This is a genomic window from Alteromonas sp. McT4-15, from assembly GCF_020515205.1.
Classification (GTDB): Bacteria; Pseudomonadota; Gammaproteobacteria; order Enterobacterales; family Alteromonadaceae; genus Alteromonas.
The window spans coordinates 1-55,127 of the sequence record NZ_JAJALG010000029.1 but is presented as its reverse complement, the minus strand read 5'-3'; the positions used below and the strand labels follow the sequence as shown (position 1 = coordinate 55,127).

Annotated in this window: 51 protein-coding genes and 1 pseudogene; 24 read left to right on the top strand and 28 right to left on the bottom strand. The window is 45.1% G+C overall.

The features are described from left to right. Together LHL20_RS16545 and LHL20_RS16540 are read left to right on the top strand one after the other, a co-directional pair. A partial coding sequence (locus tag LHL20_RS16545; protein ID WP_226434087.1) for a type II toxin-antitoxin system HipA family toxin occupies window positions 1-1,014 on the top strand: 1,014 nt, incomplete at its 5' end. A gap of 54 nt (window positions 1,015-1,068) precedes the next feature. After that, entirely contained in the window at window positions 1,069-2,187 is a 1,119-nt protein-coding gene (locus LHL20_RS16540; protein WP_000006227.1) for a hypothetical protein, read from the top strand. A 143-nt stretch (window positions 2,188-2,330) separates the two neighbouring features. Here LHL20_RS16540 and LHL20_RS16535 read toward each other — a convergent pair whose 3' ends face one another. Then, a complete protein-coding gene (locus LHL20_RS16535; protein ID WP_001189491.1) occupies window positions 2,331-3,644 on the bottom strand; it encodes an ATP-binding protein in 1,314 nt (437 codons plus the stop codon). A 393-nt stretch (window positions 3,645-4,037) separates the two neighbouring features. Between LHL20_RS16535 and LHL20_RS16530 the strand changes: the two genes are divergently transcribed. The 9 genes from LHL20_RS16530 (at window position 4,038) to LHL20_RS16490 (ending at window position 16,056) form a co-directional block, all read left to right on the top strand. Further along, the gene (locus tag LHL20_RS16530; protein WP_064663305.1) at window positions 4,038-4,280 is read left to right on the top strand and encodes a helix-turn-helix transcriptional regulator; all 243 of its coding nucleotides are present in this window, start codon (window positions 4,038-4,040) and stop codon (window positions 4,278-4,280) included. Further along, on the top strand, window positions 4,267-6,009 hold the full coding sequence (locus LHL20_RS16525; protein WP_226434086.1) for a DUF927 domain-containing protein: 1,743 nt from the start codon (window positions 4,267-4,269) through the stop codon (window positions 6,007-6,009). The genes LHL20_RS16530 and LHL20_RS16525 overlap by 14 nt, the downstream gene beginning before the upstream one ends. 272 nt (window positions 6,010-6,281) lie before the next feature. Beyond that, on the top strand, window positions 6,282-6,485 hold the full coding sequence (locus tag LHL20_RS16520) for a helix-turn-helix domain-containing protein (RefSeq protein WP_127973804.1): 204 nt from the start codon (window positions 6,282-6,284) through the stop codon (window positions 6,483-6,485). A 19-nt stretch (window positions 6,486-6,504) separates the two neighbouring features. Further along, window positions 6,505-9,633, top strand: a complete 3,129-nt coding sequence (locus LHL20_RS16515; RefSeq protein WP_226434085.1) for a type I restriction endonuclease subunit R — start codon at window positions 6,505-6,507, stop codon at window positions 9,631-9,633. Window positions 9,634-9,666: 33 nt separating this feature from the next. Beyond that, on the top strand, window positions 9,667-11,304 hold the full coding sequence (locus LHL20_RS16510; protein WP_226434084.1) for an HsdM family class I SAM-dependent methyltransferase: 1,638 nt from the start codon (window positions 9,667-9,669) through the stop codon (window positions 11,302-11,304). Then, window positions 11,297-12,415, top strand: a complete 1,119-nt coding sequence (locus LHL20_RS16505) for a restriction endonuclease subunit S (protein WP_226434083.1) — start codon at window positions 11,297-11,299, stop codon at window positions 12,413-12,415. The genes LHL20_RS16510 and LHL20_RS16505 overlap by 8 nt, the downstream gene beginning before the upstream one ends. A 15-nt stretch (window positions 12,416-12,430) precedes the next feature. After that, on the top strand, window positions 12,431-14,566 hold the full coding sequence (locus LHL20_RS16500) for a hypothetical protein (protein ID WP_226434082.1): 2,136 nt from the start codon (window positions 12,431-12,433) through the stop codon (window positions 14,564-14,566). Further along, window positions 14,559-15,572, top strand: a complete 1,014-nt coding sequence (locus LHL20_RS16495) for a DNA-binding protein (protein WP_226434081.1) — start codon at window positions 14,559-14,561, stop codon at window positions 15,570-15,572. The genes LHL20_RS16500 and LHL20_RS16495 overlap by 8 nt, the downstream gene beginning before the upstream one ends. A 16-nt stretch (window positions 15,573-15,588) precedes the next feature. Beyond that, window positions 15,589-16,056, top strand: coding sequence for a type II toxin-antitoxin system death-on-curing family toxin (locus tag LHL20_RS16490; RefSeq protein WP_226434080.1), 468 nt, complete (start codon window positions 15,589-15,591; stop codon window positions 16,054-16,056). Window positions 16,057-16,192: 136 nt separating this feature from the next. Here the strand turns inward: LHL20_RS16490 and LHL20_RS16485 are convergent, their stop codons facing one another. The 7 genes from LHL20_RS16485 to LHL20_RS16455 form a co-directional block, all read right to left on the bottom strand. Next, window positions 16,193-16,879 (bottom strand): hypothetical protein, encoded by a 687-nt coding sequence (locus LHL20_RS16485; RefSeq protein ID WP_226434079.1) that lies wholly within the window; start codon window positions 16,877-16,879, stop codon window positions 16,193-16,195. Window positions 16,880-17,348: 469 nt separating this feature from the next. Then, window positions 17,349-19,757, bottom strand: coding sequence for a TOTE conflict system archaeo-eukaryotic primase domain-containing protein (locus LHL20_RS16480; protein ID WP_226434078.1), 2,409 nt, complete (start codon window positions 19,755-19,757; stop codon window positions 17,349-17,351). 25 nt (window positions 19,758-19,782) lie between these two features. Next, the gene (locus LHL20_RS16475; RefSeq protein ID WP_226434077.1) at window positions 19,783-20,154 is read right to left on the bottom strand and encodes a helix-turn-helix domain-containing protein; all 372 of its coding nucleotides are present in this window, start codon (window positions 20,152-20,154) and stop codon (window positions 19,783-19,785) included. Between the two features lie 40 nt (window positions 20,155-20,194). Then, window positions 20,195-20,488: a type II toxin-antitoxin system HigB family toxin gene (locus LHL20_RS16470; protein WP_226434076.1), complete on the bottom strand. Its 294-nt coding sequence runs from the start codon at window positions 20,486-20,488 to the stop codon at window positions 20,195-20,197. 194 nt (window positions 20,489-20,682) lie between these two features. Next, window positions 20,683-21,021 carry a hypothetical protein gene (locus LHL20_RS16465; protein WP_226434075.1) on the bottom strand — a complete coding sequence of 113 codons (339 nt, stop codon included), beginning with the start codon at window positions 21,019-21,021 and terminating at the stop codon, window positions 20,683-20,685. Window position 21,022: 1 nt separating this feature from the next. Further along, the gene (locus LHL20_RS16460; RefSeq protein WP_043877032.1) at window positions 21,023-22,273 is read right to left on the bottom strand and encodes a tyrosine-type recombinase/integrase; all 1,251 of its coding nucleotides are present in this window, start codon (window positions 22,271-22,273) and stop codon (window positions 21,023-21,025) included. 312 nt (window positions 22,274-22,585) lie between these two features. Beyond that, window positions 22,586-23,449, bottom strand: a complete 864-nt coding sequence (locus LHL20_RS16455; RefSeq protein WP_159625409.1) for a YicC/YloC family endoribonuclease — start codon at window positions 23,447-23,449, stop codon at window positions 22,586-22,588. A gap of 264 nt (window positions 23,450-23,713) precedes the next feature. Between LHL20_RS16455 and rph the strand changes: the two genes are divergently transcribed. Genes rph through tusA form a run of 3 tightly spaced genes read left to right on the top strand, consistent with a single transcriptional unit; the run spans window position 23,714 to window position 25,328 of the window. Then, entirely contained in the window at window positions 23,714-24,427 is a 714-nt protein-coding gene (rph, locus tag LHL20_RS16450; protein ID WP_226434074.1) for a ribonuclease PH, read from the top strand. A gap of 9 nt (window positions 24,428-24,436) precedes the next feature. Further along, entirely contained in the window at window positions 24,437-25,078 is a 642-nt protein-coding gene (gene pyrE, locus LHL20_RS16445; RefSeq protein ID WP_226434073.1) for an orotate phosphoribosyltransferase, read from the top strand. Continuing rightward, window positions 25,068-25,328, top strand: a complete 261-nt coding sequence (tusA, locus tag LHL20_RS16440) for a sulfurtransferase TusA (protein WP_159625414.1) — start codon at window positions 25,068-25,070, stop codon at window positions 25,326-25,328. Before pyrE ends, tusA begins: the two co-directional genes overlap by 11 nt. Window positions 25,329-25,350: 22 nt before the next feature. Here tusA and LHL20_RS16435 read toward each other — a convergent pair whose 3' ends face one another. The 6 genes from LHL20_RS16435 to LHL20_RS16410 all read right to left on the bottom strand — a co-directional run bounded on the left by LHL20_RS16435 (window position 25,351) and on the right by LHL20_RS16410 (window position 29,549). Then, on the bottom strand, window positions 25,351-25,530 hold the full coding sequence (locus tag LHL20_RS16435) for a hypothetical protein (protein WP_159625418.1): 180 nt from the start codon (window positions 25,528-25,530) through the stop codon (window positions 25,351-25,353). Between the two features lie 38 nt (window positions 25,531-25,568). Beyond that, the gene (locus LHL20_RS16430) at window positions 25,569-26,030 is read right to left on the bottom strand and encodes a hypothetical protein (protein ID WP_226434072.1); all 462 of its coding nucleotides are present in this window, start codon (window positions 26,028-26,030) and stop codon (window positions 25,569-25,571) included. A gap of 122 nt (window positions 26,031-26,152) precedes the next feature. Next, window positions 26,153-26,740: a YqaA family protein gene (locus LHL20_RS16425; RefSeq protein WP_226434071.1), complete on the bottom strand. Its 588-nt coding sequence runs from the start codon at window positions 26,738-26,740 to the stop codon at window positions 26,153-26,155. Window positions 26,741-26,756: 16 nt separating this feature from the next. After that, entirely contained in the window at window positions 26,757-28,049 is a 1,293-nt protein-coding gene (locus LHL20_RS16420) for a metal-dependent hydrolase family protein (RefSeq protein WP_226434070.1), read from the bottom strand. Window positions 28,050-28,117: 68 nt separating this feature from the next. Then, the gene (locus LHL20_RS16415) at window positions 28,118-28,702 is read right to left on the bottom strand and encodes a DUF1285 domain-containing protein (RefSeq protein WP_226434069.1); all 585 of its coding nucleotides are present in this window, start codon (window positions 28,700-28,702) and stop codon (window positions 28,118-28,120) included. Further along, the gene (locus LHL20_RS16410; RefSeq protein WP_202262980.1) at window positions 28,689-29,549 is read right to left on the bottom strand and encodes a DUF3014 domain-containing protein; all 861 of its coding nucleotides are present in this window, start codon (window positions 29,547-29,549) and stop codon (window positions 28,689-28,691) included. The genes LHL20_RS16415 and LHL20_RS16410 overlap by 14 nt, the downstream gene beginning before the upstream one ends. Window positions 29,550-29,824: 275 nt before the next feature. Here LHL20_RS16410 and LHL20_RS16405 point away from each other — a divergent pair, with 275 nt between their 5' ends. Then, window positions 29,825-31,075 (top strand): sterol desaturase family protein, encoded by a 1,251-nt coding sequence (locus LHL20_RS16405; protein WP_226434068.1) that lies wholly within the window; start codon window positions 29,825-29,827, stop codon window positions 31,073-31,075. A gap of 131 nt (window positions 31,076-31,206) precedes the next feature. Further along, complete coding sequence (locus LHL20_RS16400) at window positions 31,207-31,515, top strand: DUF6482 family protein (RefSeq protein ID WP_226434067.1); 309 nt, start codon at window positions 31,207-31,209, stop codon at window positions 31,513-31,515. A 51-nt stretch (window positions 31,516-31,566) separates the two neighbouring features. Here the strand turns inward: LHL20_RS16400 and LHL20_RS16395 are convergent, their stop codons facing one another. The 4 genes from LHL20_RS16395 to LHL20_RS16380 all read right to left on the bottom strand — a co-directional run bounded on the left by LHL20_RS16395 (window position 31,567) and on the right by LHL20_RS16380 (window position 36,566). Then, on the bottom strand, window positions 31,567-32,904 hold the full coding sequence (locus tag LHL20_RS16395; protein WP_226434066.1) for an ABC1 kinase family protein: 1,338 nt from the start codon (window positions 32,902-32,904) through the stop codon (window positions 31,567-31,569). 92 nt (window positions 32,905-32,996) lie between these two features. Then, window positions 32,997-33,395 (bottom strand): hypothetical protein, encoded by a 399-nt coding sequence (locus tag LHL20_RS16390; RefSeq protein ID WP_226434065.1) that lies wholly within the window; start codon window positions 33,393-33,395, stop codon window positions 32,997-32,999. Between the two features lie 149 nt (window positions 33,396-33,544). Next, window positions 33,545-34,102 (bottom strand): DUF6702 family protein, encoded by a 558-nt coding sequence (locus LHL20_RS16385; RefSeq protein WP_159625437.1) that lies wholly within the window; start codon window positions 34,100-34,102, stop codon window positions 33,545-33,547. Then, a complete protein-coding gene (locus tag LHL20_RS16380; protein WP_159625439.1) occupies window positions 34,092-36,566 on the bottom strand; it encodes a M1 family metallopeptidase in 2,475 nt (824 codons plus the stop codon). The genes LHL20_RS16385 and LHL20_RS16380 overlap by 11 nt, the downstream gene beginning before the upstream one ends. A 191-nt stretch (window positions 36,567-36,757) precedes the next feature. Between LHL20_RS16380 and proB the strand changes: the two genes are divergently transcribed. The 4 genes from proB (at window position 36,758) to LHL20_RS16360 (ending at window position 40,238) form a co-directional block, all read left to right on the top strand. Then, entirely contained in the window at window positions 36,758-37,855 is a 1,098-nt protein-coding gene (gene proB / locus LHL20_RS16375; protein ID WP_226434064.1) for a glutamate 5-kinase, read from the top strand. A gap of 86 nt (window positions 37,856-37,941) precedes the next feature. Beyond that, window positions 37,942-38,379, top strand: coding sequence for an acyl-CoA thioesterase (locus LHL20_RS16370; protein WP_159625443.1), 438 nt, complete (start codon window positions 37,942-37,944; stop codon window positions 38,377-38,379). Further along, window positions 38,376-39,317, top strand: coding sequence for a D-2-hydroxyacid dehydrogenase (locus tag LHL20_RS16365; RefSeq protein ID WP_226434063.1), 942 nt, complete (start codon window positions 38,376-38,378; stop codon window positions 39,315-39,317). The genes LHL20_RS16370 and LHL20_RS16365 overlap by 4 nt, the downstream gene beginning before the upstream one ends. Window positions 39,318-39,335: 18 nt before the next feature. Beyond that, complete coding sequence (locus LHL20_RS16360; RefSeq protein WP_226434062.1) at window positions 39,336-40,238, top strand: DMT family transporter; 903 nt, start codon at window positions 39,336-39,338, stop codon at window positions 40,236-40,238. A gap of 18 nt (window positions 40,239-40,256) precedes the next feature. On the opposite strand, the gene LHL20_RS16355 is transcribed toward LHL20_RS16360, so the two are convergent. Further along, window positions 40,257-40,532, bottom strand: coding sequence for a hypothetical protein (locus LHL20_RS16355; RefSeq protein WP_202262971.1), 276 nt, complete (start codon window positions 40,530-40,532; stop codon window positions 40,257-40,259). A 355-nt stretch (window positions 40,533-40,887) separates the two neighbouring features. Between LHL20_RS16355 and LHL20_RS16350 the strand changes: the two genes are divergently transcribed. Both LHL20_RS16350 and LHL20_RS16345 read left to right on the top strand, forming a co-directional pair. Next, window positions 40,888-41,394 carry an RNA polymerase sigma factor gene (locus tag LHL20_RS16350; protein ID WP_226434061.1) on the top strand — a complete coding sequence of 169 codons (507 nt, stop codon included), beginning with the start codon at window positions 40,888-40,890 and terminating at the stop codon, window positions 41,392-41,394. Further along, window positions 41,387-41,977, top strand: coding sequence for a hypothetical protein (locus tag LHL20_RS16345; RefSeq protein WP_226434060.1), 591 nt, complete (start codon window positions 41,387-41,389; stop codon window positions 41,975-41,977). The genes LHL20_RS16350 and LHL20_RS16345 overlap by 8 nt, the downstream gene beginning before the upstream one ends. 11 nt (window positions 41,978-41,988) lie before the next feature. Here LHL20_RS16345 and LHL20_RS16340 read toward each other — a convergent pair whose 3' ends face one another. Further along, window positions 41,989-45,768, bottom strand: a complete 3,780-nt coding sequence (locus tag LHL20_RS16340) for a translocation/assembly module TamB domain-containing protein (protein ID WP_226434059.1) — start codon at window positions 45,766-45,768, stop codon at window positions 41,989-41,991. Then, complete coding sequence (locus LHL20_RS16335) at window positions 45,765-47,519, bottom strand: autotransporter assembly complex protein TamA (protein WP_319003244.1); 1,755 nt, start codon at window positions 47,517-47,519, stop codon at window positions 45,765-45,767. Before LHL20_RS16335 ends, LHL20_RS16340 begins: the two co-directional genes overlap by 4 nt. Window positions 47,520-47,893: 374 nt before the next feature. Here LHL20_RS16335 and LHL20_RS16330 point away from each other — a divergent pair, with 374 nt between their 5' ends. Together LHL20_RS16330 and LHL20_RS16325 are read left to right on the top strand one after the other, a co-directional pair. Next, the gene (locus LHL20_RS16330; RefSeq protein WP_226434057.1) at window positions 47,894-49,900 is read left to right on the top strand and encodes an alpha/beta hydrolase family protein; all 2,007 of its coding nucleotides are present in this window, start codon (window positions 47,894-47,896) and stop codon (window positions 49,898-49,900) included. A gap of 140 nt (window positions 49,901-50,040) precedes the next feature. Continuing rightward, window positions 50,041-51,288: a multidrug effflux MFS transporter gene (locus tag LHL20_RS16325; RefSeq protein WP_226434056.1), complete on the top strand. Its 1,248-nt coding sequence runs from the start codon at window positions 50,041-50,043 to the stop codon at window positions 51,286-51,288. An 11-nt stretch (window positions 51,289-51,299) separates the two neighbouring features. Here LHL20_RS16325 and LHL20_RS16320 read toward each other — a convergent pair whose 3' ends face one another. From LHL20_RS16320 to LHL20_RS21320, 7 genes and pseudogenes are all read right to left on the bottom strand, one after another. Beyond that, the gene (locus tag LHL20_RS16320; protein WP_226434055.1) at window positions 51,300-51,572 is read right to left on the bottom strand and encodes a DUF6258 family protein; all 273 of its coding nucleotides are present in this window, start codon (window positions 51,570-51,572) and stop codon (window positions 51,300-51,302) included. 6 nt (window positions 51,573-51,578) lie between these two features. Beyond that, a complete protein-coding gene (locus tag LHL20_RS16315; RefSeq protein ID WP_226434054.1) occupies window positions 51,579-51,722 on the bottom strand; it encodes a hypothetical protein in 144 nt (47 codons plus the stop codon). Between the two features lie 763 nt (window positions 51,723-52,485). Next, a complete protein-coding gene (locus LHL20_RS16310) occupies window positions 52,486-52,812 on the bottom strand; it encodes a DUF6572 domain-containing protein (protein WP_226434053.1) in 327 nt (108 codons plus the stop codon). A gap of 173 nt (window positions 52,813-52,985) precedes the next feature. After that, window positions 52,986-53,399, bottom strand: coding sequence for a DUF2247 family protein (locus LHL20_RS16305; RefSeq protein WP_226434089.1), 414 nt, complete (start codon window positions 53,397-53,399; stop codon window positions 52,986-52,988). 386 nt (window positions 53,400-53,785) lie between these two features. Continuing rightward, window positions 53,786-54,259 carry a competence protein ComJ gene (comJ, locus tag LHL20_RS16300; RefSeq protein WP_226434052.1) on the bottom strand — a complete coding sequence of 158 codons (474 nt, stop codon included), beginning with the start codon at window positions 54,257-54,259 and terminating at the stop codon, window positions 53,786-53,788. Continuing rightward, window positions 54,259-54,759: a NucA/NucB deoxyribonuclease domain-containing protein gene (locus tag LHL20_RS21270; protein WP_443983614.1), complete on the bottom strand. Its 501-nt coding sequence runs from the start codon at window positions 54,757-54,759 to the stop codon at window positions 54,259-54,261. Before LHL20_RS21270 ends, comJ begins: the two co-directional genes overlap by 1 nt. Window positions 54,760-54,804: 45 nt before the next feature. Continuing rightward, window positions 54,805-54,924, bottom strand: a pseudogene (locus LHL20_RS21320) (RHS repeat-associated core domain-containing protein); the annotation flags it as partial. Between the last annotated feature and the right edge of the window lie 203 nt (window positions 54,925-55,127).

Here is a 55,127-nt window from a genome sequence, read left to right as displayed (position 1 = left end):
AAAGGCATGGGAGCATTGTCTTTTTCTCCGGTGTCTGAGTTTTCAGCCACCACGCACGCGGATATTGATTTAGCGACGTTAGGCTTAGAAGCACAAACGCTGTTCGATTCTTCGATGTCAGATTATATGGATGATAATCACGATGAGTTAGATGGGCATACTCAACAGGTGTTGGCCGCATTAGTTGCCGGAGGTAGTTCGGGTGGGGCAAGGCCTAAGGCACAAATTTATATGCCTGCTGGGGAAACTCAGTATTGTCGAACCTTCGCTCAGCTTGGAGATGAGGCTTGGCTGATTAAATTTACTTCTAAAAATCTCGCGCTCGGGCATGAAGAAGGTTTGTGCGAGGCAGTTTATTTACAAATGGCAGAACTTGCTAAGTGTCAACCGCCGCAATGGCAACTCATTGAAGCACCACCTACAAGCGGTGCGTCTGCTTGGTTGGCGCTTAAGCGTTTTGATTATGTCACTGAACAGGCCGACTTAGGCAGAAAGCGCAGTGCAGGTCGATTGCATATGCACAGCGCTTGCGGGCTGCTGGATGCAGACTTTCGAACGCCAAGTTTAGATTACATTGATTTAATTAAAGCCAGCCGTCAGTTGTGTAAATCGCCAGCGGCTGGACAGCTGCAATTTCGCCGCGCCATTTTTAATCTGCTGTCGTCTAATCAAGACGACCACAGTAAAAACTGGGCGTTTTTGCAAGCGGATGACGGTCAATGGGATCCTGCCCCTTTTTACGATGTTACCTACAGCCCGCATCCATTCAACGAACACGCCACTGCTTTCGGCGGTTATGGCAAAGCGCCATCGCTTAAGGTGATGCAAAAACTTGCTACTAGTGCTGGCTTTGCGAATTGGAATGATGCAAAGCAAGTTATTGAAGAAGTCGCAGAAGCCATCAGCCAATTTACGTATCTTGCCAAGCAACAAGGGATCAGTAAAACAACAGTGTCTGCGATTGCTAAGACATTGGAGCAGCGTAAACAAGAAAATGCAGCGCTTTTTCTATAACAATTTTGTTAAAACAAACTTTTCAATTCACCATAAATAGATAGCAAGGTCATCGTGAGCGAATATCAATACTATAAATTTGAGCGTCTGGATGGGTATTTAGATGCTAAAGCACGTCAAGCACTCAGGGCCATTTCAAGCCGTGCCGAGATCAGCGCTACGTCCTTTCAGGTGTATTACACCTACAGTGATCTAAAGGCCGAGCCTTTTGAGCTGATGTTAAAATACTTTGATATCGGTTTTTACTATGCCGATTGGGGCTCAATCGATGTATACATCAAGCTACCAGCAGGAACGCTTCCAGATGCGTTACTTGGCTTTTCAAGTGATGGACTTCATATTCACGAAAACGATGAGTGGCAGTTGCTGATTTTTTCCCTTGAGGAGTATGACGAATATTTTGACGATGAGCATGCCGACCAATTTTTCCAGCATTTAGCTGGGTTACGCAGCGGGTTAATGCAAGGGGATTGGCGCCTTGTGTACTTTATGTGGCTCAAAATGTTTGATTTTAATGATGACGTTGAGCGAGTGCCGTTAATTCAATTCGATTTTGAGCACTTCAGTGAAGAGGAGCAGGCGTTTGCAGCGCTGTATGATATTCCCTTAGCATTAGTTAAGGCTCTGGCCATGGTGCTGAAGGAGCAACCCAGTCACCTAGCCAAACAAACCCAATTTCAGTTTGATTCGTGGCTCCATAATCTCTCGCAAGCAGAGAAAGACACGCTTTTACGCACGCTGTTTGAGCAAGGCCAGCTAACCCGACACCAAGCCTTAGCGCTGACGCGAAAAGAACCTGTCAACACAGACGAGATCTATCAGTATTGGTTAACCCCCGAGGTAATTTCTCCTTTTATTGAGCAAGCGCAAAGTCAATTACAGCAAGAGCAATCCGCAGCACTCGCAAAAAAATTAGCTATCGAAAAAGCGGAAAAAGAAAAAGCGTTGACTGATATCTACAATCAACGTGAGCACTACTGGCAGCAATCACAAGAGCAAGCGGATCGAACTTGCGCCAGTGGTTACGATGCGGCATCACGCTATCTGCATCAGCTGTTTGAGGCCTATCAGTTCAAAGCTGATGAAGCGGCGTTTGAACAACGCTTTAAGCGCTTTTTTGTGGCGAATAATAGCCGTAAAGCACTGTTAAATCGCTTGAGTGATTTGCTTTAAACGATGAGGCGATAGGCTGGCCAAATGACGTTAGCAAAAAACCGATTGAGGGTTGGTTGAAAGGTTGTAAGCCCACCCAAGGTCTACAAATTGTTATCCCTAAGGTAACTTTGTGTAGACCTTCGGGGCTAGGCAACGCGCTTTTACCACCTCTCTGGTAAATACTGCGTGAAATACAAAGGCATCACGATATTGGTTTGTTCTAACGCTGAAGAGCCTTGTGTACCCGTTAACTTAAAGGTTTTATTTGGAGTACATTTTTCAACGTAGGATGCCAACGATTTTGCTCTTGTACGTTTACCACTTTTGACTTCCACAGGGATGATATCGCCTTCATCGGTTGCCAAAATAAATTCGATTTCGGCGCGGGCGTCATTCCATGAATAGCTTGGGTCAACGCCAATAGCTGTGAGCTCTTGTTGCACAAAGTTTTCAGCCACATAGCCTTTGTATTCATAGTTTTGTTGCTTAATCTCTTTATAACTGCTGCCCAGCATATGATTGAGCAGGCCCACATCAAACAGAAATAGTTTAACCATATTGTCTTTTTTATAGGCCGCCAACGGAGATTTCGGTAATCCTTCAATAGGGTAGTTTGGCAAAGCTAAGCGGCAGCAGTTAAGCCAATGGATCGCGGTTTCAAAATCGCTATAACGAGATTTACGCTCATGCACATGCTTAAATTTAAAGCGTTTAACTGACTCATCGCTGACAAGTGATAGCTGGGCTGGAATGCTATTAAACACCGATTCAATCAGTGTAGCATCGACCTTGCCCGCGTACTTACCGAAATCGCGGCGATAACCTTCAACTAAATCGGCATGAATTTTTGTGACTTTTTCAACACGCTCTAGAATGCTTGAATCCTTAAACTGATACCAAGCAGAAACGGCTTCCGGCATACCACCGGTAAAAAAATAGTCGGTTAGTTTATCCATCAATTTAGTGTGCACCGCCGGTGTGCTTGCTTGACTATCAAATGCTTTGATCAGTGCTTGCTCGTTGGATGCGTAAATAAATTCTTGGAAGGTCAGTGGTCGTAAATTGTATTGTTCTACCTTACCCACAGGGAAGGTGTTGAGCAAACCAATATTTGAACCGCTGGCTGCGACAAAATAGGACGGCGCTTTTTCGGCAAAATACTTAAGCGAAGTAACGGCTCGTTCACATTCGCCAATTTCATCTAATATCAGCAAGTCGGTGTCTGGATTGAACGCTTGGTTGGTTAGCAACTCAATGTTCATTACTAGCTCGTCAGGTGACAACGAGCCATCGAACGCTTCTTTGTAAGCTGGGTTTTCAAGGAAGTCGATACGAAGGATGTTGGCAAAGGTATTCCCAAACAACTCTTGCAGTAGATAGGTTTTACCTGTTTGTCTTGCGCCATCGATCAATAATGGCTTGCGCACAGGTTGACTTTTCCATGCTATTAGGGCGTTGAGTAAGTTGCGCTGCATTGTCATTTCCCGCCAATTAAGACTGTTAACTGCCTGTAGTATAACTCAGTCTACACTTTTACGCGCATAAAAGTGCGGAATTTTACATTTTTATGCGCATAAAAGTGTTATGACATTCTAATTGAGCAAGACTTTCCTTTTTTGAGATGGCTTTGGGCACTTACCCTTTGGGCTTTTGGGGCAGCTTGGGCAAAGCCTTAATTCACGCCATTTAGCAATACGCTAACCCTGCCCACAGAGCATTTATTGTTTTGGGCACTATCTACAAACTGGGGCAAGTAGCGACCTGTACCCTCAGAAAGCTGCACGATCTGAGCATTTATCTGCCTACTGCGTCCGTTTAGTACTGGCAAACTCCTAACTGAACTTAACAGATCAGTGAGGAAGCAAACGATGAACCCAACCACACAATTACCCACCAACTCAGTACACCCAGCGCGTCAGCAGCGGATTTTGCGCTTGCCCGAGGTAAAAGCCAAAACGGGCTTTGGCCGCAGTACCATTTATGCCCTGATGGCCAGCGGTGAATTTCCACGCTCCATTCGTATTGGTGCGCGTGCCGTGGGCTGGTTAGAAAGCGATATCGACCAGTGGATTGAAACCCGCCGTATCGGTGCTGCTTATGGCCGTGGATAAACCATCTGCATTAAACCAATTATCTGCCAGTGATATGCCTAGCAACGAGCCAAAATTACCGGCTGGTTTTGCTTATAACGCGCAAAACTGGCTGGTGATGCAACCAACGGGGCAAGATAGCCCAGTTAAAATTTGCTCTTGGCTGCAAGTGGCCGCCCGTACCCGCGATCCGCAAGGGGACAACTACGGCTATTTATTGCACTGGCTAGACGATGACAATCGCCATCGCTACTGGGCTATGCCAGCAGAACTATTGGCCGGAGACGGCAGCGAGTACCGCCGAATCCTACTCAGCCGAGGTATGCGGCTAAGCAACAGTGTCAAAGCGCGGCAGTTGCTCTCCCTGTTTATTCAACAAATGGGCGAACTGGCTACGCAAAAGGCTATCAGCGTGAACTGTATTGGTTGGCATCACCACGCTTATGTGCATCCGCGCCTCACCTTTTACCCAAGCGAACACAGCAACAACCCGCGCATGGTGCTGCAAACCATGCACCCGATAGAAGGCTTTATTCAACAAGGTTGTAGCGACAGTTGGCGGCAGCACGTTGGCTGTTATTGTCTGGATAACCCGCTATTAATCGTTGGTGTCTGCGCTGCACTGGCTGCGCCTTTGTTGCACTTGTGTGGGGTGGATGGTTTTGGTTTACACCTCTACGGTGCCAGCAGTATTGGTAAAACTGCGGCGCTGTATCCGGCATTATCGGTGTGGGGCGAACCTAATCAGCTACGCCACAGTTGGCGGGCCACGGCCAACGGTTTAGAAGGCACTGCGTTGGCCCATAACGATGCCTTGCTGGCGCTCGATGAAATGGGCGAAGTTGACCCAAAAGAGGCGGGCGATGTCGCTTATATGCTTGCCAATGGCCAAGGTAAAACCCGTGCAGGCAAATACGGTGAAATGCGCTTACCCGCCCGTTGGCGTTTGGTGTTTTTATCTACTGGCGAAGTGACGCTCGAAAGCCATCTTGCCAGTATCGGCAAGCGCGTAAAAGCCGGCCAGCAAGTGCGCGTGATTGATCTCAGTGCCGATGCTGGAGCGCAAATGGGCGTGTTTAACCATAGCCATGGCATGAACGCCGCCGATTTAGCTGACCACCTAAAACAACAAAGTCGCCAACACTACGGCTGCTTGGCTTTGGACTGGTTACGGTATTTAACGCAGCACAGCGCGCAGGTGCGACCCGTTTTCCAAAACGTACGCCAACGTTTTTTAGCCAGCTTACCAACAGAGGCTGACGGCCAAGTGCGCCGGGTCGCCGAAAAGTTTGCCTTACTGGCTAGTGCTGGGTTGTTAGCCATTCAAGCCAAAGTACTCGATTGGCCAACCCAAAGTGTCGAAGCCGCTTGTTTAAGCCAGCTAAACCAATGGATACTCGCCCGTGGTGGTGTGGCCGCCAATGAAGACCAACAAGCCATTCGCCAAGTGCGCAGCTTTATTGAGCAACATGGCGAAAGCCGCTTTACGCCTAAACAAATTGGTTACAGCAGCCAAGTACGCCAACGAGCAGGGTGGATAGATGTCACCGGCCCACAAACCCTCTACCTGTTTTACCCAACTGGCTGGCGTGAAGCCACCGAAGGCCTAAGCCCAGATCGCGCCGCCAAAGCGCTGATGGCCGCAGGCTACTTAATCCCCGATGGCAACCGACCACAGCGCAAAGTCAGCCTGCCCGACAACACCCGCCCACGCATGTACTGTGTTAAAGGCAGCATCTTGGATGACTAAAAAGGCGATGAATCCTATGTAGGCTTGTCGCCTTGCAGTGCACCGCCAGTCAACCTAAAGGCTGGGCGAGGATTAAAGGCTAAGGCAGACAATACCGCCAGAGGCATTCCCGTGAACCGCCAGCGTACCAACAACCGGCACCGAACGAATAACAAATACGCTCAATTATTTGGTTTTAACTCAAATAAGTTGAGAATAATCATAATCGTGGTAGGGTAAGCAACAGTGAAAAATCCCCAAGTTTATGGTTAAGAAAACACCGTGGAGAGAGCATGATCCGCTGCCACCTAGCCCGATTAATGGGTGAGAGAAAAATGCGTATTAGCGACGTGATGCGAGAAACCGGCCTAAGCCGTACCACCGTCACGCTACTTTACAAAGAAACGGCGCTTAAGGTGGACTTAGAGGCATTAGATAAACTGTGCGATTTATTTAACTGCCCTCTAAGCGATTTGCTTGAGCAGGTTCCTAATTAAAACGACTACAAGGAATGTTATGGCCTTCAATACCAATAAATTTAATGAAGATAGCCGAGTAAAAATCCCTGCTATTCTTCATTTAATGCGTCTAGGTTATAAGTACCTGTCACTTAAAGGGCAAAGCTGGGATCTCGACACCAATATCTTCCCTGACGTATTCAAAACCGCTATCGGCAAAATTAACCCTGGTATTGAAGATGCTGAAGCCGGTCGTTTGCTAGAAGATGTTAAACTACTGCTCGATAACGAAGACCTAGGCAAAGCCTTTTTTGAGCGCCTGTCTGAGCGTTCAAATACCAAGCTGATCGACTTTGAAAACTTCCATAACAACAGCTTCCATGTTGTTACCGAGCTAACCTGCCAAAACGGCGATGAAGAATTCAGGCCAGACATCACGCTGCTTATCAATGGCATGCCGTTAGTGTTTATCGAGGTGAAGAAGCCAAATAATCGCGAAGGTATCTTGGCCGAGCGCGACCGCATCAACAAACGCTTTCAAAACCCTAAGTTCAAGCGTTTTGCCAACATCACCCAGTTTATGATTTTCTCCAATAACATGGAGTACGACGACGGCGATCCTGAACCCGTGCAAGGTGCTTTCTATGCCAGCAGTTCTTACCATAAGCCGGTATTTAACTATTTCCGCGAAGAAGAAATCTTAAACTTAACCGCCCTGTTGAAGCCGGTATCGGATGATGACGAGCTAAAAGTCTTAAAAGACAATAATCTGGAAGTGATCCGCAGCAACCCAGAGTTCCAGACCAACAAGCAACCCGAGCGCCCAACCAACCGCATTTGTACCTCTTTACTCAGCCGTGAGCGCTTAGCCTTTATTTTGCGTTACGCCTTGGCGTATGTGTCCGAGTCAGACGGACTACAAAAACACATCATGCGTTACCCGCAGTTGTTTGCCACCAAAGCCATTGAACGCAAGCTCAGCGAGGGCGTTAAAAAAGGCATCATTTGGCACACCCAAGGCAGTGGTAAAACTGCCCTAACGTTTTATAACGTGCGCTTTTTAACCGATTACTTCCAAAAGCAACAGGTCATTCCAAAGTTTTACTTTATTGTTGATCGCCTAGACCTTCTGCAACAAGCACAGCGCGAATTTACCGCCCGTGGCTTAACCGTACACACCATCAGCTCACGGGATGCCTTTACCCGTGACATTAAAGCCACACAGGTGATCCATAACCATTCTGGCAAACCAGAAATAACAGTGGTGAATATTCACAAGTTTAAAGATGACCCAGATGTGGTCAGCACCAAAGACTACAACGTCGCGATACAACGCGTGTATTTTTTAGACGAAGTACACCGCAGCTATAACCCTAAAGGCAGTTTCTTAGCCAACCTAAGCCAGTCAGACAGCAACGCCATCAAAATTGGCCTAACTGGCACGCCACTATTGGGGGATGACTACAATTCACGCGCTTTGTTTGGCGACTACATTCACAAGTACTACTACAACGCGTCCATTGCCGACGGTTACACCTTGCGCCTAATCCGTGAGGAAATCACCACCCAATACAAAATCGAATTGCAAAAAGCCCTTGAAGAAGCCGAAGTGAAAATGGGCGATGTGGATCGCAAGCTGATTTACGCCCACCCAAGTTTTGTTGAGCCCATGCTGACTTACATAGTGAACGATTTTGAAAAAAGCCGTGGCGCATTAAACGATACAACCATTGGCGGCATGGTCATTTGCGACAGCTCAGATCAAGCCAAGCAGATGTTTGAAATCTTCAATGGCGTTTATGCCGAAACGCCTATTCTGTCGCAAACATCCAACTCAAAAACCGAAGTGCTTGAAGTCGCTGAGCCTGCGCCAACCAGTTATGCCGAGTCGGTTAAACAAGCTCAAAAGGTAAAAAACGCCGCGTTGATCTTGCATGACATCGGCACCAAAGAAGAGCGCAAAAACTGGGTAGAAGGCTTCAAGGCCGGCAAAATCGATTTCTTGTTTGTGTACAACATGCTGCTCACTGGTTTTGACGCCAAGCGCCTGAAAAAGCTTTACCTTGGCCGGGTGATCCGCAAGCACAATTTGCTGCAAGCGCTCACCCGAGTGAACCGCACTTACAAAGATTTCCGCTACGGTTATGTGGTGGATTTTGCTGATATTCGCAAAGAGTTTGATGCCACCAACAAAGCCTATTTCGACGAATTACAGTCAGAATTGGGCGATGAGATGGAGCACTACTCACACCTGTTTAAATCTCAGGAGGAGATCAAGCAAGAAATCGAGCATATCAAAGACGTACTGTTCCGTTTTGATACCGACAACATGGAAGAGTTCTGCAATCAAATCAGCCAAATACAAGATCGCGACACCGTACTGGCGCTAAAAAAAGCCTTAGCCGATGCCCGCAGCTTGTATAACCTTATTCGTTTGCAAGGCGAGTATGACTTTCTTGATGAACTGGATTTTGCCAAGCTCAATGTGTTGTATCGTGAAACCAGTAATCACTTGGACTTACTCAATCTCAAAAACGACTTAGAAAGCGGCGAAGATACCAGCAACTTGCTCAACCGCGCATTAGAAGATGTGATCTTCAAGTTTGTAAAAATCGGCGAAGAAGAGTTGGTACTGGCCGACAAACTGAAAAATACTCTGCGCCAAACCCGCGAAGCACTGGCCAGCAATTTTGACCAGCAAGACCCGCAGTTTATTAGCTTAAAAGAAGAGCTAGAGCGTCTGTTTAAGAAGAAAAACTTAAGCGAAGTCACTCAAGATGAAATGGTTGCCAACATCGACGCGCTGAATAAAATTCACGACCGCGTCAAAGAGCTGAACCGTCAAAACAACCAACTGCGGCAAAAGTACTTAGGTGATGCTAAATACACCCGCATTCACAAGCGCTTACAAGAGCGCCAGCAAAGCCAAAGTGATATTAGCGAGTCCGAACGTAAAATTTTTGAAGCACTCGCGGGTGTAAAGCAAGACGCCGACGAGCAAGTGCTCAACAACAGCCAAGTGTTGGATAACGAAAGTTACTTCGAGCGTCAAATGATGCCGCTGGTGATTGGCCGCTTTATGAAAGAACAGCAAATCAAACTTAACGCCGACGCCTCGCGTTACATTAACCACCTCGTCGTCGCAGAATATTTAAAAGAATTTAATACCGGCAGCCAAGCGTGGTAATGCGGGTAACACTGATTAGGAAGTAAACACCAAATGGTTGAATTAGAATTTCAGCAAAAAACCAAAACCCTGATTGATAGCTTAAAAAGCATCTGTGCCAACTATGGTTTAGGTAACGACGGTAACGAATTTAAAATCATTACCCAAACGTTTTTGTACAAGTTTTTAAACGACAAGTTTGCCTTTGAAGCGAAAAAGCTCGACGATAATATTGCCAAAGCCGATAAGTGGGAAGAGGCGCTGGCAGCCATGTCAGAAGACGACCTCGACATGCTGCAACTGCAAATGGGCGGCGACACCGCGCGGCTAAAACCGCAGCACTTTATTAGCTATCTGTTTAGCCAACAAAACGCGCCTGACTTTGCCAAGCTGTTTGATGATACCCTCATCGACATTGCCATTACCAATAACGATGTGTTTGCGGTAAAAACCGATGGTGGCGCAAAAGTGGTGCTGTTCGACCGCATCAGCCAATACATTGCCGACGATTCCAAGCGCGATGCCTTCTGCCGCGCCATAATCAATAAACTGGTCGAGTTCAGCTTTGAGCGTATCTTCACGCAAAAATTCGACTTCTACGCCACCATCTTTGAATACCTGATCAAAGACTACAACAGCAATTCTGGCGGCAAATACGCCGAGTATTTTACCCCTCATGCGGTGGCGCGTATTATGGCCGAAATTTTAGTGCCACAAGACCAGCGCGGCACTGTGCGCAATGTTAGTTGTTACGATCCATCGGCAGGTTCGGGCACTTTATTAATGAACGTGGCTCACGCCATTGGTGAAAACCGCTGTAGCATTTATACGCAAGATATTTCGCAAAAATCCTCTAACCTGCTGCGTTTAAACCTGATCTTAAATAACCTGGTGCACTCAATCCCGAATGTGATTCAAGGTAATACGGTTTGGCACCCATACCACAAAGATGGCAAAGAGTTAAAACGCTTTGACTATATTGTTTCTAACCCGCCGTTTAAGCTCGATTTCAGCGACTTTAGGGATGAGCTAGACAGCAAAGAAAACAAAGAACGATTCTTTGCAGGTATTCCTAAAGCACCGGCGAAAGCAAAAGACAAAATGGCGATTTATTCGCTGTTTTTACAGCACATCATTGCTTCGCTTAAACCGGGCGGCAAAGCGGCGGTGGTCGTGCCCACAGGTTTTATTACTGCGCAATCAGGTATCGACAAAAAAATCCGTGAGCATTTAGTCAAAAACAAAATGCTGGCGGGTGTGGTTTCTATGCCATCCAACATCTTCGCCACTACAGGCACTAACGTATCCATCCTGTTTATTGACGCCAACAATGATGGGTATGTGGTCTTGGTAGATGCTTCAAATCTGGGTGAAAAAGTCAAAGACGGCAAAAACCAAAAAACCGTATTAACGCCAGATGAAGAACAACAAATTATTGATGTGTTTAATGCCAAAGAAGCGATAGAAGACTTCTCTGTGGCGGTCAGTTACGACGACATCCAAGCCAAAAACTACTCATTAAGTGCTGGCCAGTATTTCGATGTCAAAATCGAATACGTGGATATAACCCCAGAGCAGTTTGCAGAGAAAATGCAGGGCTTTACCAATAACTTGGATAACATGTTTTCCCAGTCTCGTGAATTAGAAGCCGAGATCAAAAAACAGTTGGCGGGGTTAAAGTTTAATGGATAAAACAATAGGTCTTGCTTGTAACATATCAACCGGAAAACTAGATGCCAATCAAGCTGTTTCAGGTGGAGAATATCCATTTTTTACTTGTGCTGAATTCCCTGATCAGATAGATCACTTTGCATATGATGATGATGTTGTGCTTGTAGCTGGTAACAATGCCCGGGGGAATTTTCATGTAAGTAGGTACAAGGGGAAATTCAATGCTTATCAGCGCACTTATATTCTAACCGCCAAAGAAGGCTTCAATATTGATTATGTTTATTACGCACTAAAACTCGAATTAAAGAGATTACGGGAAAAGTCACAAGGCTCTCAGACTAAATTTTTGACTATGCCAATTCTCACAGGCATCCACTTTCGCGATATTACAGGTGATGAACAAACAGAAATCGCCAATGTATTAAGTGTCATCGACAAAAAAATCGAACTTAATAACCGTATCAACGCCGAGCTGGAAGCCATGGCGAAAACCCTGTATGACTACTGGTTTGTACAGTTCGACTTCCCCGACGCCAACGGCAAACCCTACAAAACCTCCGGCGGTAAAATGGTCTACAACCCAACCCTAAAACGCGAAATACCGGAGGGGTGGAGCGATGGTACGCTTGGTGAAATTGCGGAACTTTATCAGCCAAAAACAATTTCTGAAAAAGAAATGGCCGAAGACGGAGAATTCCTTGTCTATGGTGCAAACGGAATTGTTGGTCGCTATGACCAATACAACCATGAGCAAAGCGTTGTTGCAGTAACATGTCGGGGCAATTCTTGTGGTGAAATTAACGTAACTCGCCCCTTTTCGTGGATTACAGGTAATGCAATGGTTGTGAAAACAGATTCACATTTCTTACCACCCACATATATCTATAACCTATTGCGTTCAGCTGGCCTTGAGAATGTAATAACTGGTTCTGCACAACCGCAGATTACAAGGACAAACCTAGCTCCAATGAGAATTATTAGACCAGCTGAAAAGGTTCTGACTGGTTATGCTGAGTTTGTTAAACCAAACTTTGAGAAGCGAATGGCGATTTTGGATGAAAATGAAAAGCTAGAAAAACTACGCGACTGGCTTCTCCCCATGCTAATGAACGGTCAAGTCACTGTGAAATAATTTAAGGATGGCGATATGGACATTGAAATTAAAAACTGTAACAACATCACGATGGCCAATGTGGCTATTGTGCCAAGTAAGTTGAATATTAAGTTTGCCCCGAATGGAACCGGTAAAAGTACAATTTCTAAAGCCATCCAATACGCAGTAACAGATGACGAAAAAGCGCTTGCTGATCTTTTACCCTTTAAGTTTCGCAGCGAAAATGTAGATGATATCCAACCCGATGTGCTTGGTATTGAAAATATCAAAAGTGTTCTCTGTTTTAACGAAGAGTACGTGAATAAGTTTACTTTTAAGCCTGAAGAGGTCGTTAGCAATAGTTTTGATATTTTTATACGCACAGATGCTTATCAAGAAAAAGAGCGAGATATAGAAACCTTTACCAGTTTAGTTAAGCAACAATTTGCGAACAACACAGAACTGGAAGCGCTTTTATCAAATTTAAATGAATTGTCACGGGCATTTAAAGTTACCGCCAGTGGTGGTTTGGCCAAAACATCAACCGGTGCAAAGGCGCTCTCTAGTTCAAATAAAATTGACCATATTCCTGATGGATTACAACCTTACCAACCCTTTATTCAAAGTTCAAATTGTGTAAATTGGATTGATTGGCAAGCTAAAGGGCATAAGGAATTTTCTGGCTTATCAGATTCTTGTCCTTTTTGTACAAGTGATGCGGCAAGTAAGAAAGATCAAATAGCAAATGTAAGCAAAGAATACGATAAAAATTTAATTAAAAACCTTGTGAGTGTTATTGATGTTATCAATAAGCTTGGTGAATATTTTTCAGATGCAGCAAGGAAAAATCTAGATGTTATTAAATCGTTAAAAAACGGGCTCGAAAAAGAGCATGAAACCTTTATAGTAACTGTGAAATCACAGATTGACGACTTGGTAGCCAAACTGGAAAAACTCAAAGGCTTAACAGGATTTGATTTCAATGAAGGAGAAAATGTTAAACAAAAATTGCAGGGTTATATAATCGACCTTCAGTTCTTCGATACTTTAAATTCGGTTAAAACCAATGAAACAATATCCACAATAAATTTATCAATTGAACAGCTACTAAAGCAAGCAGGCCCTTTGCAAGGAAAAATTAATCTTCAGCGCAAAGAAATGAAAGAATTAGTTGAAAAGCATCAAACTGATATTAATAATTTTCTTACATTTGCAGGTTATCGCTACCAGGTCGCAATTGTTGGTGAAGGCGAACAGGCGCAGTTAAAATTACGACATATCGATAATTCGACTCATCTTAGCGGTGGAGATCAGCATTTAAGTTTTGGTGAACGCAATGCCTTTTCAATAGTACTTTTCATGTATGAATGCCTAGCTAAAAAGCCTGATTTAGTAATACTTGATGATCCGATATCGTCTTTTGATAAAAATAAAAAATATGCAATTTTAGAGATGTTGTTTCGCCGAGATGCTAGCGATTGTTTAAAAAGCAAGACAGTATTGATGCTTACTCATGATGTTGAGCCTATTATTGATACTCTAAGGTCGGTACGTCGGAAGTTTAGTAACCAAGTTTTTGCGTCGTATTTATGCTTACGAAGCGGGGAAATTAAAGAGCAGCCTATTTCTAATGAAGACATCAAAACCTTTGTTCAAATTTGTGAAAATGTATTTTCGTCTGAAAGTGACCCAATTATAAAATTGATATATTTGAGACGAAGATATGAAGTGCTAGGTGAGCTCGATAATGGGTATGAAGTTCTATCGAATGTGTTTAAAAAACGAGATGATCCAGAAGATTTTCGCATTCCTAGAAATGCAGAAGGGCTAAATACGCCGCTATCAAGTATTGATTTAAGTACTGGTATTAGTGATATACAACGCTTTATTTCTGAACTTCCAAGTGATTATCTATCCTTAGTTACTCTGTTCAGTAATGACGAGAAAATAAAAGAGCTGTATCTACAAAGCAATAATGGCTATGAAAAACTACAACTGATTAGAATTTTGTTAAATATAGAGGAAGTTGAAAATTCGGTGATTAGAAAATTCATCAACGAAACTTATCATATTGAAAATGAGTTTATATTTCAGCTTGACCCAACACGCTTCGACCTTATTCCCGAGTACGTTGTAGATGAATGTGACAAAATTTTAGAAGAATTCAGCGAGGGGAGCTCGAATGGCTAAAGACCTAACCGCTTCATCACATGACCGCCAAAATATCCTTAACAACCGCTACGCGCTGCAACAAGCCGAGCAGCACTTAGGCTTGGGCGGTGTGACCTTTGAAGGTGAAACGGTATTTACCAAGGCACAGGTGGTTGCCTTGTATGACGTTACAGACCGTACTATTGAGCGCTACTTATCCAGCCATGCCGATGAGTTAAAATGCAACGGCTATCAGGTGCTAAAAGGTAAAAAACTAAAGGAATTCAAAGGACTAACTTCTGGTACCGACATCAATGACGGTACCAAAACCACCGCGCTGGGTTTGTTCAGTTTTCGTGCAGTGCTCAACATAGGGATGTTACTAACAGAAAGTGAGCCCGCACGCCTTTTGCGTTCACGTCTGCTCGACATTGTACTGGATGTAATGGCTGAGCGTGTGGGTGGTCATACTAAGTTTATTAATCAGCGTGATGAAAATTACCTTGTCTCTGCTCTGCAAGAAGAAAACTACCGTCGTCAGTTCACTGATGCATTGGATAAGTATGTAGAGGTCAATAAATGGACGTATGCACGCTTTACTAACCTCATATATCAGAGCATTTTTCATGAAAACGCGACTGAATATAAAAAGGTTTTAAACCTAGCAACGAAAACCAATATCCGCGAGACCCTATATTCAGAAGTGCTTAATCTGATTGCCAGCTACGAATCAGGTATTGCTCATGAACTAGAGCAAGCTAGCAATAAGTTAGGCCGCAAGCTTTCGCAGAAAGAGGCGGAGGGGTTGTTTGCGAGTTTTGAAAGTCACCCTCTGTTCAAACCGCTGATTTTGGATGCCAGAACTAAAATGGCCAGCCGCGATTTGTGCTTCCGTGATGCCTTGCATGAAAAGCTGGAAGCTTATATTCAATCGGTACCCGAAGCTGATTTTGATCGCTTCTTAGGTGAGAAGAGCCGTTCTTTGGAAGAGCAATTGAGTGATCCAGAAACATTGGCTGTACTCAAACGCTTGAAAGATCGATAAGCAAAGGAATGTGGCTATGAGCGATTCTACAGACACAGGCTTACGGTTCTTCTATTTCGATGTGGCGCATGCGATTAGCGTTCACGATTGGATCATAGAGCATTCTGGCGGGCTAGCAGGCACCAAAGACGTTGGTCAGTTAGCCAGCCCCTTAGAACACATACAAAATGACTGGTATTACCCAGAAATTGAGGACAAGCTGACTCACTTGGTATTCTCCATTAATAAAAACCATGCTTTTAATGATGGCAATAAACGATCATCGTTGGTGTTAGGCGCTTATTTCCTTGAATTAAACGGTTTTGACTATGTGGTAAAGCGCTTTGCCAAAGAAATGGAAAACATCGTCGTTTGGGTTGCAGATAACGTGATCGACAAGGATCTATTACGTCAGATCATCAGCTCAGTACTTTATGACGACGATTATCCAGAGTCCGTTAAATTGACTATATTTGAAGCGATCGAAGCAGCTAAAGATTACTAACCATTTCGTGGATCATCACGAGATGGTACGAGTATATGGCCATTTAGCATTGTTAATATTAAAATCGCATCAACAACACCCCTCCCGCTACCCGTTAGATCAGCGCCCCGCGAGGGGTTACTCGTTTTTAAGGCTTCTAATTTTTGCTACCGTAATCAGTTACGGCACCAAAATTAGCTTCCATCCACACATCATTCTCCGGCCCACAAAGGTGGTGCAGCAGCGCTAGGTTAATCTGGTGGCTGATCACTTTGCCGTTTCGTTTTTGGCTTTCTTTTTTCAAACCTCTCAGTAATAACCCTGTGCATGATTTTCCTATTTGCTCCGGCGAACTGGGCAGGCAAAAGGCGCGGTTTTGCTGTTTGGGGTGCAAGGTAGTGCGCTTTCCTGTTTTAGAAAAAGGCGAAATGCACCAAAAGATACAGGCGTTGGCAGGTGTGTTTGCTTGCAATATTCTGGTTTGAATCGTGTCATCCCTATTTGTCGGTAATAAATGTGCCGGTAACAAAACCAACCCGCCTTGCGCGTGGCCATCAACCTCAGGTAAAGGCAGCCAATACAGGTTTGGCCATTGCTCGGGGCTTTGCCACTTTTCTACGATCACTTGTGCGCCAATGCTATTTAGCCATTGGTGAATCGGGCAGCCTGGATGCGCTTGTTTAATGCGCGGTAACTGATAGGTCAGCCAGCGGGTTAAACGTTCGGCGGCATTATCGCACTGGCTTAATGCTGGGTAGAGGGTAAACGCGCCATGCCCAACCAGTAAAGCGACCACCTGTTGTATCCATTCTCTATCCCAATCGTTAGCACTTGCCCATAACACGTCACTTATCACCTTGTTGGTTCATCATGCCGTCTATTTTCAGTCGTCGGGTGCAGACGCGGTGGTGAATTAGATGAAAGAAATGGCCATCAAACTAACCAGTCAAATCGGCTTTTTATGATGACCTGTGCGCGGCTAACTGATTGAAATATATCGTCCAATGCGGCTCTGTTTGGCGGTATTCAACTAGTGCAAAAAAATCGAGACGCCAAACGATCGTTTGCATTCTGGGTTTAAAAAATCAAACGGTTTGTACTTTGATGCCGAGGTTGGTTTAGGGCGAAAAAAGTGCCAAACCTTGCTTTGAGCCAGTAATGGCAAGGCCTACCAGCGTTGGATTTCAATCGAGAAGCCAAACAGTAAGTGGTCTAATTTCCCTGTTTGGCGTTTCGATCCAAAAGCCAAACGGATAGTGGTTTTGGCGTATGGGTATAAAAGTATGAGGAAGTGTTCAACGAAGAGCGGCTTGCTAATTTAACTTGGGATTTGATGGAGAGGTGTCTTCCAACTTGAGTGAAGGTTGCTTGTCACTGTTACCCTCAAAGTATTCAAGGGCGTACCCCATTGCCTTGTAGCTTTTCTCGCGTTTTTTAAACATGCGTTGCAGCATAGGGAGGGCGCAGTCCACATAGTCGTGAATGGTGACTTGTGTTTTTTCTTCCGATTCACGATGAATACGACCGGCATATTGAGCCAATGTACCTTTCCATGCGATGGGCATGGCCAAAAACAACGTATCCAGTCTTGGTAGGTCAAACCCTTCGCCTACATATTTTCCTGTTGCGACGACGACTTGAGCCGATTGCAGATGATTGTCAGCGTTCTTGCGTTCCGCAGCTTTCATGGCACCTTTAAGTACGACAGTGCTTATACCCATCTCGGTAAGTCGTGAGTGTATGTACTCTGCGTGCTCTCTGCGCTCTGTAAGGACTAACGGGTGTCCACCATTTTGAACACACTGAGAGGCGTCTGAGACAATTTTTGAAGTGCGCTGTCCATTATCGGCGAGCCAGCGATAGGCATCGCTTATTTTTGGGCGCTCATCTGTTTTTATTAGCTCAGCTGGCGGTATATCGTAGAACTGATGAATCATTACGGTTTGAGTAAATTGCTCATCAGGGCTTTGTTTCACTTTATAGCGAATGGGCCCTGCCGCCATAAAAATGATCTTCTGATGGCCATCTTGTCGCTCTGGCGTTGCTGTTAGGCCCAATACATATTTTGCTCTTACCTCGTTGAGTACCATTTCAAACCTTGGCGCAGACAGATGGTGGCATTCATCAACAATAATGTGGCCGTAGTCTTGGATGAGAGGCGTGATGGAGTTGTCTTTTTTATTAACCAAGCTTTGGTAGGTGGCAATGTCGATAATGCCACTCGGCTTTCTCTTGCCACCGCCTATACTGCCAATGTTTACATCCGGTAGGAACGTGCGCAAGCGCTCTTGCCATTGTTCAAGCAGTTGTCGGCTATGAACCAGTATGAGGGTATTTACTTTGCGTTTTACGATCATGCCGATGGCAGTAACCGTTTTTCCAAATGCGGTCGGCGCATGCAAAATACCGAAGTCATGTTTAGATATTGCGGCCACTGCGTCTCGCTGGTTCTTTCGCAAAGTGAACTCGGGGGTAAGTTTTAATAATGGTCTGCCGATTTCACGCTTATCGTCAAACAGTGGCGAAATATTGTGCTCTTGTAGTAAAGCAATCGAGTCATCGAGACAGCCTCGCGGTAGTGCTAGATAACCGTTTTCAATACGAGCACAGGAAATAAACCTCGGAATGCCATGGGTTGAAAAGCGCAACGCTTGTGTTTTAAAAAACACAGGATTAGAAAAACTAGCTAATCGCTTTAGTCCTACCAGTAGTGGCCCTGGTAACTCGCTCATCAAAAAGTAGATATGGTTGGCCAAGGTAATGGTCACGGTTTTCGGCAAAGACTCTAATTTTATTGGTGCGGCTTTGGCTGTGATTTCCCAAGGAGGGCGGTTGTCTATTAGACCTTGTTCGGACAGTAATAGGGTATTGGGTGAAATGGTTGTTATGAGTTGATCAATACTCGATTGCGTGAGCGTTTTAAGCTCAGCAAGGTACTGCCATTGATCGTCAATCGCATTCAGGTCATTGTCAACAAAGCAGCTACGGCCTGAAAGGCGAGCCTCCTTTTGAAGTGGTAGCGCAATGAGATTGCCAAACCCTCCTTCAGGAAGGACATCTTGGTTAGGAAATAGCCTGTCATAGGAGTCAAACGATAGATTTGGAAATATTTCCATGGCCTTATCAAGCAAAGCGAAACCCAGTGCCCGAGCTTGGTTAGCTGGGATATTGGTTTCAAAAAAGATCCATAAATGCGCTCCGTTGCCAGAACGCGAGATTTCTATCGCGTGCGGAATATCAAACTCTTGGCACGCTTTAGACATTGCTTTGACTTCTTCTTGCCAACAGCCTTTGTCAAAATCGGCTGCCAACAAATAGCACGTATTATCTTTCAGTAAGGGATACAGCCCCACCACTTGATGACCGGTAAGGTGCCTGTAAATAATGCGCTCGTTTAGTTCGCTAAACTTGCGGTGTGAACAGTCTTGGCATTTAATGCGGGGTTTGTTGCAAACCCCGTTTACCCATTCATTATCACAGGCTACGGAATAGCCACTGCGGCCCTGTTGATTTTGCCAACGATTGGCAAAGATATCCTCTCGTCCACGAAATCGTTGTCTGAATAGGGCGACCTTTTGTTCTGGCGTGAATGTCTGTACTGAACGTTCGTTTTGAGCGCTACGCAAAGCCTCTCTTAATGCGAGAAGCCGCTGCTTTTCGTTTTCAAGCTCAGCTAGCATGTTATCAATAGCAGAAATGTTTGAGTAGCGAGCGTCATTCATAACAAACTAATTTTGATTCGCAGCGCTATGAAGCGCGAACTTGCGGTTGCTTGATCAGCGACTCTGCTGGAATACCTAGTCCTTCATGAAGCTTCCAAATCATTTTTAGCGTGAGTGATCGCTTATGGTTTAGGATTTCATAAACACGATTGCTTTTACCTATCATGGGTTCAAGATCTTTAACCGTTAAGCCTTTGCGCTCCATCTCAAACTTTATTGCCTCAACAGGGTCTGGCAAATCCATTGGGAAATGCTTTGCTTCGTAGGCTTCAACTAACGTAACCAAAATGTCCAGCTTTTCGCCTTCGACGGTATCAGGCTCCGCCATCATTAGGTTTTCGATGTCGTTTAATGCCGCGCGGTAGTCGGCATCTGTTTTAATAGGTCTGATGTCCATTATATTTACCTCTTGTTACTACCTTTTGGCTTCAAATCGTTTACACATCAATTTTATCGTATTGCGCATGGCTGCCGATAAACCGTATGTAAACCACCTTGTAGGCATAATTGATCCAAACGACTAATCGGTATTTATTACCGGCAATGTTAAACACGACACGTCCATCTTTGAGGATGCTGGCATTTCTAAAGTCCTGTTTCACATCCGCCGGTGCTCCCCAATCAGCGTTTAATGCATGCCTATACCACGCTAACGTTGGCTCTTTAGCGTCAATGTATTCTGGGCTGTCTTCCCAAAATGTTTTTAAGGTTGATAATGCGATAATTCTCATAAACAGATGTTAGTCCCAATTTGGGACTTTTGCAAGTTTGGTATTCTTGATGCGGTTAGGAGTTGTTACCGCATCCCCAACTGCCCCATTCCTTGGGGCAGTTTAATTTCCTCTTATTCACCCTCTAAAGCTCGGCATATCTAGTGTTGCCCCATTGTCCCAACTGCCCACGGTAAGTGAGTAAATGGGGGCTGCTAGTTTCGCCTGATTGGCTTTTTTGGCATACGGCTGCGTTTGCCATCGAAGAAGGCTAATACTCTGAACCAATAGAGTGATTCTTCATAACCTAGGCTATACGTTGGGCGTGCAGGCGGGATGAGTCCTAGTTTACGTCCTAGGCCGACAATCACGTAGAACGTGAGTTTTAGCGTCAGCCAAGGAGCGAGTACCATGAATACCATCAGGCAATACCGAGTAAGTGTGTAGCCTACGCCATAAGTTTGTTCGAGTAAGGCAATGCCAATACACCAGCCAAGGCCTGCCAGCATGGCTATTGGAAAGGTAATGGGGGCGAGTCGCATCATAAACTGCATATTAGCGCCCTCCGGTGTGGTGTTGTGAAGCGGGCTCAAAGTTCACCAGCGGTTCAACCACATCAGCTACGGTTTGGTGGGCAATACGGCGCTCTTCAAAGTAATCGTGGCGGTCGTAGATGCCCTCAACGCCTTTTAGCTTATGGTTAAGGCAGCGTTCGGCCACGTTGCCTGCAATGCCCAAAGAGGCGGCAAGGCTGCGAAAGGTGCGGCGCAAATCGTGTACGGTGAAGTGTTCAAGTTTGCCCATTTTATTGGGAGGCTGCTTTTTGCGCCCAGGCTCGCGACCAAAGAGCTTAGAAATGGCACGGTTAAGCGTATCTGGCCCCATATGCGGACGATGGCTTGCTCGTCTGGCTGGGAAAACATAAGGCGAGCCACAAGCGCGGATTTGCAACTCGTTAAACCAAGCAATGGCTTGGCGCGGTAAAGGGATGCTGATTGGCACGCCAGTTTTACTGCGTTCTTTGGGAAGATCCCACACGCCTGTGGTTAAATCCATTTCACGCCACATGGCTTCGCACAATTCGCTTTTGCGCACACCCAACACCAAAAACAGGCAGCAAGCGAGGTAGTTATCGCGGCCAAAGCTGTTGATATGGGTGTGAAACACACTAAAGGCGTAGTGAATTTCTTCTTTGCTGAGCATCCTGTCTTTACTGGACTCCACGCCACCGGCATCGTCCACGGTGAAGGCTGCGGCTGGGTTGTTCAGCGTTAAGTCGAGCTTTATCGCATGTCGAAACAGCTGCTTCATGTACATCAAGGTATCGTTGGCAATGGTAGGGCGGTTACTTTCTCGAATGCGCTCTAGCACCTCCCGCACGTCACGTGCGGTCACCTCAGCAATACACTTAATGCCAATGACTGGGCTTATGTCTTTGGTGTAAACCCGATACGGAATCTTGGGATGCTTAAGTCGTCGACTAAGATCGGTTCGATACCAGTCATGGAACAGTTGATCCACGGTTTCAATGTCAGGTAACTCGATTTTCTGTTTTTCTAGAAGAGGATCTATGCCGTCACGTACTTCCTTTCGAAAGTATGCGGCGGCAATTCGAGCGTCTGCCAACGACATTAAAGGAAATTGCCCCAAGGTTGCTTCTCGTCGTCCTTTGGCTGTGGTGTAGCGGATCATCCAGTAAGGCGAGCCTTGTTTGCGGACGCAAAAATATAGACCTTCACCATCTGAATATTTTTTGGGGTCGGCTTTGCTGTATGCAATAACCTGTTTTGCTGTGAGTTTTCCCATGTTTACTCCATAGTTGCTGAAATAATGGAGGGGGCAATAATGGCTGCCCACCACCGATTTGCTTATTGAATCAGCAGCTAACCTGTTGTGGTGGCGAGTTAAATGCGAAAATTGGGTAACTTACTGCCCACCAATTTGCTCACCGCAAAATGCTTATTGAGCAAAAATGAGGGGGCTGCCCACCATTCTGCCCACCACTAAACAGGTAGTTGGTAACGGACATCTGTAAACCGATTTGGACGGGGAAAATAAAAAGCCCTGTATTTACAATCAAATAACAGGGCTTCTAAGATATCCATGGGCAGGTAAAAACTATTCTATATTCTGGATCTGCTCGCGCATTTGCTCAATAAGTACCTTAAGCTCAACAGCTGATTGCGTGATCTCAGTACTAATTGACTTCGAACCCAGCGTGTTTGATTCGCGATTAAATTCTTGCATCATAAAGTCTAAACGACGCCCTACTGCTCCGCCTTTTTTAAGAATGTTACGCGTTTCTGCAACGTGCGCATTAAGGCGATCTAACTCTTCGGCTACATCCACTTTTTGAGCAAGCATAATCATCTCTTGCTCGAAACGACCGGCGTCTAGCTCCACTTTCGCTTCTTCAAAACGGGCTTGCACTTTTTCGCGCTGCCATACCATAATTTCTGGCATCTTAGCGGTTACTTTTTCGACTTCAACCTCAATAGCATCAAGACGCTGTGTAATCATACCTTTAAGCGCTTCACCTTCAGTCGCACGGGCACTGATAAAGTCGGTTAGGGCTTGGTCGAATGCCGCCATAACATCACCGTGAATGGTATCCATATCGGTTTCTTCAGCGGCAATAACACCAGGCCAGCGCAGCACGTCTAGTGGGTTAACGCCGGTAGATTGTCCATGAGATTGCACCCAGTCTGCCGCGTGAAGCACTTGCTTGGCCAATTCTTCGTTTAGACTCAACTTCGTTACAGCCGCATCGTTTGCAGTAAAACGCAAAGCGCACTCTACTTTTCCGCGCGCCAGCTTTTTGCGAAATCGCTCTCTAAGTACCGGCTCTAAAGAACGAAATTGTTCAGGTAAGCGAAAATAGGTTTCTAAAAAGCGTTGGTTCACTGAACGAATTTCCCACACCGCGGAACCCCAGTCTTTCTTGGTCTCTACGCGTGCGAAGGCAGTCATGCTGTAAATCATAAAATTCCTTAAAATTAAATATGAAAACCTGCAAAAACAACGCGAATGGAACGTGTTGTATACAATATCTTCACGGACAGGTTTTCTTGTACTCTTTATATTAGCGCACAAAACCCTATTTCTATACAAAGTTCGTTTTTAACGGTTAGGGGTATTGCGTTATACTTAGCGATATTATTGCGCTGTGCATTATTAAACTTGCTTGTAGCAGATAAATAATGCATTCATCGCCCCCCTTTTAGCATTTACGTTGTGGAGAACACTATGCGTCCAAGCGGCAGAACCGCCAGTCAAATTCGCCCTGTTACAATTACTCGTCAATACACATGCCACGCTGAAGGCTCTGTGCTGGTGGAGTTTGGTAACACTAAGGTGTTGTGTAATGCGACGGTAGAAGAAGGTGTACCGCGCTTTATGAAAGGCCAAGGTAAAGGTTGGATCACGGCGGAATACAGCATGCTACCTCGCGCAACGCACACGCGCAGTGGACGCGAAGCTGCACGTGGTAAGCAAGGTGGCCGTACGCTTGAAATTCAACGTCTTATCGCACGTTCTCTTCGCGCTGCTGTTGATTTGCAATTGTTGGGCGAAAACACTATTACGCTAGACTGTGATGTTATTCAAGCTGATGGCGGTACGCGTACTGCTTCAATTACCGGCGCATGTGTTGCGTTAGTTGATGCACTTACTTTTATGCGCAGCAAGGGCATTATTAAGACCAACCCGCTTAAACATATGATTGCAGCGCTTTCAGTGGGTATCTACGAAGGTATGCCTATTGCTGATTTGGAATACACCGAAGACTCAGCAGCTGAAACAGACATGAATATTGTGATGACAGAAACTGGCAAGCTTATCGAAGTACAAGGTACGGCAGAGGGCGAACCATTCTCGTTCGAAGAATTGGAAGAAATGTTGAAAATTGGTAAGCACGGTTTGCGTGAGTTGTTCGATATTCAAAAAGCAGCATTGGCGTAAGAGGTTATTATGAAAGCGTTTCAGCGAGATTTTATTGAGTTTGCTATTGCCCGTGGCGTACTGAAGTTTGGTGAGTTTACGCTGAAGTCTGGTCGCGTTAGCCCGTATTTCTTCAATGCTGGTTTGTTTAATCGCGGCGGAGATTTGGCTAAGTTGGGGCGTTTTTATGCTGATGCACTTATGGATGCGGGCGTAGAGTTTGATGTGCTTTTTGGGCCAGCTTACAAAGGCATTCCTATTGCAACGACTACTGCTGTTGCTCTTGCTGACTCACACGACCTCGATGTGCCGTACTGTTTCAACCGCAAAGAAGCCAAAACCCATGGTGAAGGCGGCAATTTAGTCGGTAGCCCACTTGAAGGGCGCGTTATGCTTGTTGACGATGTGATTACCGCAGGTACGGCCATTCGTGAATCTATGACACTTATTGAGCAGCAACAAGCCAGTTTGTCAGGTGTGTTAATTGCCCTTGATAGACAAGAGCGTGGTAACGGTGAGTTATCTGCTATTCAGGAAGTTGAGCGAGACTTTAACACGCAAGTCATCTCTATTGTGTCACTTGCAGATGTGGTCGCTTACCTTACTGAACAAGGTGATCACGACGCGCAAATTAGTGCTATCAATAAGTACCGTGAAAGCTATGGCATCTGATTTCGCAAAAGCATTCAGTGATGCGAATACGCATCTTGATGCAATAGGGCTTCGCTGCCCAGAGCCCGTGATGATGGTTCGTTTAAACATTCGAAAACTGGCCGATGGTGAAACGCTATCGGTGACCGCTGATGATCCATCTACGGCAAGAGATATTCCAAGCTTTTGCCGGTTTATGGACCACACGCTAGTGGCATCGCAAACTGATGAGATGCCCTATCAATATGTCATTAAAAAGGGGCGCGCGTAGCGCCTCTTCTATTTTCTAAACATTATTTGCTTGTACTAACGGCTTGCAGTAAAAGCCGCTGTAACGCTTGTTTGCTTTGAGAGCAGGTACAATGTATGTCGCTCATATGTAAGTTCTCACCGCTGAGCATCTTCTTAAGCACAGAAGCTCTAACATTTAACGCAATAAAGTTGTCTTCGTGATCATGCTGTTGTGAAGGCATAATGTTCTCCTCGCTACATGTCTTTTACTTAAAGAATTTTAGTGACAAGCCACGTTTGGCATTGGCAGTGTATTTGGCGGTAAGCCCTTGCTGTCTACACAATGCTGAACCGCGCTTATCAGACGGCAAACAGAAGGATTGGCTGCATGCAGTGGCATCACCGCAATAAGGAGTTGCTGACACTCTTGTAACACCTCGTGAGCTTCATGTTTTTTGTATGCGCGTTGAAGTAAAGATGACAAATACATACCCAAAGCGCCAAATGAAATGATGTCGTTATAGGCGGTGCTAATATTGCTTTTCGACACCGGTTGCAGCGCAGTCAGCACGACCTTTGCTGTTTCAAATGCTTGATAACACATGTCTCGGGCAAACGCGCTTTTGCCTTGTTTATGGGCTTCTTGTGCTTGAATTTGTAAGCTGAGTCGATGCGCGCGAGCGTTAGCTGGGTGTAGTTGTAACCACTTTCGGTAAACAGGGCATAATCGCTGGGAATTCATATTTGCACCTCCTTTTTTTCTTACATTAGTGCAAATGAGAATCATTATCAAATGTAAAGTTGAAAAAATCTATTCCGTTAATCGACAGTGAAATTATCGCAGACTGTGTACGCCCGAAAGTGCTAACGAATTAAATTGGATAGCCACCACAACAGCAATACCACTAACGTAATTGCGATAACGGCTTTCATTCTGTAGCGCTTGATGAGTTGCTCTGCTTTATCACCGGTGTAGTACACCACAGCTGCTAGGCCGAAATAACGCAATGAACGTGCTATCACAGTTGCGAGCAAAAAGAGCCCGAGAGAATATTGGGTAGCACCTGCGGCAAGCATGGCAACCTGGAAAGGGATGGGCGCGATACCCAGTGTCATCACAAACCAAAAACCTTGGTTTTCCATTTTGGTTTTAACGCTATCAAACTGGGATTGGCTAAAAAAGGTGTCTATTGCCCACTGGCCGACAAGATCAAATAGGTAATAACCCAAGGCATAACCAAATACTGCCCCTAAAACACAGCCGATAGTAGCCATTAATGCGATTTGCCAGAGTGATTCTCGTCTAGCCTGCATTAATGGCACCATAACCGCTTCTAGTGGAATGGGTACGATAGTGGACTCGAGAAATGACGCAAAGGTAATGCCTTTTAACATGTGCTTTGAGTCAACCAGTTGCTTGGTTTTCTTTTTTACTTTCTTACCGAGTGCCATGTAACCCTTTCATTTTCTATTGTTTGTAAACAACCCCATCTTTCATTACAAAAGACACCGATTCCATTACCGAGATGTCTTCTAGAGGGTTGCCCGAAACTGCCACGATGTCTGCCAATTTACCTTCAGATAACGTGCCCAGTATGTCGCTAATACCAAGGAGTTCTGCACTATTTACAGTCGCGCTAAGTAATGCATTGGCAGGTGACATACCCGCTTCCACCATAAGCGCAAACTCTTTGGCATTGTCACCGTGGGCTGAAACTCCACTGTCTGTACCAAAAGCAATTTTCACGCCTGCCTTATGAGCACGTTCAAAGGTTTTTTGAATTAATGGGCCTATGGCAGCCGCTTTAGGTCTAACCAATTCTGGGAAAAAGCCATCTATTTTCGCTTTTTCAGCGACGAACTTACCTGCCAATATGGTTGGCACGTAGTATGTGCCTTTCTTTTTCATTAGTGCGCGAATTTCATCGTCCATGTAGGTGCCGTGTTCAATGGAATCAACGCCTGCTTCAATAGCGCGTTTCATCCCTTCTTTACCGTGGGCGTGGACCGCTACCGTCATGCCATAATCTTTTGCGGTTTGCACAATGGCGTCGAGTTCATCGGTCATAAACTGCGGGTTTTGGCCGCTTTTTGCCACGCTCAATACACCGCCAGTAGCGGTAATTTTGATAACATCTGCACCGTCTTGATAGCGAGCTCGCACCGCTTCTCGAGCTTCCACCTCTCCGTTAACTACGCCTTGTGTTGGCCCGACATCAGGGCGCAGTAAATGCGCAAAACCATTACTTGGATCGGCGTGTCCACCCGTTGTAGCAATCGATTTTCCACCGGTATAAATGCGTGGGCCGGTTGCAATGCCTTTTGAAATCGCATTGCGAAGTGCAATTGTTTCGTTATAGCTATCACCTAAATTACGCACTGTGGTAAAGCCAGCCTCAAGTGTAACTTGTGCATAGTTTGCGCCGCGCAGTGCATAATCTGCTTCGTTAAGAGAAAAGCGTTCTAAATAGGTTTGCGGGCCGCCGTGTTGTGATGATAAGTGAACATGCATGTCCATTAACCCCGGCATAACAGTATGACCTTTTAGGTCAATAACCTCATCACCTTTACCGGCCTCAACAAAGCCCTTTTGAATGGCCTTAATCTTGTTGCCATCTACAACGATAGTCACCTTTTCTAGCAGGGTTGAGGATGTGCCGGTAAAAGCTTTACCTGCGTGAATTAAGGTGTCGGCTACAGTACTAGTGCAAAGCGATGAAAGACTCAGGGCGAGTCCTAGCGATAATAGGGTCTTTTTCATTGATGTGTTCTTTTGGTTGTTTTGTAAACTATAACGAATGTGTTGCTAATTAGTACACTTAATTGCGGTTATGCGTTTACTTCACCAATAACGAACGTGCTATTGCCACTTTTGATAGAAAATTGCGTGCCAGTTGCCGTGGTAGTTTCCTCTGCCTGTTCTAGCAATTGATAATAGACATTTTGATGAAGTCTGGCCCAGAGGTTGCGTCGCACACAGAGGTAAGGAATAGCTGTGGCATCGGCATCTTGAATTGCTTTTGGTGGGACGCGAAGCGTTAATTGAGCAGGGTCGTCTAGGCGTATTTCATCGCCGGTTTGTGTGGTGAATAAGTAATAGGCCTGATTAGTGTCTTTGGCTGTAGTTTTCTGCCATTGCGTGACCAAAAAAGGCGTATCTTCAACCGTAATCCCCACTTTTTCTACTGGGGTAACCAAAAAGTAATTGTCGCCTTCTCTTTTGAGTACCGACGCAAATAATTGAACAAGGCTTGCCCTACCTATTGGGCTTCCTTCATAAAACCAGCGGCCATCTAATGCAATTGTTAGATTAATGTCACCACAAAAATCAGGATCCCATTTTTCGACAGGCGGCAAAGAGCGCGTCTTAGAAGACGTGCCCTTTAACTGCTGTTGAAATCTAGTTAGATCCACGCTCTTCAACCAAAACTTTAAGCTCGCGCAATTTTGCTTTAATACGACGCATATTATCTGGGCCTGTTCGCAATAATTGCTTTTGTGGCTCATTAAGATTTTCTAAACGTTCATCAGCATATTTATAAGCAACTGAGTCGGTGTACACTTCAACCGGCACAGGCACTTCTGGCGTATCGAGTAATTGGTCAATGGCGTCTAACAGTACTTCATTAAAGTCCTGGTCAGGATTACCAATTTCCGCGTATTTGGCTTGGATATCGCCTTTATAAATAGCATAAACGTTTAATAAGGCTTCGTTGTCAAACGATTCCAGCATATCCACATAGGGGGTATAGCGTTTGTAACTAGCGGCATCAATCCACTGTTTACCCGCTTGCGAATAAACGCGGAAACTTTGTTCAGGAGGCGTGAGTAATTGATGGTTTGGTGCCATTTCATTGTTGGCCAAATTAGTCGCTGAAACGACAAAGCGTTGCAACAAACCTTCATTCACTAACATTCGATTGACGGTGTCTTCATCGGCCGAAGAACTGTTAATAAGTGACGACTTGATCGCAGGGTCACTCGAATCTAGTGGTTCAGGCTTTTCGTCAACAACCTCTGGAAGGGGTTCAACTTCGTCTTTCTCTTCAAGTTCAACAGTAGGCGCAACAGGTTGTGTTTCGAATACTTCTGGCTCTATGGTAGGCGTTTCTTCAGGCTGAACGACTTCCGGCTCAGGGGCTTCTACCACCTCAGGCTCTTTGTCGCTTGGCCAAAACACTACAGCCAAAATAACGATGAGAAGAACACCAACAATAATAAAATGTGGGCCTAACGATTTCTTTTCTGACGACTCGCTCATATTGACTCCGCTACGAAAACTATCCTTTTCTAATACTATCAGAGATAACACCTAATATTAGAAGTTCAAGCAAGAGAAATGTTCCCTTGTTGTGTAAATTCCTCTTTTCATGAAGATTTAAACGTCAAAAAGCCACTTTTCGATTGCTTTTATGTCGTAATTTGCGAATTAACCATGTTCACTGTAAAAGAAAGTAGCCGTTTAAAATGTAAATAGAGCAGCTATTTATAAAACAATTGTTTAACATTTGTGCTTGTATAGTTTAATGTATTGGTATGACCGTAATATTATTCGCTATCCCACTGTTTTTTCTGTTAATTGGCATTGAGCTTTATGTCGATTACAAAAGAAAAACGGGGCACTATCGCACGAACGACGCCATAACCAGTTTAAGCGCTGGGGTTTTGTCTCGCGTCGTTGCCATCGGCCACCAACTCATTCCGTTTACCATCTATGTTTTAGTATACGACGCCATTGCGTTGTTCTCCTTGCCAGATGCATGGTGGGTATGGGTAATTGCTTTTGTCGCTTACGACTTTTTTTACTATTGGAACCATCGAATGGGCCACGAGATGAGTATCTTGTGGGCAGCACATGTTGTGCATCACTCAAGCGAAGACTACAACCTTACTACAGCATTAAGACAAACCAGCGGTGCCTTGTTTAGTTGGGTGTTCTATCTGCCATTGGCTTTAGTAGGATTTGAGCCCGAGATGATTATTACGGTTGGGGCACTTAATTTGGTGTATCAATTCTGGGTACACACGCAGCATATCAAAACCTTAGGCTGGATGGAGTACGTCTTTGTTACGCCGTCTAACCATCGCGTACATCACGCGCAAAACCGCGTCTATATTGATAAGAATTACGGCGGGGTATTTATTCTTTGGGATCGCCTTTTTGGTACTTTTATTCCCGAGCTTGACGAGGAGCCACCGGTGTATGGAATACGCGGTGCACTTAGAAGCTTTAACCCTATATGGGCCAACTTACAAATTTACAGTCAATTAGCGAGGGACAGCTATTACACTCGGTCATGGAAAGATAAATTCCGCGTATGGTTTGGTCGCACAGGGTGGCGACCTGAAGATGTATCTATGCGCTTCGTGCAGGAAAAAAAGCCGTTGAGTGAATTTAAAAAATACCATCCAAAACTACACAAAGCGGTAACGCGCTACAGTCTTGTTCAGCACCTGATTATGCTAGGTGTAACGCTATATTTATTGCTAAATATTAATGCATTGCCTACTAGTCACCAACTCATAGCCGTTGCAACTGTTATTGTTATGAGTATTCAAAATGGGTTCATCCTGTCTCAGTCAAAAATGTCACTGGCAATGGAAGGACCCCGTCTACTCGTATTTCCACTGATGTGGGTCGCTGGCGGCATGGGTGTTGCGGCAATTGTTTATACTCTGTGTTCGTTCGCAAGTTTATTCATGTTAGCTAATGCCGTGCGTCATACTCAGCATCGCCCACCGCTTGAAGAAGCGGTCCTGCCCACTGAACCTGATAACCTCGCCTAACGTAATTACCTACTACGCTAGGTAAGCGCAAAGCATTATTTCGTAGCGGTATGTCCCAACGTTTAACATACCGCACGTCATGTATTATAAACCACAGTGCATGCTCTAGCGTTAAGCTTAATGAGGTATGTATGCATAAGTTCTATTTTAAAGATATTGAAGATACGCCGACGGCAATCGATTATTTGGAAGTGCAATCTTATGAGATGAACGTTTATCTTGTTTATCTTTCTATTGGCGATAAAAGCGGTATGGTGTACGACACAAAAGACAAACCAATGCGTTTTTTTAGCGCCGGCCATATTCGAGAAGCATTTGCACATTGCAGCGTTGCAAAAGCGGTCATGAAACACGACACCCCTTACGATGAAATGATAGGTAATCCACCCAAAAGTGCTGAACAAATGGCGCTGCCATTTAGTATGGATCTTCCCTATTAGTGAACCCTGCCCCATAGCACCTTTGTCGCCCTATGGTATCGAAGGTGTTAGCTAGGCGTTGTTTACCTCAAGCCAAGGCGCAGCCGCTTTTCGCATATCAACTCTTGCGCTCAAACGTTTGGCGAGTAGGAATAGCCCGCCTAGTTTGCGGTGGATAAATAGTGCATCTGCAGGTGGCGTATGCCAAAAGTTATGCTCCATAGTAAGCGTCATCCCTTTGTCATGTAACCGAGTAACAAGGTCGCTGTTGCCAAAATCATAAGGCTCGTCGCTTCTAATTGCTTCACAGGCTTCCATGCCTATGTTGATAACCGCGGTAACTTGCGCTTCGCTATGACTGTCATCAATTAAGCCAATGGCCATTGCTGCGCGTCGCATTTCTTCAACGTTATTGTCTGCAGCGCTGTTTAACAATGCTTGATAGTGCACTGCAATGGCGTCGGGTACTTCTCGAGTCGCACCAAAATCAAGTAATACAATTTGCTGCGTTTCACTTTTGTATTTGTAATTGGCTAAATTAGGGTCACTTTGCAACAGCTTGAAATTAAAAACCTCGTTGAAGAAAAGTGCCATGAGCGCTGTCATTAATTTGTCTCTGACTGCTTGGGGTTCACTTTGAAGAATATCCAGATCTACTGCCTCGATATAGTCCATGGCAAGTACGGTATCAGACGTTAGTGGAGGATAAGTAGCTGGAATTACAAAATACGAGTTGTCTTCTAAATAACTGCGATAGCGCATGAGCATGGTTGCTTCACGCTGGTAATCGGCTTCTTGATGTAACTGTAGCTTAGCCTCGCTAAGCAGTGGCGAGATGTTCAGTGATTTTGGCACCAAACCCGTTAACTTAATCAGTGACGCTACATTATCAACATCACTGTCGATACTCTTTTTTACGCCGGGATATTGCACTTTTACGGCTAGCATTTTGCCATCCATCGTAATGGCTTTGTGAACCTGACCTATAGACGCTGCAGCAACAGGCGCGAAGGAAAAATACAATAGCGATGCTTGCCAGTTCTCGCCCCACGATGCTGCTAATGTTTCGATGAGTTGAGTTTTGGGCATAGGATCGGCATCTTCGCGAAGGCGCCCCAAAATTACCGCAAGTTCTGGGGGGAGAAAGTCGCCTGCATCCATTGAAATAAGCTGGCCTAGCTTCATCGCTGCACCACGCATGGTCGCGAGCTGATCGGCAATATTACCAATGTTTTTAGGGGTTAATAGCAGTGACGACAGTACAGGCTTCTCTCCTTTGAGCAGTTGCCCGGCACCTTGTGTCACTACGCTTGTCGCTATTTTTCCGGCCAGTGTGCCCAATCGGGTGACGCGAGAGAGCCGAGAAGATGGAATAGCCTTGGTAGGCCGAGAAGTAGGTTTATCTGTCATACGCTAACTCATAAACAATGTACCCTTTTACTACGCGAGCAAGGGCGTTCGTGATTACTCTAACTTACGACAGTAGTATAACGGCTTGTGTCTTACATCAACTGGGAAATGAACTGGATAACAAAACCTACAACGCTACCATAGGCAAAGCCGGCCCACCCGCTTGCATTGCGATATCGCCACAGCGAAGCACCAAAGAAGCCGCACCACAACATGGCAGAATAGGTAGCAATGAGGCCACTGCCCATACCGGTATTAGGCAAAAACAGCATGATGATAAACGTAAGCGCCATTGCACCGCTCAATAGCACCCACATGATGTTTTTCTTGTTTGCAAAGGCGTTATTGCTGGCGTTAGCGAGCTCAGCTTGAACAATTGGCGTCTCTGGCGTATCGCTACTTTTAGCGTTAGTTGACCTACGCTTTCTTTCACTGCGAGATTGAACGCGTTTTGTCGTCGTGTTTATTGAAGAAGCTACGCTGTTGCTCATACTAAGCCCTTACGTGTTTATTTACCCACACTAACGTTAGTGAAGTTAACCCAAAAACACTATACGACTTCAGTCTCACATACTTAATGTAATAAAAAAGCCCGCGACTTAGTGCGGGCTTTCAATCTATTAACGACGTGCTAATAAGTTTAGTGTTGATGGCCTTTAAAGCTGACCTCAAGCAAATTCACGCTGTCTGCAAACGTTAAGGTTTTTATATCGCCTTTACCTTCAACGTTTATTGTGTTGACTTGTTTTGGCCATAAGTCGCGCAGCGCGTCATGGCGAATCTTTAAGCCTTCAAGCGCTGGTGGCTCAGCGGTTTCTTGGTATACCCAGAAATGCTTGCCTTCTACTTCAAATCCAACTTTAGCCAGTGCCAGAGGTTCACCTTCACTATCTAAAATAGCGAAATGCTTGGCCACATAGTCGGCAAATGCTTGCTGAGTATCTATGTCATCCATAATATCAGCATGCTTGTCGAACAAGGCTTTTACCGCGTGTTCAGCATCATGAAGATTAAAGCGGTGCATGACTTCAATGTTTTCAGTGCGTTGATTAAACAACACTGTGGTAATGGCGGCCTTAATTTGATGCGCTTGTAGCTGTGCACTAAACAAGCTAGCACAAATCACTGTTAAGACAATAAGACTGGCAAGCAGGGCTGAAGTGCCCTGCTTTAAAGCCAAAGACAACTTATTCGTCATCTTTGTCCTCTTCTTTGTCTTCGTCTTTATCTAGCTCGGTCTTTGAATCGTGCATCAAGTCGCGGTACTCGTAAGTGTTGCGCGGCTTATTCTTGTACGCTTCAATACGCGATGGGATGATACGACGTGGGTAGTGGTTATTTTCCACATCAACGTCTGCTGTTTCCCAGTGCGGGTCAACCGTTACGCTAACTAATTCTTTGTCTTTGTCCGTCACGATAAGCTTGCTTACCGCTTTAGGAGTGCGACGCCAAATCTCCGCTGGAATGCGCATCTCTTCTTTGCTGCCATCTTCAAATGTCAGTTCAAGAATAATAGGCATAACCAAACCACCTTTGTTGCTAAAATCTAGCACGTAGTAGTTTTTGTCTTCCTTCACCGCGCGCTCAAAGGCTTTACGTTCCCATGGCTCAAGACCTTTTAGGAATTTCTTGTATTTATTGCGCTCTTTGTTGGTTACGGTGTAACGGTCGTTTTCGTCGTAGTAATCGCGGATATCTTCAAAACGATCAACCCACAGTTCTTTACCTTCTTCTTTATTGCGAATATCGGTAAGTGACTTTGGTTTTTCCATTTCAGCATCACGCTCACGAGCGAAGTCGATATCTGGATCTTCAGTGTCCAAACGCAGCTTATAAACGCTGTCTAGGCTAATGTCTACGTGGTCAGTGGTATAGAACCAGCCACGCCAGAACCAGTCTAAATCAACACCTGATGCTTCTTCCATTGTGCGGAAGAAATCTGAAGGTGTAGGACGCTTAAACATCCAACGTTGTGCGTATTCTTTAAACGCGAAGTCGAACAACTCACGGCCAAGAATGGTTTCACGAAGAATATTTAGTGCAACGGCTGGCTTGGTATAAGCATTTGGACCTAGGCGCAATACCGAGTCAGATTGCGTCATAATAGGTACTTGCGTTTGAGACTTCATATAGCCAGTGATGTCACGTGGCTCAACACCCCAAGGAATGGTTGGATCCCATTCGCGACCTGCTACACCGTCTAGGAAGCTGTTAAGGCCTTCATCCATCCATGTCCACTGACGCTCATCAGAGTTAACCGTCATTGGGAAATAAATGTGACCTACTTCGTGAATAACAACACCAATGAGGAAGCGCTTCTCAGCCAAAGAATATGTGCGAGAACCGTCATCGCGAAGCTCAGTACGTGGGCCGTTGAAGGTAATCATTGGATATTCCATACCACCAACTGGACCATTTACTGACTGTGCTACCGGGTATGGGTAGTCAAAGCTAAAGCGGCTGTATACATCCATGGTGTGGATGATGGATTCGGTAGAATATTTCTGCCAAAGCTCACCGCCCTCTTTCGGGTAGAATGACATTGCCATAACAAGTGGCTGTGTGTCACCGCCCTGCTGATAGCCGCGCGCATCCCAAGCGAATTTACGAGACGATGCCCAAGCAAAATCACGAACGTTGTCAGCTTTGAACGTCCACGTCTTGAGCTTAGAGGTACCTTCCTTCTCGTTTTCAATCGCTTCTTCAGGGGTTACGATGAATACGATACGGTCTGCTTTTTCTGCCTTCTTTAGACGGTCGCGTTGTGTTTTGGTTAGTACGTCTTTCGGGTTTTGTAGTACACCCGTTGACGATACGATGTGGTCTGCTGGTACAGTAATATCAACTTCGTAGTTACCGAATTCTAGCGTGAACTCACCACGGCCAATAAACTCTTTGTTAGTCCATGCTTCGTAGTCGGTGTATGCCGCTAAACGCGGGAACCACTGTGCAAGCAAGAAGATGTCGTTGCCGCCTTCGCGCTCATCATCTGGGAAGTGCTCGTAACCTGCACGTGCAGATACCGCGTCTTCTTCAACAATGTTAAAAGCAAAATCGATATCAAACGTTACTTTCTTACCAGGCGCTAGCGGCTTAGCAAGGTCAACACGCATCAAGGTGCCAACAATAGTGTGACGTAAGTCGTTACCTGACTTATCTTCAACGCGAGAAATAGTGTAACCAAGCTCATTATCATCAACGAACTGCTGACGACGCAGTGCACCCATGCTCAATTTAGCTGGTTTGTCGCCACTTGCTGCTTGGGTACCTGGACCGCGGTTGCCAATGCCGCCAAATGTAGTGGTTAGCGCCGACATAGAGTCGTCGCGGAATTTGTTTTGGTCTAACTGAATCCACAAATACTTAAGGGTATCTGGTGAATTGTTGTGATACGTAATGGTTTCTTTCGCTTCAATACGGCGCTTGTCTTCAAGTAGCTTTACGTCAATGTCGTAATCTACTTGTTGCTGCCAGTACTGATGTCCCGGCTCACCCGCTGCGTTACGGTATACGTTTGGTGTTGGGAGAACTTCGTCCAGCTGACGGAATTTATCTTCAAAGTCGCCTTTAGTTTGTTTAATGGCGGCGTTTGCACTTGGAAGAGAAATCAGCATAGACAACACTGGCGCAAGCCAGATTAAGTGTCGTTTTGCGGTGCTCATGCAGGTTCCTTGCAACTTGTAAGTTAGAATTGTTATAAAATAACACGGCTAGTATATCGGGCTAGGCAAATGAATCCAGTTTTTGACCGTAAACTAACCATCTTTTAACGCAAAAAATCTGTAACAGAACGTTTTGCATCACACGCCAACTGTCGTATTCTTGAGCTCTTGTTTTCTTTTTACTTCCCGTTATGAATCGTTTCTCTTGGCAGCGTGCTGTCATCAAAGTTGGTAGTGCCCTTATTGCACCAGAGGGCAATGAGTGTAGTGGTCGTTATTTACTTGCGCTGGCACGTTTTATTACTGCAAGTCGCGAAGCAGGCAAAGAAGTTATCCTAGTTTCATCAGGTAGCGTGGCCGCAGGGCGCAGCAAAGTGAAAGTTCGTCACAATGCGTCAATTGCAGAAAAACAAGCTATGGCAGCAATAGGTCAGACCTTGATGATGGCCAACTGGCAGCGTTTTTTTGATTTTCCGTGCGCACAGGTATTGCTAACGGCTGACGACCTGCGCGACCGCACGCGCTACGTGAATATCAAAAATACCTTACGTGAAATACTTAACCACAATGCTCTTCCCATTGTGAACGAAAACGACACCGTTGCCGTGAATGAGCTGAAAGTGGGTGACAATGACAACTTAGGGGCATACACCGCGCTAGTAGCCCAAGCTGATACCCTAATTATTTGCTCTGACATTGATGGGTTGTACACCGCCGATCCGCGTAAAGACCCCAATGCAACGCTCATTCCACAAGTCGATACAATAGACGCAAGTATTTATGGTCTAGCCGGGGGCGCAGGCACGTCAGTAGGCACAGGAGGCATGCGTACCAAGATAGAAGCGGCAGAAAAATGCACCAACAGTGGTATTCAAACGCTCATTGTTAACGGTAGAAAAGGTGACACTTTCGATGCGTTAATTGAAGGCAAGGTACCTGGGACATTGTTTAGCGCCAGTAGTACTCCAGCGAATGCAAGGCGCTTGTGGTTAACGCACACCTTGAAAACGGCCGGAAAAATAGAAATTGATGCTGGTGCAAAAGCCGCGTTAGTGCAAAAAGGCGCGTCGCTTTTGCCGTCAGGGATCACCAACGTAACGGGGCATTTTGAACAAGGTGATGCCGTAGAAGTGGTGTGCGACGGTCATATTGTGGCGAAAGGTCTGTGCTTGTATAACGCAAAAGACTTAATGGCTATAAAAGGGAAAAAGTCGAAAGACATCGCCAATGTGTTAGGTTATGAGACAGCTGACGAGGCAATTCATCGCGATGACATGGTGCTTTACTAAACGCACCCTAAAGCACGATGCCCAATTTCAATGCCTAACTAAAATGCCCATGTTCTATGGTTAGGTTAAATGCACCAAGGAGCAGTATGACTGATATCACGCCAACACTTGCTGACTATCCTTATCAGGTGACTATTGCCACCCGTTGGCAAGACAACGACGCTTACGGGCACATCAATAACGTGGTGTATTACGGTTTTTTTGATACCGCGGTAAATCGCTTTTTAATTGAAGAAGGCGGTTTAGACATTCATAACGGTAAATCAGTGGCCTATGTTGTTAGTAGCCAATGTCAGTATATTGCGCCAGCCGCTTACCCTGAAACCATTTATGTTGGTTTGCGCGTGGCTAAAATTGGCCGAAGTTCAGTAACCTATGGGCTGTCGGTCTATGCCGGTGAAAGTAAGCGACGTGTTGCTCACGGCCAGTTTGTGCATGTTTTTGTTGATAAAAAGTCAGACAAAGCAATTCCAATTCCCGTAAAAATTAAGGCGGCACTCGAGTCGATATGTGAAGTGCTATGAGCAAGCCAAATGTGGTTTTTCTTGATGCTGAAACGCTGGACTTAGATACGCTTGATACGCATGCCCTTGAATCACTGGATGCAAACGTTACCTTACATGACCGCACGCAATCAGAAGAGGTTATCTCTCGAATAGCGGATGCCCATGCCCTTTTAGTGAATAAAGTGGTATTGAATGAAGCGACCCTGGGTCACGCAAAGGCCCTTCGCTATATTGGTGTTACTGCTACCGGTATGAACAACATCGACCTTGAATTCTGCCGCGAGAAAGGGATAGAGGTGAAGAATGTTGAAGGGTATGGCACTGACAGTGTGGCTCAGCACGCTGTAACGCTACTGCTCAACTTGGCAACGCAGTTTGTTAATTATCAGCGCGATGTGACAGAAGGTGAATGGGCACGCTCTGCGCATTTTTGTCTTAATCATCGCCCTGTTGTCGAGCTGGCTGGCAAGCATGCGGTTATTGTTGGTCACGGAGCGCTTGGTCAGCGCGTGGAAAGCCTGCTCTGTGCATTGGGAATGCGCGTGAGTATTGCTGGGCGCCCTGGTAAAAACGATGATCCTAGACCTTCGCTTGAAAGCTTACTGCCAAATGCCGATGTAGTATCACTGCACTGTCCACTTACTAAAGACAATGAAAAGCTCATTAATAAACGCACGTTATCGTTAATGAAATCGAGCTGCTTTTTAATTAATACCGCCCGCGGCGGGTTAATAGACGAAGCCGCCTTGCTTGACGCACTGATACATAATCGCATTGGCGGCGCGGGTCTTGATGTACTGTCGGTTGAGCCGCCTCCATCTGATCACATTTTGCTTAATGCACAGTTGCCCAATTTATTGATAACGCCACATAATGCATGGATTGGCCAAAGTGCAAGACAAACGCTTTTTGATAGTGCCATACAACAGCTTGCGCATTTTTTACAACGCAATTAGCACGGACAAAATTGGTTAATGAATAACGCTACTCTTTTTTCGTTGTGTTGCTTGATATGGGGTTCTACGTGGATTGCGATAACCTATCAAATTGGGCATACCTCTGAAACCTTTGCGATTGCACTTCGCTACTTATTGGCTTCCGCCTGCTTAGGAGCGTATTGCCTACTAAAGCGTCTGCCGTTGGCGCTTCCCGTTCATGTGCACATTAAAATGGCCGCGGTGGGCATATTCTTATATAGCCTTAATTACACCTTACTGTATCTTGCTCAAGCCCATATTATCAGCGCACTACTGGCACTGATGAGTTCGTGTATCATCTACATAAACGTGGTGTTACGCCGCTGGTGGTTAAAAGAGCCTATTCGAAAAGAAGTCGTTGTAGGGGCCACGTTCGGGCTTGGCGGCATCATTTGTTTATTTGTGCCCGAGTTTTCAAAAGTGTCGATGGATGCCGCGCTTGCAACGGGTCTTGGCATCGCTTTTGTAAGCTTCTTGTGTGCGTCAATTGGAAACGTTATTTCTGAGCGTATTCTTACTGCCGGCACACCGGTTATTCAGATGAACTTTTATGCGATGTCCTACGCCATGATATTGCTTTTTATTACGTCATTGTTGCTGCCAGGTACGTTAGTTATTCCAAGTAGTACAAGCTTTTATCTATCATTGGTTTATCTGGCACTGTTTGGTTCGGTATTCGCGTTCGGCGCGTATATGAAACTGCTCAAGCAAATGGGGGCTGATAAAGCGGCCTATGTGGTGTTGGTGTATCCCATGGTGGCGCTATTGATATCAACCTTCTTTGAAGGGTATCAGTGGACCATGCTATCTGTGGTTGGCGTGGTGATTGTATTGATGGGCAACGCGATAGCCATGGGGAAAATTCCACGCTTTATGCGCCGCCCATCAATACCAAACTAGGCGCGGTGTAAAATATTACTACTTAAGCGCATTAATTTTCTTGTTTAGCTCATAGGCAGGTTCGGTCACGATGGCTTCCAGCGTTTCAATGCGCTCCATGAGTTTTTCAATTTGCGCGTCTTTTTCTTTTAATCGCTGCGCTTGCTGCGAGGCGTTGGTTGCAATGAATGGATTGCTGCACTGACCATTCATCCAGTCGTTTAACCGCCATTGAAATTTAGCATCAAGATAACACGCTAAGAGCGCAATAGATGTGATACCGCTTAGTAATAATACAAGGCTTAACGTAGACATTAGGCTCTCCCTCGTTGTGTTGACTATGTCTTTATGTGTTTTGGCAACGCCTAAACGTAGAGTTTGGGGCTGTTGCACCGCTTTCGTTATCACTAGTCATCGCCATTTAAAAAAAATTACAACGATTTTAAAAAAAGTGTGTAATAAATTTCGTTACACGCTGACTGTATAGAATAACCGCGTTCTTAGAAGGCTTAAGAATAAGGGAAGCGCTGCGATGAAGGTTACGCTTGCTGAAAAGCATGCGACATACCATGAAGAACATTAGGCTGAATGTGGCCTTAAAACTAGGTTCATGAATTCTGAGTTTTACAATGCGCAAAACAAATAAAAATAAAGGATAGGATCCACCAGATTGGGGCAAGGTTTCGAAGCGGTTTTTTCACAGTATGGCGCATTGCTAAGTAGGGTAGCGAACAGTTACGAGGCAAATCCTGCCATGCAACAAGAGTTATTACAGGAGATTGCTATTGCAGTATGGCAGGGGTTGGCGCGCTTCAATGGTGATAGCAGTGTAAAAACCTATATTCTCAAAATAGCCCATAACCGCGCAGTGACTCACGTGGCAAGCCAAGTTAAACGTGTAGATACTCACCACTACGACAGCGATGAGCTGGGGTCAGATGGTTATTGTAGTGCACAGCACTCACCAGAGGTGGTGTCTAGTCAGCAGCAATCATTAGAGCAGTTACTTACTGCGGTTCGAGCACTGCCCTTGCAGTCTCGACAGGTGTTGACCTTGTCGCTTGAAGGGTTGAGCTACGATGAAATTGCCGAAGTTTGTGGTTTAACTAAAAATCATGTGGGCGTTATTTTAAAGCGTGCAAAACAAAGTGTGATAAAGGAGGCGCCCCATGCGTAATGACGGTGATGAAATGAACGATGATCTATCCGCTTTGTGGCAAACTCAGCCGGTAAGCTCAATAGATTTAACGGCGGTTAAAGCTAATTTGCGCAGCGAGCGAAAAAAACAGCGCGTGTTTATGGTGGTCGACTCGCTCGCACTCGTACCTGCATTGGTCATGTTGTATACCTATTGGGATAAGCTCACGCTCACTGTGCAGATGATAAATCTCTTTATTCTTATTTTTGCTATTCCGTTGCTGGGTTACCAATTGTGGTTAAGGCGTGTTGCGGCATTTTCAAAAGATAGTCAAACGCTTGATCATTTGACGCAGTTGACCAAACAGATAAAGAACAACGTGAAAATAGCGTTTATTACCAAGCATTCTGCCTGGTCTGCAATTGTGTTTGGGGCGGTTTTCTTTGCTGAGCGGTATTTTTCACAAGAAGTGCCTCCTGAAAAACTCGTCAGAATGTCTCTAATAATTGCAGGTATTAGCGTAGTTATGATTGTGTGGGGTGTGTGGGCACATAAGCGCCAACAGCGCTTTGAACGACAACTAAACACCTTACAGGAAATGGCTAACCATCGCCCTCAATAAGGCGATGGTACCTATTCGTTTTTCTCGTTATCTTTGCTGGTGTCGCTTTCTTCATTCGCGCTTTCATCATCCTCGTCGTTAGAAGATGTTCTATTGTCGCCAAGGAAAAATTCATAGTATAAGTCCAATGCGAATTCGGATTGGTCTTCCAACGTGGTTTGAATGGCCTCTAAATACAAGCTGGGCAACAGTTGATATTTGAGCGCCAAATCTGGCGGAAGTTGACGACGACGCAGCGTACTGTTGGCGTCGTTGTTACTTAGGCCCACATCTACGTTGTATTCAACGGACAGCCTGTCATTAATTTGCCCTGTCACCGACAATCTATCTTCGTTGGTGCTTAAGCTGAAGTCATCAATACCCAGCGCATTACCGACTTGCCCGGTAAGGGTTTTAGTATTCGACAAACCAAACCCGAGTAGTAGGGCCGCGTAATTCGGGTCTGCACTGGGTGAGTTGGGGCCTGAACCTGTCAGCAAATAAGACAATACACTCTGCTGGTCCATAGCGGGTTCTGAATACAGGTTAATACTGGGTGAGTCTGCAGCGCCATCAATGCGAATACCTGCAATAACATCGTCGTCGGTTTTTGCTGGGTCGCGAATAGCTTCTACCAGCAACATGGGTTGGTCGATGGGGCCGTTGAACTGCACTTCACCGGTTTGAATAATGAGCTTTTGTCCATACGCATTATAACGACCGTTAAGTATTTGTAGGTCGCCGTAGCCCACCAATGCCGGCTGCGTATTCACACGGATGCCTCCGTGCAGGCTGGCAGTAAGGCCAAATGCCTCTAACTTCACTTCTTCAGTTTTGGCTTTGTCGATATTGACCAAAACGGACGCATGTACAATGTCTAAAGGCTCTTCACGTTGTGGCTCGCCTCTCAAGTGCACGTCCTTCGATGGCGAAACAGCGCTTTCAGGTAACGACTCTATTTCAATGCGAGCCCATGGAATATTGATATCACCAGTTACATCCACTTTCTCTTTGGTGGCGATTACTGTGATATTGGGAGAAAGTCGCAAGCGGACATTAGGTTGGCGTACCTCAAAGGCATTACCTTTTAGGGTTAAATCAGCACTTGGCGTGGCAGACCAATCCAAGGTGCCTTTCAGTGAGCCCTTACCACCGCCTAATACAAACTTTCCATCAAGCTCAGCCGTTTGACCGTTAAGCACCACTTGCTGCTCCCAATCAGAAAGGGAAACAGGCGTATCTTGAATATCAATAGCGCCATTACTTATGCTTAGCTCACCGGAAAGCGACGGATCGTCTACATAGCCACCCAAGGTTATCTTGCCGTTTAATATCCCTGTTAGGGTGCGTATTGCGGGCGACAATGGCTTGAAGGGCGATACGTCCAATCCTTCCATTAACAGTTCACCCTCTAACGGTTTTCTGTCATCCAGTGGCCGTGTATTTAACGAAAGTGTGGCATCACCAATATCTTCGCTGGAAATTAACGAGGTAGAAGTAAGCTGCCCTTGCTTAATACTTCCGGTAGTTTCTACCGAGTTAATGGTTAACGTCAGTGGTCTTTCTTGGCCCAACTGCCATGGCGCAGCGCTAAGTGAAGCAGTAAAGGTCGCATCAATTGGATCGTTAGGCGAATAGCTACCTTTGGTGTTTACGTTAAGCGTTGCACTAGATGGCGCTGACACGACATGAGGTGCAATTTCGCTTGCCCACAAACCCACGGGAAGTGCTGACGCGTTAATATCCCAACTTGCGCGGTCCTCTTGATAGTTTACGTTTGATATACAAAGCTCTCCCTCTTTGCGAGAAGACCAGCAGTGCGCGCTAATATTAGCGGTGACAGGTGCAGTACCAATATCGACATCAAAAGGTTGGGATAAGGTCCATTGCATGTTGGCCACTTTTAATTGTGTCTCGCTTATGCTGCCTTTCCAATGGTTGTTCTGCCATGCTCCAGCTAACATCAGTTTTACTTGATGCTCTGGAACATTAAGGGCGATGTCTGCTTTATGATCCGTGTACGCACCCTCTATTGCAATGCGCCCATTTATAGGGCCTTGCTCTGCCATTGCGGCTGAAACGGTTGATGACACGCGAATATCGTTAATGTTTATTGCACCATCTGCACTAGGGTTTTGCCAAGGTCCTACGGCTTTTATATTACCTTTGATAGCGCCAGAGACTTCCGGATAAAGGGTCTCAATTTGTGCAACATCCACATCAACATCGGCGTTAAGGTGGCGCTTGTTAAGCACTTGAGCGACGGCTCTAATCGTGTTTTTATCTTGCTGAACACTAACGTTAGTGACAAATAAGTCACTGGGGCCTGAGTAAACCGCATTTCCTTTCACGTGGAGCTGCTTTCCTTGCAGTTCACCTGCAATGTTCATATCTCGAAGACTTACATGCAGGCCGCCTTGTGCTGAGTACTGCAATATACTGTCAACTTCACCCTTTAAGCGCGTTGGCGCATATTGACTGAATCGGGCGGCCGACACTTCGTTGAGTACCGTCTTGCCTTCCCACGCAATAACCTTGTCTAAATACAATGTGCCCGAGTTCACCAAACTGCCTTCTAGGGCTTGAATATTGGCTTGGTTAACATAAATGTTGTGTTTTTTAAGCACCACATCAAGTGCAACGGGCACGTCGCCAATATCGGGAAGCGTCGCTGCGCCGTTGCCTTTTAAAATATAATCTCCCATGGTGCCAGTAAGTGATAACTCGCCGGCTTTAAGCGTTGCGTCTTCCATGGTGGGAATAGGTTGCTGTGCCCAGGTCGCAGTGAACTCCAGTGGCAATGCGTCATTAAGCACGTTTGCAGTTACATTAACGTTAGCCTGAACTGCGCCAGTGGCGGCAACAGACAGCGACAAATCATCGAGTGCGCCTTTGGCATCCAATGTCACTACTTGGTCACTATCGCCTAATTTGGTTTTTACCTTAAGGGCCGATTCCAGCGCAAAGTTGTTAGCGAGAGACGCTTGAATACTTCCTTTTAGCTCAGCGTCAGGGTGTACAACAATAAGCGAATCAACTGCAACATCATTGCCTTTGAAACTCGCATCGCTAAGCGATGCCATCTTTATTTTTTGTTGGCTATTGCCTTTCACATAAGACACATCTTCAAGAAGTACGGTACCCAAAGTGATTGGCATAGGTGCGCTTATCGCAGGTAATGAAGGTGCGCTGTAACTTAACGAGTAAGAGACCGGTATTGCAGAATCTGAAGAAGCCGCGGCTTCTGGCTTACTTGGCGCTGATGTGGTTTCGCTCTCCTCAACGAGCGATATTGCTATGCGCTGAGCGGCTAGACTCTCAAGTACAATAGCATCATTACCTTCAAACCCTTCAAGGGCGAGTTCCCCTAACGCGATATCTGCATTTAATAGCGATAGGTTAATATTGCTTAAGGTTAGCGTAGTAACCTCGATAGGCAATGGCAGTACTATTTCGCCAGGCTGTGCTGAAGTATCTGCGTCGGTTGGGGCTTCAGACACTTGTGTAATGCGTGCATCGCTTACAGCTATATCGTTAGCACATACACGAGGTTCAAATAAGCAGCGCCATGTTACATCCACATAGGCATAACCAATGTCTACCTTCCACTGCGGATTGTGCCACGTGAGGTTAGTAATGGTTAGGTCGTCGGCGAAGCCGCCTTCAATGCGTTCAATCGCTAGATTAGGTACAAAGGTGTTAGCTATTACCTTTACTGTTGGGCCACCCAACGGGCTGATCAAAAGCGCATAAATAGCCACCACCAGCAAGATTGGCGATGAAATAATAAAAGAGACCGTACGTTTTTTCATAGTTCAGGTCCCAGCATTAGGTGGAATTGCCACGTTTTTTCGTCAGGCGCAATACCGCGAGCAATATAAAAACGCACAGGTCCGATTGGTGAAAGCCAATGAATACCTGGCCCCACGCTGTAGGTAAGTTTGGTATCAACGTCGTTTGTTGCCGTACCTACATCAACAAAAGCAGCAACTCGCCAGTTTGGTGAAAACAAATAGGCATATTCGATACTTGAAGTAGCTAGAAATTTACCCCCAATTGAGTCGCGAATAAGATCGCCTGTGCCTGGGTCTATCACTTCCGCTTTGGGTGAAATTTCACGAAAATCAAAACCTCTTACGCTTTGGTCCCCGCCTGCATAAAAGCGTAATGATGTAGGAACTTCATCAAAGCTGTTGGTTTTAATCGCGCCCAATTCGCCACGCACGGTAACGCGGTGAACATCATTAACGGTGTAGATAAGCATGGCTTCAACCACGGCTTTGGCAAAGTCGATGTCTGAGCCCCATCCTTCCTTGCCAGCTTGTGCGAGCATTTGTAAGTACATACCATTGTTGATATTCAGTTCGGCATCTTTTTCGCGGTAGGTTAACGAGTATCCGGGTAAAATAAGTGACGTGGTATTAGAACTTAGTTCGCCTTGGTCATAGGTTTCCCGCAAATATGTGACTGAGCCATCATGCTGCCAAGGTGACTTATTCTTTTGCCAATAGCGGTGACCTGCAAGTGAGAGTGTTTCACTTTCAAACGAGGTATTACTGTATTCGATGAACTGATAACCCGCCTCGATACTGGCGTAATCTTGCGTAATGTTCTTCATCGGTATCCGATAGTCAGCAGTAACCGATTGTTCGGGCGCCGAAATAAAAATATCTGATGAAATAGAGTGACCGCGACTATTCACCCAAGGACGCTCCCAACCCAAACGTACCCGCGGCCCGGTATCGGTTGCCGCACCAATAGATGCATTAAATGAGTCGGTTGGCCGATGTAGCAGTGATACTTCAATAGGGACAAGTAGCCCATCAGCTTCGCTTACCACAGGGCGTGCAATAACACGGGTGAAATACCCCGCTTGGTTTAAACTACGGTTAAAATCTGTCAGCACGGCTGATGAGTAAGCGTCGCCAGTACTAAAGGGTTTAAGACGTTCAATGATGGCGCGTGCTTTATCTTCACCGATAAACTTTAGCTCGCCAAACTTATACTGCGGCCCACTTTGCGCGATTAACAAAACGTTAGCCTGTTTTTCTTCTCGTACTAAATCTAGTCGAGTGGCTTGCCAGAAATAGTCGAAGTAACCGTTAGACAAGGCATAGTTGAACATGGATGACTTAAATGACTCGTAGACGGTTTGATCAAGTACATCACCCTCTTTGAGTTTAAGTGAGTTAAAGCGTGCTCTAAAGGCCTTGTCTTCACGCCCAGCACCAATAATTTCTCGCGTTACTTTGTTAATTGTGAGAGGTGCATTAAGGGCAACGGTTACCGTAACATTGTCGCCTTCTCCGACCGATACACTGGTGTCGCTGTTGTAATACCCGAAAGGTTGTACTGCTTTAGCCACTGTGGCTGCCACTTCATCTTGCCAATAAGGGTCGGTCAATAGGTTTTTTTCAACGTCTAAATTACCCAAATGCACGCGAATATTGTTGCGTAATTTGTCTTGCTCAACGCCTTTTATATCGTAGGTAATAGAGGCTTGAGCCCAGCTGCATGTTGCTATGAAAAACAGTGCCAAAAGCGCGCAACATTGCCTAAACATCTTTGCTTTGTACCCAAATGACGTGGGCTGATAGGTAAGAAAATGAGGTCGATATGTCACGACGCCACGGCGGTTAACTGGCATGAAAAAGCAAAATCCTTATGGTAACGCAAGGTGGCGGTACTCACTGTGAAACAGATAAAAATCCATGTTTTGAACAAACACAATAATAACACAACAACGATTTGTATCTGCAAACTTCGACGAGAGATCAAATTTACGCGGTCACAATCACGGATACCTCATTAATGGCAACTATTGTGGTCTTTGTCTTTTGCGTTAGTATACTCGCTTAATTATGAGGTTAGAGCGTGCTCTTAGTTCCTTAATAAAAATAATAAACAGTGTTTACAGCACTATAAACAAGGATTGTTATGCCTACGTTGAAACTACCAACCCATTACTGGGTGATTATCTCTCTCTTGGTTTTGCTAACACGTTCTGCTTGGGCAGGTGATACCGCAAAAGCCGATAGTAATGTCTTGCGAACGTTTGAAGCTTTTAGTGCTTTACCGGCCTATGGGACACCCGCCCTATCACCAAGTGGCACAAAGCTCGCCTTTGTACAAAATGTATCTACGCCTGAAGACCTTGCTATTTTATCGACTTATGACTTAGTTGAAGGCAAGAAGCACTACCTACTGCGCTCTGACAATGAAAAAGTAAAAATTCGTTGGTACAAGTGGGTGAATGACGAGCGGCTACTTGTGAGTGCTCGTTATCAAACACGCCGAGGTACAACCAAGGTACATGATACTCGACTGTTGAGCATGCGCTTTGACGGTGGTGGAAAAGGGCCGTTTAATCTTATTCGTTGGAATAGACTAAGACAAAAATCAGGTAACCCGACACATATTCCTCAGTTCCATGATGATGTAATCGACTGGCTTGATGATGACCCTGATCACATATTACTTCAGCTAGATGCCGAAGCACTGGGCCTACCTACCGTGTACAAAGTTAACGTGAATACGGGTACAACAAGCCGCATCGAAAAAGGAAAGAAAAAAATACGAGACTGGCTCACTGACAGGCAACACAACGTTCGCGTTGGCGTTTCGCTCGACTTCGATTCAGGCGAACGCAATGTCTATCTAAAAGAGGATGATGATTGGCGCACACTGTTTTCATACAACGCGATGCGTGAAAAAGGGGAATACCCACTCGGATTTGCAAAGGACCCCAATATTCTTTATTACCGAGGGTATAAAGGCGATTATCAAGCCATATTCAAGCTTAACCTGACAACAAATGAACATACTGAGGTCTTTTCAGATGAGGGCTATGATGTAAGTGGCAGCCTAATTTACTCATCGGTTACTAACGATGTAGTTGGGGTGTGGCACAATGGCCGTCGTTATTGGGATGACCGTTTCAAAGGACTGCAAAAAGGTATCAATAAGGGGCTACCTAATTTCGAAAATACCCTAGTGAGTTTTAGTCGAGATGAGCAAGTGTACCTTGTTTATTCTGAGTCTGATGTTCAACCGGGCTTATTTTTTTTGGGAAATCGCGAAAAAGGGTCGCTTGATTTTGTTTTCCAGCAGTACCCAAAAATTGATGCGGCTGCACTATCTGAACATGAACTTATTAAGTACAAAGCAAGAGATGGTGTTGAAATTGAAGCGTATTTAACTTTGCCCAAAGGCGAAGGCCCTTTCCCTACGATAATTCATCCTCATGGCGGGCCGGGTGCGCGAGATTTCAGCGGGTTTGACTATTGGACTGCCTATTTTACCCACAAAGGCTATGCGGTTTTACGCCCGAATTTCAGAGGCTCAAAAGGATACGGGTATAGCTTTTCTCAAAGCCAGATGAAAGGTTGGGGCCTTGCTATGCAAGACGATATTACTGATGCGGCAAATTGGATGGTTGAACAAAGGTATGCTGAGCATGGCAATATGTGTATCGTCGGCGCTAGCTATGGTGGTTATGCCGCTTTAATGGCAACGGTTAAAACGCCTGAATTATTTAACTGTGCAGTCAGTTTCGCTGGTGTGAGTTCATTGAAGCATATCGTTATTCACTCGCGAAAGTTTCTTAATAACGAATTTGTTAAAAACCAAATTGGTGATGACTTCGACGACCTAGAAGCGCGTTCTCCGTACTACAATGCTAAGGGTATCAAGACGCCAATATTGCTGGTTCATGGCGATGAAGATCGGATAGTACGTCCACTTCAAAGCCAATATATGGCTGAAGAGCTTGAGGATTACGATAAGACGTTTAAGTATGTTGAACTAGAAAGTGGTGATCACTCACTTTCGATTCAGCGCAATCGGCATCGCTTTTTTGAGGAAATGGATGCGTTTTTAGACATGTATTTACATCAAAAGCCCGCAGCGAATATGGAAACTCAATCGGTTTCGCAGAGCGAGTAAACCGTTAAAGCCGCTAGATTTCGCGACAGATATAGTGATTGTTGGCGGCTTTTTGACCATGGATAGGTTATACTGTGTACTCTGAAAGCGCGTCTTAACGCGCTTTTTTATTCCCTCACATTTTTCTACTTCGAGATTTTATGCCGCAGACATCACAAAGCGTATCTGAGGATACGGCAGTTGTTACAAAGCCCGCGTTGGGTTTGTTCGAATTTGTTGCCTTGATGGCAACAATGACATCCCTTGTTGCGTTGAGTATTGACGCCATGCTGCCTGCGCTTATACAAATTGGTGATGCGCTTAATGTGTCAAATCCAAGTGAAACTCACCTTATCGTTACGGTGTTTTTTGTAGGCATGGCGTTTGGCCAAATGTTCTTTGGACCGTTTAGCGACAGCCGCGGGCGCAGACTGACTATTTTGGTGGGACTGTGCATTTTTGCACTAGGTACTTTTGTATGCATGATGGCGACTAATCTTGAAACAATGCTGGTGGGGCGCATTATTCAAGCGTTTGGCGTGTCTGGGCCACGCATTGCCTCGATGGCCATAATCCGCGACCTTTATGTGGGCGACGCCATGGCTCGCGTCATGTCATTTATTATGATGGTATTTATATTGGTGCCAATGCTTGCTCCTATTATTGGGCAAACGGTAATGGACTTATTCTCATGGTTCCATATTTTTACGCTCTTTTTAGTGGTCGCTACTATGTCGGGCTTGTGGTTTTTCTCGCGTCAAGGCGAAACACTGCCCCGTGCAAAGCGCAAAGCCTTTTCATGGGAGGCGTTTTTCGCATCGTCTAAGTTTATTCTTACTCACCCATCAGTCATGGGTTATACCTTCGCAATGGGCTGTATTTTCGGGGCGTTTCTTGCGTACTTAAGTGCCTCGCAAACCATCTTTACCGTGTATTACGATATGGGTGAGTGGTTCCCCTATATCTTTGCAACCTTAGCGTTTTCAATTGGTTTGGCATCGTACTTTAATGGCACAATGGTGATGCGTTTTGGTATGCGTAAACTATGTCGCTTTGCCCTTAAAGGCGTGAACATATTCGCTGTGGTGTATGTTGCATTGCTTTATGCTTACGACGGACTTCCTCCTATCGCACTGACCGTTGCCGTAATGTTTGTTGGCTTTTTCTTTGTAGGTATTCTGTTTGGCAATTTAAACGCCATGGCCATGCAGCCACTTGGTGAAATGGCAGGTTTAGGCGCAGCCATTATCGGCTCTTTCTCTAGCCTTTTTTCAGTGCCAATTGCACTGTTTGTCGATAGTTTTCTAACAGGCAGCCTAATGCCAATTGGGCTGGGCTTTTTAGTGTTCTTTGCGCTTGCTTATGTGTCTGTGCGTTACGCTGAGCGCGTACGTGATTGCGGTGAGTAAGCGGTGGTAACTTAATTTGTAGCAGTCGGCACTGAGACTCGAACACTATCAGCTACAATGGCTACGTAGCTCTCAATATTTTTTCCAGATGATGATATTGAATCAGCAAATAGTTTGAAGCTTAGTGTGCTACCAACTTCATCAACGACAATTTCATTTATTTGATCGTTTGGAAAGTTTGTATTATCCATAAACTCTATAGATTTAACGCCAGAAAAAATTAATACACCGCTGTCAGAAAATTTACAATGAGAGTGTACGCTGTTTGATAATTGCGCCATCATCACAATCTAAGGGTTTCTGGAATACTTTCTTTTCAACTCGGTAATGTCTTTTTCTTCATTCTCCTTTTTAAGTGAGAGACCTTCGTAGCTCAGGCTAATCTTGAAGTTGTCCATGTTTGGCGTAAACTTTGCCCGTTTCCTATCTTGCATTTTTGACAGTTCCCTGCCCATAAAAGCCCCTGTGTGTCGGCAGTGTCTAGTATACTCCTGTTCATCAAACAGTATATACAAGCGCGCGAGGTAATAACGATTTAGATATTGAAGTTAAAGCAGTTGAGATACTTGACGTGCATTAGGAACATCGAGACAGTCACTCTCTATGGCCGATAGGTTGCCTTTTTGCGTTGAGCGGGGAATAAATGGGAACTCAACCTAATTTTTGAACATAACAAAAAACACACTACGTTACAGGTTAGTTATTTTACCTATGCCAAGGATGGTGTGTGATGTATACCATAATTCCGGTTAAGGTTAACCCTCACCACCGAATTCGAACAACACTTTTGTTATGCTGCAGGTAGTAAAATCATGATACGAAACTTTAGCCAGTATACAGACCACAAGCGCATGCGAGGAATGGATAAAGCAAAGGCCTTACTTAAATGAGCCTGACATCTAATTTAAAAGCTCTAAGTATCAATGCTTTGGTTTGAGGGTTATCTCCATCCTGAAAACCGAGTTTTAATTCCCAAAATAAAGCAAAATGACCCAATTAGCCTCTTTCGTAAAAGTAGCACCAAGAAATTCAACTCCAAACAATCATAAATACAAAATCGAACTTCAAAAGTTTTTTCTTATGTTGGGTGTCTTTATTTTCTGATGCCATCAAGGCGCTGAGGTTCATGAAGACAAAAAGCTAGCGGATAAAAGAAAGTCCGCAGAGTGCGGGCTTCTTTAGCGTTTTCTTTAGTTGCTAGCGAGCATTAAAAACCTGATAACTAAATTTCATTCCTGCACCCTCAACGATGCCCGAAACCTGATTTAGAAAACCTAAGCCGTTCTCATCCGGTGGGTACTTGCACACTAAACTAATAAGAACATCACGACTTTGCGAATCGGGATAAGTATCAAGAATTTCACCACTTTCTACAAAACTCAGATAAGTGTTGAGCTTTTCCTGCAGCATTAGTAAATGCTTATTATCGCCCCATTTAAACCGATCTGTGATTGTTAAAACAACTTCTCCTGATGAGTCATCGACACCAATTGCATCGACAACTCCAGTCTGATCTATAGACATTTTATACTCTGCTATGGCCTAACTATATTCACTTTGGTGGGTGGTATCCGGGTGCCTCCTGGGAATCCCGGCTTACCTTTACCAACAACAACCCCGCCAGTTTGTTGTATTTCAGGAAACGCTGCTCTTTGATTCTTAGCTAACTGAGTAGCTGCATTCTTTGTAACATTAAATTATTGCTGCGTAAGCTTACTCTTCAACTCTTCTAAGACTTGCATCATAGCCACAAGTGGATCAATCTCATCCTGAGAATAGATGCTGCACGAAGCCATATCTTCTGGATAGTTAAAATTCGCATAGACTTCTTGCAGCCTATTAAGCTTAGTCTGCTCATCTTCATTCAACTCAGCAATACCAATAAGATGAGCCAATCGCCATTTATCCAGGTCGTTGGTGCCATCAGATTGCTCCACCTGATTCGTTATCAGGTTTAACAACTCATCATCCCCCAGGGTTTCTCCAGTAGCTATTATTGCAACGTCCTCATCGTCATTGCCGTTGACTAGAACATCGACAGCATAATCAATTACATCCTTCCGACTTACCCCACCTTTCCCCAATCCGAGCAAAATAGTTGACCAGCACAAGAGACCAAAATTTATCAATATCTTAATTGGCTACATGATATTGTTCCCTATTTCTTAGGAATTTGGTTGGGTAGACCAGTAACTGTACCGCCGGGTATGCATCGTCGATGAGTAACATTGCCTTGATCAACAATCCACTCAAAAACACCATCAACTCCGTTATTGCTACCTTGGATCTGCCTTAATTCAGATGTCCGAACAACTTTTTCGTCCAGTCCTTTGGTTGGAATGTCAAACTTGACTGCATCACCAGCATAATTATCAATAATGTCGTTGAAACCGTGCTGACCATCAGGGAGTTTATTAGCGCTTCCCGTGCGAGGCTTGCCAATAACAGAGTTGTCTACATTCTTTGTAACAACAAATCAAGGAGTCGCATCGTAACTCTATGTTGCCGGCACAGCCTCCAAATCTAAATCCTCATCAAGAATCAATTCTTCATCGGCTTTCAATATTACGAAGTCAGTCTGCACTTTGTTAAGCCTGATATTTATTTCAGGCATATCGCCATCATCAAACTGAAGAAACTCAACCTGCAATGAATACTTTCCCGGACTTATCTCCAAAGGAGTTGAATCTGAGATACTCGCAATTTCGATATTCCCATCCAATGTTTCAAAAGGTACCTTGAACGCCCGAACTACGTGGTCTTCTATATCAGGAATAGGCTCGTTGATGAATAAATTGATTTTATGATCGCCCTCATCTGTAAGTGCCCGAAACGAGGCGCTTCCATCTCGCCAAGAAAAACCCTGAGTGACATTTCGGTCACTCCAGTCATTAAATGGCTGTGAGAGGGAACTCAAAAAAATACAAATCTGAGAATATGACAAATACATCTGCAAAACTAAGTTGGCCATTAGTCCACTACCCTTATTCTAACTTTTTCACCGTTTGCGAGACCGCGACAAGCATTACCGATGCAAGCGCCTGCACCCATATTGTTTTTGGGACTGATTGCTCTAACACTCGCTCCCGCACCTCCCTCTTTGAACATCGCGGGAGGGTACTCGTCTAGTTGTTTGCCGGGAACTTTAGGCAGACCACCAATTGATGCCTTTCTGTTTGCGTCAGCCCCATCGCGAGCTATTGTCAACACATCTGGATGACCGGCTTTTTGTGCGTCAGCTATATGCTCTGCCGCTTCACCGTATTTGGCTCTAGAAATGTCTACATTCTTTGTAACATTTGAAACTACGTCAGCGCCTTTATCAGCAGTTCTAGTCGCTAGACCCAACCCCGTTGCCCCAGGAATTAAAGCCCCTGCTACATCAGCTCCTAGAGCAGTGAGATTCTCTGCTCTGTTTGCCCCTCCATTTGTAACTTCATCGTAGGCTAAGGTAGCAACATCATAGAGAATAAAGCCAACATCAAGGATTGTATCTAAAATTTTCCCTGTTGGGTCTTTATGGTTGATTGGGTCGTTGGCAACGTAGGTATAAAGATTCATCTGATCTTCATAACCCACAGGGTCAGTTTGTAAGAAGCGACCTAGCTTTGGATGATAAATCCGTGCTTTGTAGTAAAATAACCGGGTTCATGATCCAGACTATCCCTAGCTCAACGAATTAATATTAAAGGGTTTTTCTGCTTTGTGCGAATCGGATAAAAGGCTGTTCACCATAATCCCTGATGAACAGCCTGACTTTCGTGAAAAATGCAGATAGCTGATTAAGCATCATTGAAAATGCTCTGACTGCTAAGGGCAGACGGATGTGTTTTGCTATA

What these genes read in the sequence shown, in the direction of transcription:
- LHL20_RS16535 (WP_001189491.1), bottom strand. Translation starts at nt 3,644, where the DNA reads ATGCAGCGCAACTTACTCAACGCCCTAATAGCATGGAAAAGTCAACCT.
- LHL20_RS16530 (WP_064663305.1), top strand. Translation starts at nt 4,038, where the DNA reads ATGAACCCAACCACACAATTACCCACCAACTCAGTACACCCAGCGCGT.
- LHL20_RS16525 (WP_226434086.1), top strand. Translation starts at nt 4,267, where the DNA reads ATGGCCGTGGATAAACCATCTGCATTAAACCAATTATCTGCCAGTGAT.
- LHL20_RS16520 (WP_127973804.1), top strand. Translation starts at nt 6,282, where the DNA reads ATGATCCGCTGCCACCTAGCCCGATTAATGGGTGAGAGAAAAATGCGT.
- LHL20_RS16515 (WP_226434085.1), top strand. Translation starts at nt 6,505, where the DNA reads ATGGCCTTCAATACCAATAAATTTAATGAAGATAGCCGAGTAAAAATC.
- LHL20_RS16510 (WP_226434084.1), top strand. Translation starts at nt 9,667, where the DNA reads ATGGTTGAATTAGAATTTCAGCAAAAAACCAAAACCCTGATTGATAGC.
- LHL20_RS16505 (WP_226434083.1), top strand. Translation starts at nt 11,297, where the DNA reads ATGGATAAAACAATAGGTCTTGCTTGTAACATATCAACCGGAAAACTA.
- LHL20_RS16500 (WP_226434082.1), top strand. Translation starts at nt 12,431, where the DNA reads ATGGACATTGAAATTAAAAACTGTAACAACATCACGATGGCCAATGTG.
- LHL20_RS16495 (WP_226434081.1), top strand. Translation starts at nt 14,559, where the DNA reads ATGGCTAAAGACCTAACCGCTTCATCACATGACCGCCAAAATATCCTT.
- LHL20_RS16490 (WP_226434080.1), top strand. Translation starts at nt 15,589, where the DNA reads ATGAGCGATTCTACAGACACAGGCTTACGGTTCTTCTATTTCGATGTG.
- LHL20_RS16480 (WP_226434078.1), bottom strand. Translation starts at nt 19,757, where the DNA reads ATGAATGACGCTCGCTACTCAAACATTTCTGCTATTGATAACATGCTA.
- LHL20_RS16475 (WP_226434077.1), bottom strand. Translation starts at nt 20,154, where the DNA reads ATGGACATCAGACCTATTAAAACAGATGCCGACTACCGCGCGGCATTA.
- LHL20_RS16470 (WP_226434076.1), bottom strand. Translation starts at nt 20,488, where the DNA reads ATGAGAATTATCGCATTATCAACCTTAAAAACATTTTGGGAAGACAGC.
- LHL20_RS16465 (WP_226434075.1), bottom strand. Translation starts at nt 21,021, where the DNA reads ATGCAGTTTATGATGCGACTCGCCCCCATTACCTTTCCAATAGCCATG.
- LHL20_RS16460 (WP_043877032.1), bottom strand. Translation starts at nt 22,273, where the DNA reads ATGGGAAAACTCACAGCAAAACAGGTTATTGCATACAGCAAAGCCGAC.
- LHL20_RS16455 (WP_159625409.1), bottom strand. Translation starts at nt 23,449, where the DNA reads ATGATTTACAGCATGACTGCCTTCGCACGCGTAGAGACCAAGAAAGAC.
- rph (WP_226434074.1), top strand. Translation starts at nt 23,714, where the DNA reads ATGCGTCCAAGCGGCAGAACCGCCAGTCAAATTCGCCCTGTTACAATT.
- pyrE (WP_226434073.1), top strand. Translation starts at nt 24,437, where the DNA reads ATGAAAGCGTTTCAGCGAGATTTTATTGAGTTTGCTATTGCCCGTGGC.
- tusA (WP_159625414.1), top strand. Translation starts at nt 25,068, where the DNA reads ATGGCATCTGATTTCGCAAAAGCATTCAGTGATGCGAATACGCATCTT.
- LHL20_RS16435 (WP_159625418.1), bottom strand. Translation starts at nt 25,530, where the DNA reads ATGCCTTCACAACAGCATGATCACGAAGACAACTTTATTGCGTTAAAT.
- LHL20_RS16430 (WP_226434072.1), bottom strand. Translation starts at nt 26,030, where the DNA reads ATGAATTCCCAGCGATTATGCCCTGTTTACCGAAAGTGGTTACAACTA.
- LHL20_RS16425 (WP_226434071.1), bottom strand. Translation starts at nt 26,740, where the DNA reads ATGGCACTCGGTAAGAAAGTAAAAAAGAAAACCAAGCAACTGGTTGAC.
- LHL20_RS16420 (WP_226434070.1), bottom strand. Translation starts at nt 28,049, where the DNA reads ATGAAAAAGACCCTATTATCGCTAGGACTCGCCCTGAGTCTTTCATCG.
- LHL20_RS16410 (WP_202262980.1), bottom strand. Translation starts at nt 29,549, where the DNA reads ATGAGCGAGTCGTCAGAAAAGAAATCGTTAGGCCCACATTTTATTATT.
- LHL20_RS16405 (WP_226434068.1), top strand. Translation starts at nt 29,825, where the DNA reads ATGACCGTAATATTATTCGCTATCCCACTGTTTTTTCTGTTAATTGGC.
- LHL20_RS16400 (WP_226434067.1), top strand. Translation starts at nt 31,207, where the DNA reads ATGCATAAGTTCTATTTTAAAGATATTGAAGATACGCCGACGGCAATC.
- LHL20_RS16395 (WP_226434066.1), bottom strand. Translation starts at nt 32,904, where the DNA reads ATGACAGATAAACCTACTTCTCGGCCTACCAAGGCTATTCCATCTTCT.
- LHL20_RS16390 (WP_226434065.1), bottom strand. Translation starts at nt 33,395, where the DNA reads ATGAGCAACAGCGTAGCTTCTTCAATAAACACGACGACAAAACGCGTT.
- LHL20_RS16385 (WP_159625437.1), bottom strand. Translation starts at nt 34,102, where the DNA reads ATGACGAATAAGTTGTCTTTGGCTTTAAAGCAGGGCACTTCAGCCCTG.
- LHL20_RS16380 (WP_159625439.1), bottom strand. Translation starts at nt 36,566, where the DNA reads ATGAGCACCGCAAAACGACACTTAATCTGGCTTGCGCCAGTGTTGTCT.
- proB (WP_226434064.1), top strand. Translation starts at nt 36,758, where the DNA reads ATGAATCGTTTCTCTTGGCAGCGTGCTGTCATCAAAGTTGGTAGTGCC.
- LHL20_RS16370 (WP_159625443.1), top strand. Translation starts at nt 37,942, where the DNA reads ATGACTGATATCACGCCAACACTTGCTGACTATCCTTATCAGGTGACT.
- LHL20_RS16365 (WP_226434063.1), top strand. Translation starts at nt 38,376, where the DNA reads ATGAGCAAGCCAAATGTGGTTTTTCTTGATGCTGAAACGCTGGACTTA.
- LHL20_RS16360 (WP_226434062.1), top strand. Translation starts at nt 39,336, where the DNA reads ATGAATAACGCTACTCTTTTTTCGTTGTGTTGCTTGATATGGGGTTCT.
- LHL20_RS16355 (WP_202262971.1), bottom strand. Translation starts at nt 40,532, where the DNA reads ATGTCTACGTTAAGCCTTGTATTATTACTAAGCGGTATCACATCTATT.
- LHL20_RS16345 (WP_226434060.1), top strand. Translation starts at nt 41,387, where the DNA reads ATGCGTAATGACGGTGATGAAATGAACGATGATCTATCCGCTTTGTGG.
- LHL20_RS16340 (WP_226434059.1), bottom strand. Translation starts at nt 45,768, where the DNA reads ATGAAAAAACGTACGGTCTCTTTTATTATTTCATCGCCAATCTTGCTG.
- LHL20_RS16335 (WP_319003244.1), bottom strand. Translation starts at nt 47,519, where the DNA reads ATGTTTAGGCAATGTTGCGCGCTTTTGGCACTGTTTTTCATAGCAACA.
- LHL20_RS16330 (WP_226434057.1), top strand. Translation starts at nt 47,894, where the DNA reads ATGCCTACGTTGAAACTACCAACCCATTACTGGGTGATTATCTCTCTC.
- LHL20_RS16325 (WP_226434056.1), top strand. Translation starts at nt 50,041, where the DNA reads ATGCCGCAGACATCACAAAGCGTATCTGAGGATACGGCAGTTGTTACA.
- LHL20_RS16320 (WP_226434055.1), bottom strand. Translation starts at nt 51,572, where the DNA reads ATGATGGCGCAATTATCAAACAGCGTACACTCTCATTGTAAATTTTCT.
- LHL20_RS16315 (WP_226434054.1), bottom strand. Translation starts at nt 51,722, where the DNA reads ATGCAAGATAGGAAACGGGCAAAGTTTACGCCAAACATGGACAACTTC.
- LHL20_RS16310 (WP_226434053.1), bottom strand. Translation starts at nt 52,812, where the DNA reads ATGTCTATAGATCAGACTGGAGTTGTCGATGCAATTGGTGTCGATGAC.
- comJ (WP_226434052.1), bottom strand. Translation starts at nt 54,259, where the DNA reads ATGGCCAACTTAGTTTTGCAGATGTATTTGTCATATTCTCAGATTTGT.